This window comes from Halomonas sp. GT (genome assembly GCF_002082565.1).
Taxonomy (GTDB): Bacteria; Pseudomonadota; Gammaproteobacteria; order Pseudomonadales; family Halomonadaceae; genus Vreelandella.
On record NZ_CP020562.1, the window covers coordinates 3,335,308 to 3,392,451 of the forward strand.

Genomic DNA, 57,144 nt, shown 5'->3' on the forward strand with positions numbered 1-57,144 from the left:
ACCCTGACCTGGATCTGTGGAGCACGGCGAAACCATATCTAGAAAAGTGGATGAAACAGCGCGCTGGTATCGGCGGTCTTTGGGAGTCGTTCAAACGTCAAGCGCCAGAACTTTCTCATCAATTGCCTGAGCTACCCGTGCTAGCGCATCAGGCGCTGAGTCGAATGGAACATGAACACCGCCAGCGTCATCAGCAAGTGACCTCGATTAGCGATGTTCAGCAGCAACTGACACGCCAGCATAAGCGTCATTATCGGCTGCGTATCGGTCTTATCTTGCTGGCTGTTGCCCTAGCTTGGCATCCGCTGAGCAGCTGGGCATCGGCTCAAGAATGGCCTGTTTTAGCCGCTGCGGGTGTTGGCTTGCTATTGCTACTATGGCAATGAAACAGCTCAGCAGTAAGATAAAGCGCCTCAGTGTAGCCTTTGACGAATACACTGGCCTTTGGCGAAAGCGCTGTGATGATTGATAAAAGGATGCCTATGACTGATTCTACCCAGACGACGCAAGTGCTAGATGCACTCGCTGAGGTCTTAAAGCAGCGTCGACATGCTTGTGCAGAAGATTCTTATGTTGCCTCCTTGCATCATAAGGGTTTGAACAAGATACTCGAAAAAGTCGGCGAAGAGGCGACCGAAACCATTTTGGCTGCCAAAGATGCCGAGCATGGTGGCGAGCAAGCGCATCAAGCGCTAATCGCTGAAACCGCCGACCTGTGGTTTCATAGTTTGGTAATGCTGTCGCACCTTGAACTGGATCATCAGCGCGTTTTGGATGAGCTAGCACAGCGATTTGGTATTTCTGGTCATGACGAAAAAGCGTCCCGCACACAACGTTAACCTGCACTGATGAGGAAATGCATATGTTAGGTGGTATCAGTATTTGGCAGTTGCTGATTGTTCTGGGCATTATCATCCTAATTTTCGGCACCAAGAAACTGCGTAATGTGGGCACCGATTTAGGCGGTGCAGTCAAAGGCTTTAAGAAGGCCATTAACGAAGAAGAGAAAGACGGCGACAAAAAAGATGCTGACCAACCTCAGGCGAAAGTAAGCCACGATGAGGCTGGCAATACTTATGATGTACAAGCAGAAGAGAAGCGTGCCGCCGAAGAACGCCCCACAGAACGTAACGAAGAGCGCAAATAACCCATGCTGGATATCGGCTTTCTTGAACTGATGCTGATTGGTATCGTTGGGCTTCTGGTGCTTGGCCCAGAGCGCCTGCCTAAAGCTGCTCGCACAGCAGGTATGTGGATTGGCAAAATTAAGCGTACGGTATCCGGTATGCAGCGCGAAATCAGCGCTCAGTTGGAAGCAGAGGAGTTGCGTCAAAAGCTCAACGAGCAACAGAAAAAGCTCGATGATAGCCTCAAAAAAGCCAAGCAGGATGTTGAGAGCATTGCCGACGCCCCCTCTTCTTCCAGCTCTTCAAACGCTTCTACATCGGCCACCCAAAACGAGACCGAGCAGCGGGTTGCCAACGCTAGCGCCCGGTTAGATGATGCCTTGCAAACAGTACGCGAAGACACGCCAACAGCCTCTTCCCCTGCGCCTCATCAACGTGCTACCGATGAGCTGCGTGCGGTGAATCCTAACGGCAAAAGTGAGTCTAGCAAGGCAAATGCTAAGCAGCCGAATATGGAAAATGCCGATATTAAAAAGGCGGATCTTACAAAGGCGGATCTTACAAAGGATAGTAATCACCAATGAGCATGTCTGGCGATTCCCAGGAGCCACGTAAAGACCAAGGCCAAGCGCCTCTTATTGAGCACCTGATTGAACTACGCTCGCGGCTGATGAAAGCGGTCGTGGTTATATTAGTCGTGTTTCTTGGCCTTTACGCCTTTGCCAATGATATCTACAGCTTTGTGGCTGAGCCATTAATGGCACTGTTGCCAGAAGGCTCACAGATGATCGCCACCGAAGTGGCCTCACCTTTCCTGGCTCCTTTCAAACTAACCCTGGTAGTCGCCGTCTTTATCGCTATCCCCTTCGTGCTACACCAAGCATGGGCGTTTGTAGCACCTGGGCTTTACGATAACGAAAAGGCACTGGCGATCCCCATTCTGGTCTCCAGCATAGCGCTATTTTACGCAGGGGCGGCCTTCGCTTATTACGTAGTTTTTCCGCTGCTATTTGAGTTTTTCACCCAGACTGGGCCGGAGAACGTGGCAGTAATGACCGATATTAACCAGTATCTAAACTTTGTACTGAAGCTATTTTTCGCCTTTGGTGTTGCGTTTGAAATCCCCATCGCGACATTTCTATTGATATTATCTGGCGCGACCACGGTCGAAAGCCTTTCTAAAAAGCGCCCCTACATTATTTTAGGCTGCTTTGTGGTGGGCATGCTGCTTACTCCTCCCGACATTATTTCTCAAAGCCTGTTAGCGATACCGATGTATCTACTTTATGAAGTGGGCCTACTGTTTGGCCGATTGGTACGCCGTAAAGCAAAGGCGGATGATGCTGAGGAACAAGAGACCTAAAAGCGCTATTAAAGGCGGTACACTGCCCAAAAAAGCCTCTGCCATTCAAAAATGACAGAGGCTTTTTGCTCTTCATACAAGAGGCTTTTTGCCCTTCATACGAATAGCCGGTTACTTCGTAAGCGCTAGCCCATCATTTCATCAATGCGGTCTACCAACTTAAAGATACCTGTCGCGGCCTCGCTGATACGGGTCGCCAACATGTAAGCAGGCGTCGTTACCACCCGATGTTCATGATCCACCACAATCTCTTCTACGCCGCAGCTGCGATGCAGGCCACCCATCGCGCTAATGGCGCCAGAAACACCTGGATCATGACCAATCGTCACGGCCACACCTTCACCAAGCAGGCGCGGGACCAAGACAGGAGCAATACACATCAGACCAATAGGCTTTGCCTCTTCTTTAAAACCTATCAGTGCTTCTTTTACGCTCTCAAGTACCTGCATGTTGTCACCCTGGTCGGCAAAATCAGACAGGTTTTTAGCGACACCAAACCCACCAGGAACAATGACTGCATCAAAGTCGTCAGCATCTAGCTCAGTAATCGGGCTAATATCACCCCGAGCAAGGCGCGCCGATTCCTGCAGCACATTTCGCTGCTCCCCCTCGACAGGCTCTTGAGTTAAGTGATTAATTACATGGTGCTGAGCGACATCTGGCGCAAAGCAGCGATAGCCAATCCCCAATTGATCTAGGCGCAGCAGCGTTAGCGTTGTTTCATAGATTTCAGACCCATCAAAAACGCCGCAGCCTGCTAATACGATTGCTACCTGTTTGGTCATGCTTATCTCCTTATCGTAGCGCTTATTATCGCTGTTAAATCGTCGCCACTTAGCGTCGCTGAGTGACTCACTTTAGTCAGTCTATAAAGCCACTACAAGCCAGCTATCACAAGCCCGCTTTCGCTGCAGTGCAGGACTGATATACTCACGTTAAGCCTTTTAGGGCACCCACTATGCGATTGTCTATGCGATTGTTTGGAGAAAGCCGTTGAACACCTCTGCTCCCCGCCATTTCCCTGCTACCCGTCTTCGCCGTATGCGTCGCGACGATTTCTCCCGTCGCTTAATGCAGGAGTCGACGCTAACGCCCAGCGACTTGATTTTGCCGGTCTTTGTGCTGGAAGGCGAAAATCAACGCGAAGCGGTTGCCTCAATGCCCGGTGTCGAGCGTCTTTCGATTGACCTGCTAATTGAGCAGGCCCGCGAGGCCTACGCGCTGGGCATTCCTGCCCTGGCTCTCTTCCCTGTTATCGGTGCAGAGCAAAAAAGCGAGTTAGCAGAGGAGGCTTATAACGCGAGCGGCCTTGTCCAGCGCAGCGTACGGGCGCTAAAAGAAGCGCTACCTGAGCTTGGCATTATTACCGATGTCGCCCTTGACCCCTATACTAGTCATGGTCAGGACGGCATTCTCGATCAACACGGCTATGTGCAGAATGACCGCACAGTAGATACGCTACTTAAACAGGCGCTCTCCCACGCCGAGGCAGGTGCCGATGTCGTGGCGCCTTCCGATATGATGGATGGCCGCATCGGCGCCATCCGCCAAGTGTTAGAGCAAGAACACCTGCATAATGTGCGTATTATGGCGTATAGCGCTAAGTACGCCTCTAACTATTACGGCCCTTTCCGTGATGCGGTCGGCTCTGCCGCTAATCTTGGCAAAGCAGACAAACGCACCTATCAAATGGATCCTGCCAATAGTGATGAAGCGCTGCATGAAGTGGCTATGGATATCGCCGAAGGCGCTGATATGGTGATGGTAAAACCCGGCATGCCTTACTTAGATATCGTACGCCGTGTAAAAAGCGAGCTTCAAGTACCGACGTTCGCTTACCAAGTCAGCGGTGAGTACGCCATGCATCGCGCCGCTTTTGACAACGGCTGGCTTGAGGCCGAACCCGTCATTCTTGAGTCACTCATGTGCTTCAAGCGAGCAGGTGCCGATGGGATTTTGACCTATTTCGCGTTAGAAGCAGCACGCTTGCTACAGCGTTAGTTTCAGGGGTCAAACCTAATAAGATGACAAACCGGTGACACTTGTTTGTCATCTTTTCCCGGCATACTCCTATTAACAATAGTTATTAACGATAGTTATTAACATGAGCTATCACGCTATGATGAGTATGAACCACCACCGGGGGCAGCCATGGACGATCAATCAGCAGATTCCACGTCAGCATTTTCTAGCGAGTCAACAAACGCTGCAAACGAGACGGTAAGTGGCGAGGGAGAGGCTTTGCCATTGCGTATCAATCGTACCCCCACCGGAGTTCACGCGAAAGAGTCTCACTTGGAAGCGGATCTTGACGACCCGCAGCTTTACTTCAATCGCGAGCTTTCTCATTTGCAATTCAATATCCGGGTGCTTGAACAGGCCCTGGATGATGCGCATCCACTACTCAACCGGCTGATGTTTCTGCTGATATTTTCATCCAACATGGATGAGTTTTTCGAAATCAGAGTCGCCGGGCTTAAACACCAAATGGCGTTAGGTGACGATACCTCCGCTGCCGACGGCCGCTTACCCAAAGCCGTACTGGCAGAAATCTCGGATATCGCGCATCAGCAAATAACCCGTCAATATCAAATATTGAACGAAACACTGCTGCCCGCGTTGGAAGCTCAAGGGCTACGCTTTCGTCGTCGCGATCAATGGACCGACGAGCAAAAAGCCTGGGTTAAAGATTTCTTTGATAATGAGATCATGCCGGTCATTAGCCCCATTGGCTTAGACCCTTCCCACCCGTTCCCACGTTTGGTTAATAAAAGCCTCAATTTCATTGTTGAACTAGAAGGAAAGGACGCTTTTGGCCGCGCCGGTGGCATGGCAATACTTCCAGCGCCTCGCTCACTGCCTCGCTTGATGGCACTGCCTAAAGCACTGTGTGCAGAAGGTTTCTCTGAGTATATTTTCTTGTCATCGATGATTCATGCTCATGCAGAAGAACTTTTCCCCGGCATGCGTGTGCGCGGTTGTTATCAGTTCCGTCTGACCCGCAATGCCGATATGACCGTCGATCCAGAAGAGGTCTCAGACTTGGCCTCAGCACTACGAGGCGAGCTATTGGCCCGCCGTTATGGCAGCGGCGTACGGCTAGAGGTAGCAGACAACTGTCCAGATGACTTAATAAGTTTCTTGCTGCGCCAATTTGAGCTAGAAAGCAGCGATTTATACCGTGTTCAAGGGCCAGTAAATTTGACCCGCATGATGGCTGTACTCGGTGATGTTGACCGACCGGAACTGCTCTATCGCCCCTATTCGCCTAGCGTGCCAAAAGCATTGAAGGGTGGCAGCCTATTTAGCGCTATTGCCAAAAGCGATATTCTGCTTCATCACCCATTCCAGTCTTTTTCACCAATTGAAGACCTACTACGCGAGGCTGCCCGCGACCCGGACGTACTAGCAATCAAGCAGACGCTTTACCGTACTGGCGCAGACTCAACGATAGTGAGTGCCTTGGTCGATGCCGCCAGTCAAGGCAAAGAAGTTACCGTTGTTATCGAGCTGCGGGCGCGTTTTGATGAAGCCGACAACCTGCAACTGGCATCACGCTTGCAAGAAGCTGGCGCTATCGTTATTTATGGCATCATGGCGTATAAAACCCACGCCAAAATGTTGCATATCGTGCGGCGTGAAAAAGGCGAGCTTCGCCACTACGCACATTTAGGCACTGGCAACTACCACTCTAAAACTGCAAAGCTGTATACCGATTACAGCCTCCTGACTGCCAATAAAGCGCTTTGCGCCGACGTGCATAAGGTATTTCAGCAGCTTTCCGGCATGGGCCGTGCTCGCAAGATTGATACGCTGCTCCACGCCCCTTTTACGCTTCACGAGCGCTTAGTCGAAATGATTGACCGTGAAGCTCAGGTAGCACTTAAAGGTAAACGTGGCCACATTATTATTAAGTGCAATTCGCTAACAGAGCCCAAGCTAATCAAAGCACTTTATCGCGCTTCGCAAGCAGGCGTTGAGTGCGATTTGATTATTCGTGGCATGTGCTGTTTGAAACCCGGTATAGAAGGGGTGTCGGAAAATATCCGTGTCCGGTCGATTATTGGGCGTTTTTTAGAACATACCCGCGTTTTCCATTTTCACAATGACGGCAAACCTGAAACATGGTGTTCAAGCGCTGATTTTATGTCACGCAATATGTTCCACCGCGTAGAAACCTGCTTCCCGCTACTGGATAAAAAGCTTGCCACGCGGGTACGTAAAGATTTGGAGACCTACCTCGTCGATAACTGCCAAAGCTGGTTACTAAAAAGCGACGGTAGCTATCACCTTCAGGATCCCGGCAATGGCGACGCGATCAGCGCTCAGGAAACACTGCTCTATGCCTACGCATCAAAAAGCTAGCTGAGTAGAAAGGAGGGTTGAGGACGGTTAGCCATGATTGCCCTGCCGTATCAGCATGAGGAAGCACTCTTATAATGGATGGCATCAGCGACTCTACCGTTCTCACTGCGCTCAGCGCTGCATTTGATTCACATCACAATCGGGTCGGCACATCGCTGTTGGTGAGACGGCCGGTCGCAAAGGCAAGAGCTGTCGCGGCAGCGAAAGTGTCGGCAAAGGCTTGCTCATGGATCAAACGGACATCGTTTAGACCGATTTTTGACTGACTGACTTCAGACAGCGACGCGAGGCCATTTTCGTAAAGTCCAAGCGCAGTTTCATAGGTTTCTCGCCCGGCCTCAAGCAGTGGACCGGAGGCCGTGTAGGCAGCTAGGCTGCTGTGCAGCAGACTGTAGGCTTCAACGATCTCCTGTGCAGCCAAATTGCGGATCTCAAGAAGATCCTGTTCAGCAGCTTCAGCCTGCATACGGGCCTGCCGCTTCTGAGTCTGGCGTAGTCCGCCGTCGAAAAGGGGCATGGTGAAAACAACGCCAGCTACGGCCTCGTCAAGCGTCCTATTCATTGAGCCACTCCCGCCGAAGCGACTATCACTGAGGCTCACCCCTCCAATTGCTCGCCCAACTTCAGCCACCGCTGCGATCTTGGGCATAGATGACGCTGCCACTAGGTTCACTTCTGAACGGGCTGCTCGGACTCGAGCCAACGCTGCCTGAATATCGGGCCGCTGAGCCAGTGATTTCTCGATCAACTCGTCGAGCGGCATAGGCACCTCTTCCGGCAGTTGCCTATCTGAGAGCTCCGCTACCCCTATTGTGGTTGCCGGTGAGAGGCCCATGGCGTGCATCAACGCCGTCCGTGTGTTTTCCTCTCGACTTTCGGCCAGCGTCAGATCGAACTGGGCTCGAGCCTCGATCTGTCGTGCCTGGGCGACTTCAGCCCTGATAGCCAAGCCTTCGCGAAGTCTGCCTTCAGCAACTCTGCGCAAAGTTCGGGCGTCCTCCACCCGCTCTCGGTCGATGCGTGTTTCCGCACGTGCTGCTGAGTATTGAAAATAGGCTTCGCTGACTTCGAAAATGACCCTTTGGTGGGCGCCGTGGAAAGCGATATTGCCACCGATGGCTACCTGCTCAGCAATCTCCATAGCAGCGTCTCGCGCACCGAAGTCGAACAGCAGCCATTCTACGGTAAGGTTAGGTATCACTTGATAGCCTGTCGCTGTCAGACGCCCTGTTCCGATTCCAAGCTCCGGAATTGCCTGTTCGGGACGTGATACCGTTTCGTAACCCGCTAGCACATTGGCTGACAATTGTGGCAAATAGGAGGCCTCGACAACATTCACGGCAAGAGCCGCTTCACGGGCACGCAGCCAAGCAGCGCGGGTAGAAGGCTTGGTGCGCTGAGCGATGTCGATCAGCTCCGGTAGGGTGTAAATTCGCTCCGAGTCGATAGCGACAGACAGATCATCCGTGAGCTGCTGACTGACGAGGGTGGAGACCTGATCATCTGCCTGCGATAGATCGGCGGGTAGAGAAAAATCCATGGCACCGGTTGCCGTTTGCGCCAACCCCAGGGGTGTCGAGGCGTCGGGTGATGTTGCATGGGGTGGATGCTGTGCGCAGCCCGCTGTCGCAGCACAGATCGCGGCAAGCACTATTCGATGAAGTTCAACTCTCATTCACTTTCCCTCTCCCCTGTCAGTATCCCTACCAGAACTCGTGCGCGTTTGTAGATGTTGTCACCTGCATCATTTACATCTAAAACTGCCGACGTGTGTTCAGTGGTTGCCTCTAAAGCGGCCGCGAGTGGAGCTGCATTCTTCACGCTAATTAATGGCAATAGTCGTGCCAATTCATCGGTTGCCGCAAGTCGCCGAGCACCCTCGCCCTGTTCCTTGGCAATTGGCGCAGCCCACTCGAATCGCATAACTTCCTGAGCATGGTGAGCAGCACCAATATGGCGGTACATGTCATCAAGACGATCCTCGCCGCGTAGTACCTCGGCCATTACCACAAGCGCGGCGTCGACCTCGCTATCACGGGTATCTTTTGCACTCTCCGGCCAGACCAACGAGAACACCAACCCCATGATGCCGATGCCCACGAGAATACCAAGTACGCGATAGCCCGCGTCTGAGAGATTGTAGTTCGGTCCAAAGTCCAGTGGTGATCCGGGTAGCACGCAGATGAAAAAGGCGAGTGCCATCTGAAAGCCAGCATACTGCACTCGGTACGACCCCGTCGCTACCCAACCCGCGATCAGGCTGCCCGTGGCGATGAGCAAAAAAAGGTGTCCCGGATCATCCAAGTGCGGCATCACGAAGACAACGGCGAAGGCTCCCATCGCCGCCCCAATCAGGCAGCCAATGATACGCAAGATGCTCTTATGGAACGTTTCGCCGGAGGTTCCCAGCGCTACCACAAAACAGGTGACCATCGCCGTGTGGATCTCAAACAACCCGATGCTGGTGTACAAGGCATAGGTTAGAAAGACAGCAAGCAACACCTTGAGCGCAAACTGGGTATAAATAGGATTCTTGAAAGCATCTGGTTTCAAAAATCCACCCTTAGCCTCAGATGATGTGGGTACAGTTACAGTAGCGACATTTTGGGCGGCAACGAAGGTACGTACGGCATTGGCAATTAAACCACCACCCTCAGGCAGGGGCGGCAACGAGCCCTCTTCAGCCAACCGGCGCAGCAAGGGAGCCAGTTCGGGCTCGGGTCGGCCTGCGGCAGTCGCCGCTTGGGCTGTAGCGAGCAAATTGAAGCTCGCCGCTAGCTCCGCGACGAGCCTGTCGTGTTCCTCTTTCGACACCAGCGCAAGCAGGCGTGCCATACCAGCATGCTTTTCCGCCACTTCGTTGCCTTCTCGTAGCAATCGGTCAGTCGGGGTAGGATTCCCTCCTTCAGAGAGGCGCGCCGTCTCGAGTAGCCGTTCGCGCACCCGCTCACGCACCAATTGCAGTGGGCTGCGGCCAACAAACACGTTAAGCGCCACCAGCAGTACCATCGGCACGAAGACCACCATCCATACCCAGGCCAAGCCACGCAGCACCAATTCTGGCATAGAGATGTAGTCGTAGAATGTCAGGATAAATACGATAATGAACCCCAGTAGGCCGGCGGGTTCACCCAGCTTGCTAGCCCGAGCCAGCCACATAAAGCCGAAAGTTACCGCCCCCATCATCGCTAACCGCAATGCTGGCGCATCGGCAACGAACATCATAAGCAGGATGCTCAAAGCAATAATGACGGTCGCTGCAAGGATCAGGCCGACGCCAATACCGATGTTCTCGCCCGCATTGTCTCGATACATCAGGAAAATCAGATAGCAGGAAAGCAACGCCAATGGCACCTGCAGGGCCATTGCAACAACCGCTGTCAGTCCGCACAGCAAAGCAATGTGCAGCGTCATCTCCAAACGCCCATCATAGGGGCGTAGGTCGTCGATAACTGCCCGCAACATGCTTTTCGACGACGTCTCGGCGTGGCTACTCATGCTCTTCGGCCGAGTGGATGATGACGGAAGCGGAGGCACCAACGCGCATAAGCTCTTCGGGTGGTTCTTCGAGACGGATGGTCACAGGGAAGCGCTGCGCGACCCGAACCCAGTCTACTGAGCTGTCGATGATCGGTAGCCCGAGAACACTGATAGTATCAGTGGTTCGAACCCCGTAGCCAAGGCTTTGAACACGACCACTTAGCCGCTGCGTCGGCGCCGACATTACAAAGACATCGACGGGCGCACCGGCTCGGATTCGTGGTAATTCGGTTTCACGAAACAGGGCCGTGACCACCCAATCTTCGGTATCGATGAGCGAAAACAGCGAAACACCGGTCACCACATACGTACCGACACCGAGGTCAAGCCCAGTGATGCGGCCCGAGATAGGGGCGCGCACATCGGTCCTTCGTAATTCGCGTTCGGCCAGCGCCAGATTGGTTCGCGCTAGATCCACTTGGGACTCAGGGGCATCGAGGGTCCCAATCATCGTTTGCGCCGCCAGTTGCTGGCTTAATGACTCATCGAGCGAAATCAAAGCATCCCCGTGAACCGTGCGCGCAGTGTCAACTTGCTGGGCGGTCACCATGCCACGCGGTAGTAGGTTTTCAAGTCGTTGAAGCGACTGACGGGTGAGTTCAACGTGATTGCGGGCGCGATCAATCTGGCGACTAGCAATCTCAGCATTGGTCTGCTGGACAGAGAGCAAGCGACCACCCGTCTCGAGTTCGGCTTCGGCAGTGCGTAGCATCGCACGCGCCTGTTCCACACGAAGCTCGTAAGGCTCTGGATCAATACGAAACAGTAAGTCTCCAGCATCCACGAAGACATTGTCCTCAACAAACACCTCTGCGATAGGCCCCGGCACGTTGGTCGATATTGGCACGATGGTGGCACTCACCGCAGCATGGTCAGTACGCAAGTTGGTGCCACGCTGCATGGCCGCGAAGACGATAGCAGCAATGGCGCTAGCAATCAGCGCGAAGCCAATCACCCGCGCGGCAAAGATGCGCATACCCGGTTCGCGTTGAGCCGATATGCCTTTCGGGTTATTCATATCGTTCTGGTTATGTTTATCGTTCTGGTTATTTTTATCGTTCTGGTTACTCATATTGTCAGTACTCCCGTCCAGAGCGCCCAGATCATGATGCCGCTAAAAATTGCTGCGCTGAGATAGGTCAACGGCGACATCGGTAGGTGCTCGTGCAGCCCAACTCGAATGAACAGCAGCCGCAGTATGACCGAGCATATAACACCGAGCAGGGCTGCAATCAGCCAGACTGGGAAGAACGATCCGTACAGAGATATTGTTGGCGAATGAGCATGCATAGAGCACCCCGCAAGCATCATTGGCATCAGAAAGGTTGCCAACCTAGGAAGAAGCGAACAACCTACCCCACCCTTCGAGAGCCTGCGGCAGAAAGCAGCCAGAATCATTGCCTCACCTCTTTAGATGCTTGATATTTCTGTTTTCTGGTGCCAACCCGATAGCCGCCGATGAGTATGAGCAAAATCGATCGCTTTTGATTTTTGCTAAACCTTTCCAAATTCCAGCCCCACATAGCCATATCGCATGCTCCCTTTTGTTATTTTGAAGCGATCGTGTTTTCGATTAGCTCGCCAGCGGTGGCAATAGATGCTTTATCGTATAATATAAAATCCCCTGAGTCCTTAAACCTGACACGAAACTCTATGTAACTGTCAACCTTTAAGATTCAACAGCAGAGCTTAATAAGTAGAGTGGCGAGTAGTTGCAGCAAGGGCTGAGTATTACGTCCTTTATTACCACTTTGAGTGAGAAACTAAAAAGTCTGAGTCCTGTGCAATGAACGCAGGCCTTGAGCATTAACTGAGTGAACCACCCCGCTATTAAAGGGCAGTTCACTACACAGCGAGGCTTAAGTAAAAAAACTCTAGAGGGGACTAAATTAGATAAAGAGGACTAAATTAGATAGAGAGGCCTGCGTTAGATAGTACCAACACTGACTTCTCTAGTGAGCGGTCAATTAATATGGCCCTATCTTTTTATTCCTATTGTTTTACCCATAGCGCTGACGAAGTTGATTTGCAGCTTCCACCATATTAGCCAATGCAGGCTCTACTTCTGCCCAGCCGCGTGTTTTCAGTCCACAATCAGGGTTCACCCATAGCCGTTCGGCAGGGATTTTCTCTAGCGCTTTTTCCATCAGCGCTACCATCCATTCAACATCCGGAATATTGGGCGTGTGAATATCATAAACCCCTGGCCCAATTTCGTTCGGGTATGCAAAATCCTGAAAAGCGTCAAGCAACTCCATATCGGAGCGAGACGTTTCAATAGTAATCACATCCGCGTCTAGCGCAGCGATGGCACCAATGATGTCATTAAACTCCGAATAGCACATATGAGTGTGGATCTGGGTGCTATCCTTAACACCAGCAGCGCTTAGCTGGAAGCTTTCTACTGCCCAATCTAAATAGGATTGCCACTCGTGCTGGCGCAGAGGTAAGCCTTCACGTAGCGCGGGCTCGTCAATTTGAATGACCTGAATACCGGCTTTTTCCAAATCCAACACTTCGTCACGCAGCGCCAGGGCAATCTGGCGGCAGGTGATTGCTCGAGACTGATCATTACGCACAAACGACCACTGCAAAATCGTCACAGGCCCTGTCAACATACCTTTCATGGGCTTGTCGGTGAGCGACTGGGCATATTTGCTCCATCTCACCGTCATCGGTGCTGGGCGGGTAACATCACCAAAAATGATCGGTGGTTTCACGCAGCGAGAGCCATAACTTTGCACCCAGCCGAAGCGAGTAAAGGCGAAGCCTTCTAATTGTTCTCCAAAGTACTCCACCATGTCATTACGTTCAGCCTCACCATGAACAGGCACATCAAGCCCTAATGCTTCCTGGCGTTCTACGGCGTAGCCAATTTCTTCCTGCATACGGGTTTCATAATCCGTTTGGCTCAGTTCACCAGCTTTAAATGCCCGGCGGGCAACGCGTATCTCTTCTGTTTGCGGAAAAGAACCAATGGTAGTGGTGGGAAACAGCGGTAACGCAAGCGTTCGACGCTGTGCCAGTGCGCGGGCAACATAAGGTGACTGGCGTTGACTATCTTGAGCCGTTATTGCTGCTAGACGTGAGTTAACATCCGGCTGATGAATTCGGGTTGATACCAGACGCGTATCCAGAGCGCGCGTTGCGTCGCTCACCCGCTGCTCATCAATGGGCCTTGTTCGGTTATCAATTAGCCGAGAGAGGGTCACCACTTCATCCAACTTTTGTCGTGCAAATGCTAGCCAGCTTACCAGCTCGCCATCTAGCTCAGCTTCTTGGGACAAGTCTACCGGCACGTGCAGCAGCGAACAGCTGGGCGCCAGCCATAAACGCTGTCCTAAACGCACTTTTAAGGGCAGTAAACGTTCACGTAGGGCCGCCAAATCAGCACGCCAAATATTACGACCATCCACTAAGCCAATTGAAAGCACTTGATGAGGGCTTAATCGATCAATCACGCTCTCTATCTGACCCGGCGCTCGGACAGCATCAATATGTAAACCAGCCACTGGCAGGCGAGTGGTTAGCGAAAGGTTATCACCCAGCGCACCAAAGTAAGTGGCCACGAGTAGCTTCAACGGCGCCGATTGGAGGCGGTGGTAGGCACGCTCATACGCCTGCTGCCAAGCCAGCGGCAGATCTTGCACCAAAGCAGGCTCGTCAAGCTGCACCCACTCAATACCTTGGGTGGCTAGGCGTGCCAGAATTTCGCCATACACATTTAATACATTGTCTAGCAGGCTCAGCCGATCAAAATCACTACCTTTAATCTTACCCAGCCATAGCCAAGTCAGTGGGCCGGTCAGCGCCACTTTAGGCGTAAAGCCTGCCTGTAAGGCTTCCTCTACCTCATTAAATAATCGTTCAGACGCAAGCGTAAACGTCTGCCCCTCATGCAGTTCAGGTACTAGGTAATGGTAGTTGGTATCGAAATACTTGGTCATTTCGCAAGCAGCTGCAGGTGTGCCGCAAGGGGCGCGACCACGAGCCATGCGAAACGCGGTATCTAAATCAACGTTGCCTGCGCTAACTTCGTGCTGCGCATTAAAACGCGCGGGCACCGCGCCTAGCATGACGGATACATTAAGTACTTGGTCGTAAAACGCAAAATCGCCAACACTAATAAAGTCAAGGCCAGCGTTTTGTTGAGCCTGCCAATGAGAAAGCCTAAGCGCTTGCCCAGTTGCTTCAAGTTCTTCCCGAGATATGTCGCCTTTCCAATAAGCTTCGGTGGCTTTTTTAAGTTCGCGCTGAGCGCCAATACGGGGATAGCCGAGAATATGAGAAACTGTCATGATGAAACCTTTCAACGTGAATGATTTCGCACAGTCTGCTCACCCCCAAAATATGAATCAAACTAAAGTTTTTAATATCAAACATGAAAAACACTCACAATGATTGAATTACGCCACCTGCGCACGCTGCTCGCCCTCCGGGAAACCGGTTCTTTAGTGGAAGCTGCTGAGCGGGTTCACCTAACGCAGTCGGCCCTTTCCCATCAGTTAAAAGACTTGGAAGGTCGCGTTGACAGTGCGCTGTTTGTACGTAAAACGCGTCCAGTAGAGTTCACTAGAGCGGGGCTTCGCCTCTTAGCCCTAGCGGATGAGATTTTGCCCGAGGTGCGTAAAGCTGAGCGCGACTTAGCTCGCCTAGCAGGCACCGAGCAGGGTCGATTACACATGGCTATCGAGTGCCACAGCTGTTTTCAATGGCTGATGCCAACGGTGGATTATTTTCGCGACCATTGGCCAGAGGTCGAAATTGATATTCCCAGTGGCCACCACTTCGACCCACTGCCAGCCCTTGCTAGGGAACAGCTAGACTTGGTGATTACCGCAGACCCTCAGCCCCTGGAAGGGGTTCATTACGTGCCGCTATTTCGATATGAGGGGCTGCTAGCGGTTGCTCGACAGCATGCTTTTGCTGGCCGTCCGTTTATCGCGCCACAAGCGTTAGCCGAGGAGACGCTAATCACTTACCCGGTCGAGCACTCCCGGCTGGATGTATTTACCCAATTTTTATCTCCCGCCAATGTACGACCAAAGGAAATTCGCACCGCAGAGCTCACCATCATGATGATGCAGCTCGTTGCCAGCGGTAGAGGCGTGTGCGCGCTGCCCAACTGGGCACTCACAGAGTATTTAGAGCGGGATTACGTTAGCGCCGTGAAACTGGGCGAGAACGGCATTTGGAGCACACTTTATGCTGCCATACGGGAAGAAAATTTAGAGGCGCCTTGGATGCAGGATTTTTTGCGCACTGCTAAAGAAACGTCATTTGCGGTGCTGTTGGGTATCAAGCCGGCGACTCGCGACGAGGAATCAGCAGCGTAAAGCGCGCGCCGCCCAGTGTAGGACTAGTATCAACAGTGACGCTACCACCGTGGCCTGCCATAATTTTTTGAACAATGGATAAGCCTAGCCCGTAGCCACCAGAGCTACGTGCGCGGCTATCATCAAGCCTGGCAAATGGCTTGAAGATATCGCTACGCGCCTCGGGTGGTATGCCTGGCCCATCATCCTCAATATCAATACGTACAAGGTGTGGCTCATCCCATAGACGAATCACGACTTGTGACTTGCCATAGCGACAGGCATTGCTGACAAGGTTCTGCAGCGCTCGTTGTAAATAGCGGGGTTCGGCGTACAACTCAATTTCAGCACTGCCTTCCAGCGTTAACGATAGGCTTTGGTGCAACGGCGACAGCGTGTCGATGACTCGCTCAGCCATTGCCCGACACTCAACCAACGCCATTTCTAATTCAACGCCATTAATAGACTCCCCCCCCAGGCGGGCATACGTGAGGATTTCGTCTACCAATTCATCTAGTTCAGAAATATCAGCATCAATACCCTGAAGCTGACGGCGAATCGCAGGCTGGTCGGTCATATCTTCAACCATTTGCACCGCAAACCGTATACGAGCCACCGGCGTGCGTAATTCATGAGAGACTGCGCGGATCATCTCTTGCTGGCCTCTAAGCAAGCTTTGAACTTGATTCGCCATCCCATTGAATGCCATGCCCAGGCGGCCTAAAAAGTCTCCGCTTTCCACTTTCACCCGGGTTTCTAAGCGCCCGCTGGCGATTCTAGTCGCAGCAAGCTCCAAACGCGCCATACGCGCTTCAATACTGCGCATAATTAAGTAAATAATCAGGCTAAGCACCACCATCAGCCCTACCAGCAGAGGTAGGTGCAAATTGACCGGCAGCGTATCACCGCGAGAAGTCGGCCCTGCCTGTAACCACTGATTCTCGCCAGGCACCCGGTAAAGCAGTATCAATGAAAGCTTATCTGACACCAGTCGCGTCAGCACGCCTCCTTGAGCAAGTTGAAACTGCTGCTCTGAGGTGAGGTCCGAGGGCAGCGCTGAAAGCAGCACAAGCGGCCAGCTACCCGCATCTAATGAAGCAACGGCATCGGCCCTCGCCTCATGCGGCATGCTAGCTAGCCACTCTCCGAGCAATACCATGCTGCCCTGCCACTGACGCTCGCTCCAAGCGGCAAACGTTGCTACTAGCATCTGCTCATCACCGGGTATGCGTTGTCGTAGCTGCCAAGGATCTTCGGCGACTAATACCGTGCCTCGCTCGACGCGGGCTTGCTCAAAGTAGTTAAGCTCTGCCTCCTCGATACGCTTAAGTGAGAGCTGCATACCCAGCTGTTCCGAAAAGCGGGCAAGCATGGTTTCTCTTTCGGCCGCCTGACTTGACGCTAACTGCTGCGTCATCAACGACATAGGTAGTGCGGCGAGCTGTTCACGATAATCTTCACGACGAACCTGCTCAATAAAAGAACGCCCGCCCAATGCAATAAAAAACACAACGCATAGTGCCAAACCCAGCAGAAGATAAAACCTTAAAAAAGAACCGTGGCCCAGCACTCGCCGCATGCGGTTAACCTCTCTTAATTAGCTGTCTTTAACAAACAGATAGCCTTTGCTTCGGACTGTTTTAATCCGGTGCGGCTGGTTAGGGTCATCGCCTACTTTGGGCCGAATACGCGACACCCGTACGTCAATCGAACGATCCTGCCCATCGTATTTGATGCCACGTAGCTCATTGAAAATCTCTTCACGGGTTAATACACGCCCCGCATTACTCGCCAACAGCCACAATAGATCAAACTCTGCGCTGGTGAGATCAATACGCTCACCGGAAAGCCAGGCCTCACGTGTGGCGTTATCTATCTCGAGATTTTCAAAGCGCAGGCGCATCTCGCCACCAGGTGCTGGCGCATCAGCACGACGAAGTAGCGCGCGCATGCGTGCTAGAAGTACACGGGGCTGAACCGGCTTTGGTACATAGTCATCCGCCCCCATCTCCAAACCCAGCACTTGATCAAGATCATCGGTGCGAGCCGTTAGCATCATTATAGGACCAGCAAAGTTGGGCCTAACACGACGGCAGATAGCCAAACCATCCTCGCCCGGCAACATTAAGTCCAAAATCACCAAGTCAGGCTGGAGTGTTAAAATACGATCCACGCCCTTTGCACCATCTGCCTCTAGCGTTACTTGAAAGCCATTTGCCTCCAGGTATTCGCGAGTCAGCTCTGCCAAGCGCTGGTCATCTTCAATAATCAACACGTGATCTTGGTCTGGATAGTCAGGCGTTACGGCGTCTTGAGCTCCAAGCGCCTGAAATTGCTGTTCCAAGTGGTCTACCATCCTTTATCTTCACTCCGCTTAGGCAGTTTGTGTTATCACCCGCTCACCCTATGTAACCGCAGGCTGCAATATCTTCCAGGATACCTCAAAACCGTTCAAACGCCTGCCCCCTGACCTCTTTCCCATACTCCAGGTAATGGTTTGCCTGCTAGGCACCTTGATTCTTACACCGCCAAACGCTAATGTGATTTTGCTAACTGTCGAAAATCTGGCAGCAAGAGGACATTATGGAAACTAGTAAAGCCAAAAGTGTTATCAAGCGTGTTTACGTACCCACTCAGGTGCGCGATCTACCTAATGGAGAGAAGCTGACGATTCCTGGGCATTATAAAGCGCCACCAAGGGAATAAAACGGCTTTTGCGAGCGACCAACCGCTTCACGACTCTTAGGTAACCTAATAACTAGGTTACTAAAAAGGCAGACCACCAATGTGGCCTGCCTTTTTATTATTTAGAAATAGCGTGTTGCTCGCTACCCTTTGGGGCCAAGTAGAAACCACGCGATCAGCCCAACTAACGGGAAAAATAACAGCGCCAAGATCCACAACAGTTTTGCCAGCCCACCGGCTGAACTCTTAGCAACTTTCACAATGGCCCATACAACGATGATGAGCCAGATAAGCCCTAATAATCCACCTACCTCAATACCCATAACTACTCCTTAGCGGGATTGCTTCCATGACTTTTTAGCTAAGCACATCGTTTCAATGCACACAAGTAACATTCACTCCGTAGGTAAGCTCAGTACCATTTCCCCACCGCGTATTTCAATCGCCAATAAATTAAGGAAACTCATACCAAGTAGTACGGTCTCGTTTTCCATGCCAGGACTTATAGACCCTTGCACGTCATTCATACGTATGTTGCCCAACACAACCTCATCTAGCTGTGTCAGCGTACCCTCTGCGCGACCATTAGCGGTGTTAAACCAAGCACTGCGTCCCGGCTCTAGGCCCAGCTCGCTTGCTAAATTACCGGGTACTGCAACATAAGTAGCCCCCGTATCTAACAAAAAAGTCACTGGCTTCCCATTAATTTTCCCCGGCGCTTCAAAATGACCAGCACGATTGCGCTTTAAATTGACGGGTCCGTCATCCGAAGAGACGTACATCACATGGACATTTGGCGTCATTAGCTTCTCGAAACCGCCATCCAACAGCCATGTGCCAGCGGCCAATAACAACACCCAAAAGAGTAGCATGATGACGATACCACCTCGTTGCGTAGCGAGGGTTTTCATACGCCACCTCCGAGCTAAGCGCTCCTTTCCCAGGCAAGTGCAGCATCACGCCCACGCTGTTCATTAACGCCAGCGCATATCAACATCGCGATAACAAACAGTGCCACACATAATAGGATAGACGCTTGCAAACCAATTAACGTTTGCAAAACGCCCAGCATGACTATGCCGAACACGCCTGCCAATTTGTTGGCAAGGCCCCAGAAGCCAAAAAATTCAGCAGACTTTTCCAGTGGTGAGAATACGCCTACCAACGCCCGGCTAGCTGATTGGCTAGACCCCAGACTAAGACCCGCCAGACAACCGACCACCAGAAAAACGTGTTGCGCTTGCCACTGCACGGCGTAATGGCTGTTAACCCAATCAGTCAGCTCTGGCGTCGCCCATATCGATACAATAGCGATGACCCATAACGCTAGTGTCATTTGATACGTGCGCTTGGCGCCCAATTTATCCTGTAAAAATCCAAATCCCAGCGCGCCTGCCGCTGCCGTTATTTGAACAATAATAAACATAATATTGCGCACACTCTCTTCCCAACCAATCACCTGAGCGCCATAAATAAAAGCAAACGCAATAATGATGTAGACACCTGCCATTGAGAATAACAGCGACACTAAAAAGACAGTTAAGTCTTTAAAGTAGCGTAGCTCAGTAAATGTTGAGCGAACACGCTGTAACGCAATACGTCGATAGGAAACACCATGGGGTTGAGGCACACCTCGCTCTTTCATCCATAGGAAGGTGGGAAGCGCCGCTACTAAGAAAAAGCCAGCGGCAAAAGGACCTACCCAACGTATGCGCTCAAAGTTATCAGCGGTCGCTTCCCCTAGCACCATCAGCGTAAAACCAGCAGCAAAGAGGCCACCGATATAGCCAAGCGCCCAACCAAACCCAGAAATCTTACCCAGCGCATTAGGAGGGCCTAACTCCGGCAAAAAAGCGGCTATAAACGACTCGCCCATCGAGTAAGCATAGTTTGAAAGTATAATTAACAGCAGCCCCGCTACTACGTAACCAGGCTCGACAAAGTAAAGCATGACAGTTGTCGCCACAGTAGCGAGATAACTAATTAATAAAAAGCGCTTTTTTTCTGCTCGATAGTCCATGACTGCGCCGCAAAGCGGGGCAGTTAATACGACCATTAGATAGCTCAACGCTAACGCGAGGCTCCATAAAAAATTTGCTAGGCGAAAGCCATCACCTCTATCGCCTACGATTACCGTCGTAAAAAGTTCTCCAAACACGACAGTGATGATGAGCAAAGTGTAAGCCTGGTTGGCAAAATCAAACATTGCCCAACCAAATATTTCACGTCGCGATGCGTAGGTGGGAGTAACCTTGGCGGGGTTAGCAGGCAGCATGCAGGCTCTCTCAAAAAAGTGTGTAGTAGCGTCATCACCCTATTAACGACAGCTTTTTCATGACGATAATAAGATATGTAATTATTCAGAAAAGCGGCTTAACCGTAGACGGGCCTTAAAAAACAAACGCTCGGCATAGCCGAGCGTGACACGCTGATCATGGTTGCTTATGGCATTCCTTGGCATTCAGACTCATAGCAACCAGTGCGCTACCACGGCCGCAATACCCACCACCATCGCCGTTATAACAGCAACAGTGACGAGGCGATCCAGCCAACGGTCAAAAACGTCCCTTTTGGGCTGTTTCCGCGTGGCGCCGTGGTGTCCTTGCCGGGCCATCAGCACGCTTTATCCATGTGTGCATTCCCTATAAATCAGCGAATAATTTAACTATTAATGCGACGATTGACGACGCTTGGAGCACGGCGTAGGCGCTCTTCCTCGCCTAACTGTTCTGCTTCAAACGCATCAGCACCAACCGGTGTTTCCCCATGGCGACGATACAGCTGCGTTAGCATCGCCTTGCGGTCAGCACGCAGCTCACGAACCAGTACCACAATCATCATATACAAAATAAAGGTAAACGGTAATGCTGAAAGCACCGCCGCTGACTGCAGGCCAGAAAGTCCACCCGCCACAATCAACGTTAAACAAATAGCGGCGATCAATACACCCCAAATAATACGCTTATAAAGTGGCGGATTGATGGAGCCATTGTCGGTCATTTGCGCCACGATGTAGGAAGCAGAATCTGCCGACGTCACCAGGAAAATAAAGATAAGCAACATGGCGACTACCGATAGAACACCGGTGAAGGGCATCAGCTCGAACATTTCGAATAACGCCACGGTAATATTGGCTTCAGTGGCGGCAGCCAACCCAACATCGCTACCCGACATTTCCAAATTAAGCGCGGCACCACCAAAAACGCCTATCCACAAACAGGCTAATAATGGTGGCACAAACAATACGCCAAAGACGTACTCTTTGATCGTGCGGCCGCGGGAAACACGCGCTACAAAGGTACCCACAAACGGCGACCATGCAATGACCCATGCCCAATAAAAAATGGTCCAGCTACTCGCCCATTCATTATCGCTATAGGGTGAAATGCGTAGGCTCATACCAATAAAGTTTTGCAGGTAATCGCCAATACCCAGAGTAATGGTCTCTAAAATAGCAATAGTAGGGCCTGTGATTAATACGTACAGCATCAAGCCAATACATAAAATCATGTTTAGGTTTGATAACCGCTTAATGCCTTTATCCAAGCCTGACCATGTCGATGCCATATAAGCACAAAACATGACAAACAGAATGACAAACTGCCAAAAGCCATTTTCTGGCAAACCAAACACCGCATTAAGCCCTCCGTTCATTTGCAGCACACCTAAACCAAGCGAGGTGGCTACCCCCATAACGGTGGCGACCACAGCAAAAATATCCAGCCATGATGCGTAAGGGCGAACCCGGGGATGTTTAGCCGTCACTGAAGAGAGTACTGAAGACACCAGCCCTGCTTGCCCTTTCCGAAATTGAAAGTAGGCAATAATTAAGCCCACAACAGAAAACGCCGCCCACTGGTGGATACCCCAGTTAAAGTAGCTGTATTGAATTGCATAGCGCGCGGCAGCATCTGTTTCAGCAGGCACGTCACCATAAGGGGGGGAGATATAGTGCGTCATTGGTTCAGCCATACCATAAAAAACCAGCCCAACACCAAACCCCGCCGCCAGCAGCATGCTAATCCACGAGAAAAAACTGTAACTGGGCGTACTGTCTTGAGGACCAAGGCGCACTTTCCCATACTTACTCAGTGCCAAGCCAACAAGAAAAACCACAAAGCCAAACACTGAAAACAAGTAGAACCAGCCGAACAGTTCCGTAATTGAGGTGAGCGCTGTTTGGGCTGCATTACCAAAGCCTTCTGGGAATGCAGCGCCAATAACAACCAAGCCGAATATAATCACCGCAGAGGCGACAAATACCGACTTACCGCCATGATTTGCCATATAACCATCCTGTTAAATGAGCATTGTGTATAACAGAGTAAAATGTACCGATAAATGCAGGTTTTTTGAAACACAGACCTTGTACCAAACATAAAACGGCATGGCCTTTAAGCTAACATATTCGTATAAAATTTCTTTAAGGCCTTAATCAAGAAATGTTAGCCCAGCCCAGGAACTTGATACCCAGCCTGTGTTCCAATGGACGCATACGAACGATGGAGGCTTTCATGCCGCAAATGAATCGTGATCAACGTAATGCCGCGTGGCAAGCTGCTAATCAGTGGCGTGCTCGGGCAGCCCAGACCCAGCCGACCGGCCTGATGGGCAGTATCAAACTGCTACTAACGTGGCTAGCGTTTGGTGCACTGATGATCGTCGGTGTTGTATTCGGACTTTTCTTTCTGCTTATTGGCTGGGCAATGATGCCCTTTGTCCGCCATAAAATGAAAAAACGTATGGAGCAGATGCGCGCTGACCACGCTCAGGATATTGGTGGCGGTTATTCTCACAGCGATACCTCTACGCGCCAGCACGATGCAATAGAAGGTAGTTACGAAGTTAAAAACGATCACCATCGGTCTTGATCAATTACTGAATAACGCCGCTATTAAAGCGGCGTTTGAATCCAAGCGAACGCTGCTGCTAACGTCAGTGGTATAACAATCAAGCTCCCTAAATTACCAATAAGTACCAACGAAGCGACTTTCTGGGGTGCCAGCTTATACTGCTCTGCCACTAAGTAGTTCAGCACCGCAGGCGGCAGTGCAGCAAACACCAGTAGCACAGCTGTCTGTAGCGGATTCAATGGTAGTAACCACATGAGTGGTAGTGCGATCACTAAGCCAGAAAGCGGGCAGAGGAGCGCTCCCAACAACCCCGTTCGCCAGTCATTAAAATCAATTTCCAGCAATCGAACACCTAATGCAAAGAGCATCAGGGGGATACAGACTCCTCCTAACATATGCATTGCTTCTAACAGCCAGCTCGGCAACGGTACATTTCCAACGTTTATAACTAGCCCTGCTAGACTAGCAGCTACGATGGGCATTCGTAACAGTCGCCAAAGTGACGTGCGCGGGTCCAACATGTAAAGACCTACTGAGAAATGCAGGAGCATTTCAACAATAAACACGACTACAGCAGCCGGTAGGGCTTCTGGCCCAAAGGCGAGTACCAATAGCGGCACCCCCATATTGCCAGAGTTATTGAACATCATTGGCGGCAAGAACACCTTAGTGTCTAGCGACAGCCACTTAGCAACCGGCCAAAGCACAAGACCAGACCCTAGCACGACGGCCACCGCCGCAGTGGCGAGCCAGGCATAGTCTGCCAGTGGCGCTTGGCGATCAGCTAGCACAGCAAATACCAGCAGTGGAACAAATAGCTCCATATTGAGCGTGTTAAGGCTGCGAATATCAGGGTTTCGGTAACGCCCGTAAACCGCACCACAGCCAGCAATTAAGAACACGGGTAACAGCGTCGCGAGAATATGACCGATCATGGTTCAAGAAAACGCTGCCAAAGTGCGATAACCACATCGCGGTGGGCTTTGAACGCCTGTGCATCAACGACGGTTTTTTCACCGGTTAACGCCGCACGATGGGTACGGCTACGATAAGCGAGATACGCTTCCCGCAGCTGCTCCGCCTCTGACTCGGAAATATGCCCACTCTTGGCGAGGGTTTCTAAAATGCGGATATTATCGCTATACGTTATTAATGCAGGCGTGTCATGAGCGAGTGATAACACTGCGTATTGGCAGAGAAACTCAATATCGACCATGCCACCCGCATCGTGCTTCAGGCTAAACACTTCCCCTTGTGCACTATCTGGCTGTCCTTTTAAGCCCGGCCCTTTAGAACCCTGCCCTTTAGAACCAAGGTGATCACGCATTTTATGACGCATGCTGACAACATCGTCTCTCAAGGCTTGCGGGTCACGCTCGCGACACAGCATCTCGCCACGGATCGCATCAAATTTATCTGCAAGCCCGTCACTACCGGCAACAACGCGCGCGCGCACCAGCGCTTGGTGCTCCCAGGTCCATGCGTTTTGGCGCTGATAATCCGCAAAGGCATCTAAAGAGGTCACCAACAGGCCCGCATTGCCTGAAGGACGAAGGCGCATATCAACCTCGTAAAGGCTGCCAGCAGGCGTTACTGCGGTTAAAAGGTGGATAATGCGCTGGCCTAGGCGGGTAAAAAAGACCGCCGTATCAATGGGCCTGGCACCATCGGTAGTGCCTTTCCCGTCGCTATCATGAAGGAACACCAAGTCCAAATCAGAGCCATAACCAAGTTCGATGCCTCCCAGCTTGCCGTATCCCACAATCAAAAACGCTGGCTCTCGTATATTGAGACCTTCTGGCACACCATGTTTACGCGTGACATGTTTCCAGGCCATCGCTAGCACGGCATCCAGAATGACTTCAGCGATATACGTTAGATAGTCGCTCACCTTCATCAAGTGGCGTGTTCCAGCGATATCCGATGCAGCAACGTGAAGCATCTGCGCATGCTTAAACACGCGAAGCGCTTCCAACTGCGCCTCATCATCATCTTCTGGCAAGCGGCTCAACGTTTGGCGTAGCTCGTCTGCCAAGCGTGATTTATCAGCGGGGGTGTAAAGCGTATCTGGCGTTAGTAGCTCATCAAGCAGTATTGGATAACGCGCAAGTTGCTCTGCAATCCAGTGACTGGCCGAGCACAGCTTCATCAGGTGCTCAAGCGCCTGGGGATTTTCACGCAGTAGCGCAAGGTAAGCAGTTCGCCTAAGCACCGACTCGATCAGCGGCTGGACGCCACTAAGAGCGTTATCTGGCAATTCACTTTCGGCAACGGCAACCAGTAGCAGCGGCATTAGCGCATCTAGCCGTTCAAAGCCGATACGCTGCATGCTTTGTACCTGGCGGGAATGGTAAAGTCCCTGCAGTCGTTTAAGCGCTTTCTCTGGCTCCATAAAACCAGCATCAGTTAGCAGTGCTGCCGCCTCTTCCTGTTCTAGCTCGCCGCGCCACAGTAATCGCCATTGCGATAGGCCAAGGTTATCGTCGCTACTCTCTGCATCGGCATCCTCTTCCGGGTCAGCGATCACCGCATCAAAGTGCTGACGAACACGTTCGCGCACTTCCTCCAGCCGAGCGATGAGCCCAGGCCAATCTTCATGCCCCAAGGCAAAAGCGACCCGTTCCCGGTCTTCATCATCGACGGGTAGCGTTTGAGTTTGACGGTCTTCTAGCGCCTGAATAGCGTGTTCCATATCACGAAGATACGCATAGTCAGGCAGCAGCTCATCGACGACCGTTTGGGGCAACAGTCCCAGTTCAGGCAATCGATTAAGAGCCGTCTTGAGCGAGGTCACTTGAAGCTCGGTATCGCGTCCACCGCGAATCAGCTGAAATGCTTGTACAACGAATTCAACCTCGCGGATTCCACCGGGCCCTAGCTTGATATTGCTTTGCATGCCCTTCCGCTTTACCTCGCGATTGATCATCGCCTTGAGCTCACGCAGCGACTCAATCGCACCAAAATCCAAGTAGCGGCGGTAAACAAACGGCCTGAGACTTGCGAGCAATTCATGCCCGCCATCTATGTCTCCTGCGACGGGACGCGCTTTGAGCATGGCATAACGCTCCCACTCACGGCCCTGATCCTGATAGTAACTGGAGAGCATCGAGAAACTGCCCACCAGTGGGCCACCATCACCCAGTGGGCGCAGCCTCATATCAACGCGAAATACGAAACCGTCGGCCGTCATGGCATCTAAAGCGGCGATCAGTTTCTGACCTAGTTTGGTGAAGTACTCTTGGTGCTCAAGGGGCTTACGCCCGCCTTCGGTTTCACCTTTTTCAGGGAAGGCGAAGATCAGGTCGATGTCAGAGGATAGATTTAGCTCACCCGCGCCGAGCTTACCCATACCCAGCACCACCAACCGCTGAGACGAGCCATCTCTGCGGGCCGCAGGTAACCCCCAGCGTGGGGCGTAAAAACGTTCAAGCCAGCTTAACGCAGCTTCTATACAGACTTCCGCCAGCCACGAGACTGCCTGAGCAGTGTCCCACATGGTGTAGCCATCAGGGCGATTAAAGTCACGCCACACAATCCCGAGCATGCGGGCTCGGCGAAAGCGGCGAATAGCGCGATGCATTGCCTCTTCATCATCGGCATTTTCCAGCGCATCATCTAACCAACTTGCTTGCGACTCCTTACTGGCCGTCGCATCCAGCTCGCCAGCCACATCTAAATCAATTAGCCAGTGCGGAAAACGTGTCAGGGTATCTAGAGCGAAGCTTGAGACAGTTACGACGTTGGCTAACGCTTCACGGCGCGCATCAGAAAGTGCCTCCCAACTACTGGAAGGCAACGGTTGCTTGGTCATTGAGGCAAGATTATCAGCTTGGCCAAGCGCTTCACTTAATCGCTGCCAGGCACGCTGCGCGGCGGGCTTAAGCACTGTTGGCAGCCCAACCTGGGGTAAAAACGCGTCGTCTAACTGCATAACCACCTCTCTGCCAAGCATCTATTATATTGGTTGATGAAACGACTCACTGCATGAGTTGAATAAAATCGATTTAGCCAACCAGCTTTTGCCAGCCTAACAGCCCCCAGGTTAAACCTGCCATGATCAACGACAGCATAACCGCCGCCGAGCCAATATCTTTAGCACGCCCTGAAAGCTCGTGATGCTCGGTACCAATACGATCGACAACGTTCTCTATAGCACTATTGAGCAGCTCCACAATCAGCACAAGAAACAAACTGCCAACCAGCAGCAGCCAGCTAATTGGTCCTTCTCCAATCCACCAAGCCAGCGGCAGCAACACCGCTGCAATACCCACTTCTTGACGAAACGCAGCTTCATTTCTGAAAGCGGCCTTTAACCCTTTCCATGAATAGCGCGTTGAGTGCACTAGATGCGTTAATCCCGTATGTCCTGGCTTCATGCCCGTTGCCTCGGCGGTAAAGTTAATATTAATTAGCTAATATCATCGCATCTAAATCCAGCGACAGCGGATCCAACACTTCGGGCCAGCTAAGATAAGGCGTACTGCCGCTGCCATTAACTAGCACACTAAAGACACCCCAACGTCCCTGGGCGGTACGGAAATAGCCCGCCACGGCACGAACAGCAAACGGCTGATTGAGCGTGCCTGTTTTCAGCATGACGTTATTTTGAAACGTTGGAGAACCACGACGAATAAAGCGCATTACCCCATTAGCAGGCGACTGAAAAGACGCGACGAAACTAGGGAACAAGGCACTTTGGCGAAACATATCCTCCAACATCACATTGACACCGTGAGCGGAGGTGCGGTTATCGGTCGTCAGACCGCTGCCACTGTGTAACACCAATGGACCGTGGCCCGACAAGCTTTGCACATAGGCTTCTATCGCCTGCCCCGCTTGGCGCAGTTGCGCTTGGGGCGTTTCCACCAGATTTAGTGCCAACACATCAGCCATATAATTATTGGAGTAGTTCATTGTACGCAGCAGCAGTTCCTGAAGCGGCTTACTGTCAACGGCTGCCAAACGCTGTGCACTGCTAGGCGGTCTCGTTGAGCTAACCCGCCAGGGGTCACGCACACTCACACCCGCCTGATTTAGCATGCTCAACAATACTTGAGCCGTTTTCTCTGCTGCATCGCCGGCGCCACGGTAAACATCACGAGCCGCGGCATTGGTTGAAATTTGCCCGGTAAGACGCAGAACATCACCCCGCTCATCGGTAATGCGCTCTGCGCTGATGTCAGTGCCACTATTGGCCGGGCGCGTGATAACTTGGTTATCAATAGCAATTAACGGCGCCTGACTATCACATAATCCTACGCGTGCAGGTTCTCCCGCTGCCGCAGCAGGGGCTATATTGGCGCACCAGCTACCAAAGTTGACACCTGCCGAAGTGAGCGGCGCACTGTAAGCATTGGTGACTCGAGTGCGCGCATTACAGCGATCCGTGGTAATACACTCAACAGGGCCAAAGCGCCACTGACTGACCACCAGCGCGCCATCCACTTCGCGCACACCAGCAAGCTGCAGGCGTTGCACTAACCGCCAAAGGTCTTCAGTTGTGAGGCCGGGGTCGCCCCCACCTTCGAATACCAAGTCGCCACGCAATACCCCATTTTCCACGCTACCTGTGCTGACAAGCTGGCTGGTAAAGCGATGCTGGGGCCCAAAACGATTGAGTGCCGCAGCAGACAGATAGGCTTTAGTGACAGATGCTGGCGACAGCTGACGCTCTGGATTCAAGCTACCCAGCAACGCATTACTACCGGCATTCGCATCCAGTAAGCGCGCCTCAGCGCTAATTGAGAAGCCTTTGCTTGCTAACTGGCCAAGCTGGCTGAAGTCGGCATACAGTGCAGGGCTTGTACATAAGGCGGCACCTACCACACTTGTCATCAAGACCCGACGCCAGCGGCGTATGGATGATTTAACCGAATGATTAAAAGCTGAGAGTGTCTCGGCAGAATCGTTAACCTCTAAACACTTTGTATCTGAGCACTTAATATCTGAGCACGTCACGCTTACTTTCCTCAATGCACGTTCATTTTTGAAAAGACTTGAAGTATGACTACTCCAGCCACAATCAAACTAATGCCAATAACAGCGGGTAAATCAGGCTTTTCACCGAAAACCACAATGCCAACCAGCGTGACCAACACGATGCCCAGACCTGCCCAGATGGCATAAGCAATACCGACAGGCAATGTCCGCAACACCAAGCTCAACAGATAAAATGCCACACCGTAGCCCACGACGACCATGATGCTTGGAATCGGTCGTGTGAATCCCATTGACGATTTGAGGGCGCTAGTGGCGATAACCTCGGCAACAATCGCTAGCACTAAATATACAAACGTCATGCCCGCTCCAATTCAATCTGCAACTGCCAAAGCGTTTGGCCGCTTTGATCATACTTTGCTTCAAATGGCGTTAGATAGCTGCCGTTAGGTACCAACGAGGCAATCGCTGCCTGCTTTCCCGTTACTAGGGCGGTTGCCAGAGCAAACTCTTCAACATATAACTGCCAGTTGGATCGCACTTCTAAATGCCCCCCAAGGGCTAGCAGTGTGGGGAAAACAGGATGCCCATGCCAGCGCATTTTTAAATGCGCTGCTTTTGGATAAGGATTGGGATAAAGCAGAAAATGCCGCTCTGGCGCCCATTTTGCCTGTTCAGCTAGTCGCCAGAAGTCAACAAGGTCAGCCCGCACCAACAGCGCATTAGCAGGCAATTCGCCATGGTCTCGACTTAGCCGATCTTCGCTTCGATCAACGCCGATCACCGCATGCGCTGGAAACTGTTCTGCCAAACGGCGTGTCGAAAGGCCTACACCGCAGCCAGCATCTAGGATTAATGGTGCTTGCTGCTTTTGAAGCCACATATGCGCGCCTTCAAAAGCCCGTTGCGTATGCGCAGCGATTGGCTTTCGCAGTGGGTTTTCCAAGGCACGTGCTACCCGGCGCGCCACATCGTGATGTGGGCCAGGCTGATTGGAAACCACGGGTCGTGATGAATGCTGCATGCCATCCCCTGCTTAAAAAAAACGTGATTCTATCAGTCTACTGCGCACGCGGCATGACGCCGTTGTACGCCCGGTGCTATGATCACGTTCGAGAGTATTATTAAGCGCAGATGAGCAGCACTTTTTTGCTATGCCTCTGACAATAACTGTTACTAAAAACCACCGCACCACGAGGAACCCGGCTTGTCACACTTACCGGTGATTGTCGGCATGGGCGGCATCAATCCCGCCGGCAGAACCTCGGGCCACCAGGCCTTCCGCCGCACCGTGCTTGATGCTCTTCCAGCTGACCAGCAGCGCCAAACACTGGAAGGCTTGGCAGCGCTTATGCGCCTTGCCGAGCATTCCGATAACGGCTGGCATGATAGCGCCGGCCAGCCCATTGACTCCCCTGCTCAAACCTTGCGCGATCATGTGCTTAACCACACATTGATTCGGCGCAACGAGGATCCACGCTTTCTCGCTCCGGGCTTGCCAGCCAACCGACGGGCAGAAATGACGCTGTCTGAACCGGTGCGTTTTACATTGCGCCGCCGTCAGCTGCCCGAACAGCTGCCTGAAGGATGGCACGTAGAGGACATTGACGCGAAAGAAGTCGCCGTTACCGTGCCCGCGGGTAACTTTAGTGCTCTGCTGCCTGACGCCTTAGAGCCAAAGGTACGTGCAGCTGCCCAATTGCCGAGTGGCTTCGATCCCGCCAGTCTTTACCGTAGCGTGCATCATCCGCGCGGCCTGTCGATGGCAGTATTTAGTGCTAGTGACTGCCTAGGTTCCAGCGGGCTCGCTTGGGAATCAATTCGCCAGCGGCTTGATCCTGACCATATCGCTGTATATGCGGGCAACTCTATTGGCCAATTAGATGACCAAGGCTGGGGCGGCTTACTAAAGAGCTTGGTTAGTGGCCAACGCGCCACCTCTAAGCAGATGCCACTGGGCTACGGGCAAATGCCAGCTGACTTCCTCAATGCCTACGTATTAGGCAGTGTGGGGAGTACCGGCGCAGCTTTAGGTGCTTGTGCAAGCTTTTTATACAACCTGCGCCTAGGTATTGATGATATTCGCACAGGGCGTTGCCGGGTCGTTATGGTAGGCACCGCAGATGCGCCGATTACCCCCGAAATCATCGAAGGCTTCCGCGCCATGGGCGCACTGGCCGATGATGCTAGCCTGAAAGCACTGGATTCTTTAGAGTTGCTTACCGACGCCGACTATCAGCGTGCTTGTCGCCCGTTTGCACGTAACTGTGGCTTCACCATGGCGGAAGCGAGCCAGTTCGTACTGTTAATGGACGATGCGTTAGCGCTTGAGTTAGGGGCGGATATTCTAGGTTCAGTGCCCGATGTATTCGTTAATGCCGATGGCTTTAAGCGCTCTATTTCCGCACCCGGTATTGGCAACTACATCACCTTGGGCAAGGCAGCCGCTTTGGTAAAAGATATGCTAGGTGAGAAAGCGCTAAAAGAGCGCACTTTCCTGCATGCCCATGGCACTAGCACGCCAAAAAACCGCACGACTGAATCCCATGTTTTTGATGAAATTGCTCGAGCAAATGGCATCGAGAACTGGCCAGTGGTCGCCATTAAAGCGTTTATTGGCCACTCCCAAGGGTCTGCAGCAGGCGATCAGTTGGTAAGTGCTCTGGGCAGCTTTGCCCATGGGTTACTGCCAGGTATTCCCACCTTAGACGCGGTCGCGGACGATGTGTACGCCAAGCGGCTTCGTTTTTCCACTACCCCAGTGGTGTTTAGCGCCGATGCTGCCTTTATTAATGCAAAAGGGTTCGGTGGTAATAACGCTACTGGCGTTGTGCTCTCCCCTCAGGTCACCGAACGATTGCTTACACAACGCCACGGCAGTGACGCCATTAGCGCTTGGAAAACACGTCGGGAAGCCGTTCGAGAGAATGCCGCGACTTATTTAGCAAGCGCTGATCATGGGCACTATGCGCCTCGTTATCAGTTTGGTGAAGCCGTTTTAGAAGGCCCTGAACTTGAGATCCACGCCGATCGCATTCATATACCGGGCTATGATCACGCCGTTTCGCTAACGGCAGACAATCCTTTTGGTCAGCTTGATGAACAGGAGACACCGGAATGAGCGATCAACGTGTGAATGTTGCCGTCTATCCTGGGACGTTTGATCCTATCACCAACGGCCACTTTGATCTTATCGAACGCGGTGCACGGATGTTCGATAAGGTGGTCATTGCGGTCGCAGCAAGCCCTGGCAAGCAGCCTAGTCTTGAGCTAGAAACCCGTATCGCGCTGGCCAAAACGGTGTGTGCTTCACTGCCGAACGTAGAGGTCATCGGTTTTTCAACACTTCTGACCACTATGATGCACGAGCAGGGTGCCACCATTATTCTACGTGGCCTTCGGGCTGTCTCGGATTTCGAGTACGAGCTTCAGCTGGCCAATATGAATCGTGCGCAAAACCCTGAACTTGAGAGCGTATTTCTCACCCCAGCGGTGGAAAATTCCTATATTTCGTCCACCATTGTGCGAGAAATCGCCAAACTGGGCGGCGATATTTCACCGCTCGTTCACCCGCAGGTCGCAGAGGCGCTGCGTAAGCACTACACTATCTAGCGATCGATATTGTTGAGTAAAACGCTCAGGTATATAACTACCTGGGCGAAAAGCCATTCGTGAGGTACGCCCATGGCCCTGATGATCACCGACGAATGCATTAACTGCGACGTCTGCGAACCTGAATGCCCCAATGACGCCATCTCTCCTGGCGAGGAGATTTACGTTATTGACCCCAATTTATGCACGGAATGTGTCGGTCACTTTGACGAGCCACAGTGCCAACAAGTGTGTCCAGTGGACTGCATTCCTCTCGACCCAGAGCGTCCCGAAACCCACGAGAAACTCATGGAGAAGTACCGCATTATTACTGCTGCTTAGGCCCACTGAAACGTGCGTATTTGGACTCTTGCCTGGCCAATCATTCTTTCAAATATAACAGTTCCCTTACTAGGGCTGGTCGATACCGCTGTGGTCGGACACCTGCCCGATTCTCGCTATCTGGCGGCAGTAACCCTCGGAGCGACGCTGTTTAGTTTCCTCTATTGGGGATTTGGCTTTCTACGCATGGGCACCACGGGGTTGGTTGCCCAGGCAATCGGACGCGAAGCACATAGTGATGTGCGCAATTTGTTGGGTCAGTCACTTATAATGGCGATCGTTATAGGCGCGCTATTGATTATCTTTGGGTCGCCACTGATTTCGCTCGGCTTATGGCTATTAGACGGCAGTGAAGCGGCGACACCACTGGCACGAGAGTATGCCGAAATACGCCTCTGGTCGGCACCGGCGGTGCTGGCGAACTACGCCATCCTCGGCTGGTTTTTGGGCCAACAAAACGCCCGCGTTACGTTGATGATTTTAGTGCTGACCAACAGCGTCAATATCGTGCTTGATCTTTGGTTTGTCGTAGGGCTAGGGATGACCAGCGGCGGTGTCGCTCTGGCCAGCGTGATTGCCGACTACAGTGCGCTAACCTTGGGTGGCTATTTAGTACTGCGCCAGCTTGGTCACCTGGAAGGCTGCTTTCAACGGCAGCGACTTTTGGTAGTGTCAGCCTACTCAGCCCTGTTTAATGTTAACGCCAATTTGTTTGTGCGCACCTTAGGGCTGCTGTTCGCCATGGCTTTTTTTACCGCTCAAGGGGCACGCCAGGGCGACACGGTGTTAGCCGCTAATGCCGTACTATTGCAATTTATTATGCTCACTAGCTACGCACTTGATGGCTTCGCCCACGCAGCGGAATCGCTGGTAGGCCGCGCGTTTGGGCGGCGTGACTGGCGGGAGTTTGCCGCGACGGTTCGAGCGACAGCACAATTCTCGTTCTGGACAGCCACTGCAGCCACCTTTGCCTTCGCATTGGGCGGAAATTATTTAGTAGCCATGCTGACAGGGCTGGCAGAGGTTCGTGCCACTGCCGCTAGTTACCTGCCTTGGATGATCGTGATGCCATTGATAGCCGTATGGAGCTATTTTTTAGATGGCGTTTTTATCGGCACCACCGCTGTGCGCGAAATGCGCAACAGCATTTTTATCGGTCTAGCGGTTTACCTACCGACTTGGTGGCTATCTCAATGGCTTGGTAACCATGGCCTGTGGTTAGCCTTTACGCTCTTTATGTTCACACGCTCGGTGGTACTGATTGCCTACTACTACCGCTACCGTCAACGCCACTGGCGCCCTTAGGGCTAAAGCCCAAGTGCTGAAATCCACAACGCTAAACTCATAGTGTCCCCCCACCGTTGAAGCCCACCACGCTTAGTTGCTGCCAACTGGTCTACCGTAATAGTGATTATCTGTGCCAGCACCTGAGAACGCACTTGAGAACGCACCTAACAATGGATGAAAAATACGGTTTACCGCCGTATATTAGCCACGCACTTCCTAATAACGAATAAAGAGAGCACTCATGTTAAAACTCATATCAAAACCGGCAGTTAAGCTGGTCGAGCGCTACTTGCCAGATCCCTACATCTTTGTTCTGCTGCTAACGTTGATTGCATCTGTCGCTGCGATAGCCGTTGAGCGCCAAACACCACTTGCCGTGCTCCGCATGTGGGGTGATGGTTTTTGGGGGCTACTCACCTTCTCGATGCAAATGCTGCTGGTACTCGTCACGGGCTTTATGCTGGCAAGCTCACCACCGGTAAAGCGCATTCTGCAGAAAATCGCTAGCACTGCGAAAAGTCCTGGTGGCGCGATTATTTTAGTTACGCTCGTGTCGCTCGCGGCCAGCTGGATTAACTGGGGGTTTGGCCTGGTTGTTGGGGCGCTTTTTGCCAAGGAACTCGCCCGCCTGATACGAGTGGACTATCGGCTTCTCGTTGCCAGCGCTTACTCAGGCTTCGTGGTATGGCATGGCGGCCTTGCTGGCTCAATTCCGCTGACCATTGCCACTGAAGGCCACTTCTCCGCTGATCAAATCGGCGTTATCGGTACCGGCTCAACGATTTTTGCCTTCTTTAACCTTGCAATTGTTGTCTGTCTGTTTATCGCCGTACCGCTGGTTAACCGCTTCATGCTGCCGGACGAAAAAGACAGTGTCTATGTGGATCCCAAGCTGCTAAACGATGAACCCGAACAGCAAGGCCGTATTACCCGCCCAGCCGAAAAGCTCGAAAACAGCATGCCTCTCGCCCTGCTAGTGGGCGTTCCGGGGCTTCTGTTCCTGCTCGATCACTTTCTACTTCGTAGCGGAGGATTGAACCTTAACGTCGTCAACTTCCTGTTCCTATTCTTGGCCATTGTGCTGCATCGCACGCCGCGCAACCTGCTCAACAGCTTGAATGAAGCCATTAAAGGCGGCGCAGGAATCGTTATTCAGTTCCCCTTCTACGCGGGCATTATGGCCATTATGGTGCAATCGGGATTGGCTCAGAGCATGTCTGAGTGGTTAGTCTCTTTCGCCACCGCTACATCGCTGCCATTCTGGTCCTTCCTGAGTGCTGGCATTGTGAACCTGTTCGTGCCTTCCGGCGGTGGCCAATGGGCTGTTCAAGCCCCGGTCATGCTACCCGCTGCAGAAGCGCTAGGCGCTGACATTTCCCGTGTGGCCATGGCGGTAGCCTGGGGCGATGCCTGGACTAACTTATTGCAGCCCTTCTGGGCGCTGCCGGTGCTGGCTATCGCAGGCCTGAAAGCGAAAGACATCATGGGTTTCTGCCTCATCCAGCTGTTTGTCACCGGCATTATTATTTCCGTTGGCCTAGTATGGTTTTAGCATTAACGACGCAATAGCTTTAGAACTCTAGCTACCTACATAGCGCCCGCCCCTTGGGGCGGGCATTTTAATCTCTGAAGGTTTTTATTTATGTCAGACACCCAGGTTGAACATAGCGCCCTTCCCGGCCAGCATGAACTCTCCATGACCGTGTTAATGACGCCCGACATGGCCAATTTCAGTGGCAAAGTACATGGTGGTGCTATCCTTAAAAAACTCGATGAGGTGGCCTACGCTTGTGCAAGCCGCTATTCAGGCCACTATGTCGTCACACTTTCTGTCGATCAGGTGTTGTTTAAACAGCCGATTCATGTAGGTGAACTGGTGACCTTTCTCGCCAGCGTCAATCACGTGGGGCGATCTTCTATGGAAATCGGGGTTAAGGTAGTGGCCGAAGATATTCGTGAAAAGCTGATTCGTCACACCAATAGCTGTTATCTCACCATGGTGGCGGTAGATTCAGACGGCAAGCCCGCGTTAGTGCCACCGCTAGCATTGGAAACGTCGCTACAGAAACTGAGATTCGAAAAAGCCACATTACGCAAAAAACTGCGTAAGCAAGCAGAGCAAGAAGAGTTGCTAACTCATAAAAACCACCATCAGCAGCACTCTTAACGCTAACTTACGCCCTCAGAGCAAGGAGCCCTCATGCCCGTTAGGGAGCGCTACCCACACCTACCCAAAACCGTTGAGTATGCGCATATCGGCTGGGATTTTTTTATTCTCGCCGCGGTCATCATCAACCTTAGCCTATTACTGTTTGACTCGCTGTTTCTGATTGGGCCAATAAACGATACCATTGCCAGCCTTACACCCAGTTTCCACGCATTTTATGACTCGGCAGTTCACAGCCGCTTTATTACTATCGATTTGTTTTTTGTCGGTATCTTTATAGCGGATGTACTGCTGGGTTGGGCAGTAGCGATTGCCGAACGGCGCTACCACCGCTGGTTTTTCTACCCGTTTGTTCACTGGTACGACGTATTGGGCTGCATTCCACTCAGCGGATTCCGCTTATTGCGCGTGCTGCGCGTGGTATCGCTATTAAACCGGCTGCATCGGCTGCGCTTGATTAATGTGACCAGCTGGGACAGCTACCGCTTTTTTGCCAAGTATTACGACATCCTGCTAGAAGAGCTTTCCGACCGCATTGCACTGCGCTTACTAGGTAATGTACAAGAGCAAATTGTGGCTAGTGATTCACTAACAGAGCGGGTCATTGATCGCGTTATCCTCCCTCGCAAAGCCCAGCTAATTCATGAAATTGCTCAGCGATTAGAAACAACGGTGGGGCAAGCCTATCAACAAAACCGTAACGCTATCATGGCGGCGATTGATGACTTAGTTAGCCGAACCCTGCGGGAAAGCCCAGAAATTCAAAAACTACACCGCCTACCCATGGGAAACACGGCCTCAAACGCTATGCAGGCGTCACTTAGCGGGGTTGCCCAGCGGCTAGTGGATGAACTCGCCCAAGGCATTCACTCAACAGAGTTTCGTCAACTAGTTGAGCGTACGGCTGAAACGGGTTTCAACAGTTGGCTAACCGTGGATGAAACAAGCGCGCATGTCACCGAACAAGTGCTTTTCGACATTCTTGAAATGCTAAAAGAGCAGGTACGCCACCAAGGATGGAAAGACCGTTATGAGTAGTCTGATTACCACTAGTAGGGCTATCAATAGCCCTACTATACGGTAATGGTTGCCAACGGGGGCTGAGCCAGGCACTGCTTAATAATATTCAATGCCTGGATTAATGTCTGTCTGTCAGCAGCAGCCCCAATACAAATCCTAATGGCCTGGGGCGCAGGTGTACTTCCCACACAAAAAGGCTCCGCACTTGAAACTTTAACGCCTTGTAGCTGCAAGCGTTCACACATTTCGATGGCACGACTCCCTTCCGGCAACGTAAGCCAGACATTGCTGCCGTTGTGACTTCGACCCAGCGTGTAACCAGAAAGCACCTCTGTCACTATTTGCTGTCGCGCGGCCAGCTCCTCGGTTTGCCACGCAAGCAGTGAAGCTGCCTCGGGCTGAGCGATCCAATAACAGGCGATATCAACCATCAACGGCGGCACCATCCAACTCTGCGCCCTTAGCCCGGCAGCAAGGCGTTCCAGCAGCTTATTAGGCGTCCGCAAGACACCAATACGCAGCCCACCTGCTAGCACCTTTGCGGTACTGAAAACAAATAGCGTTCGCTCTGGCGCTAACTGATACAGGGGTGTGCCGCGCTGCTCAGCAGGCAAATACTGCACACCATCTTCCAGTAGCCAACTGTCATAACGTCTGGCAAGTGCCACCAATTGCTCTCGCCGAGCCTCGCTAAGACAAGCCCCGGTAGGGTTATTCTGATCAGGTGTCACATAGATTAACCTGGGTGGCTGACGGGCGCACTGAGCCTCCAGCGCATCCATACACATCCCCGAATCATCAAAGGCAATGCCGACCATTTTTAGGTGGGCTTGCTGGGCAGCGCTAATTGCGCCTGGATAGGTCAAAGCGTCGGTTGCCATCAGTTCACCTGGGCGCAGCAGCGTACTAAGCACCAGACTAATGCCATGCTGCCCTCCCTGAGTAATCAGCAGCTCATCTGCGTTCAGCGACATACCTAATTGCGCTAGCCATTCTGCCAACCTCTCGCGGTGACCTTCGGTTCCCCTCGCATCAAGATAGGAGACTCCTCGCGTTACTGCAGAAGGCGATTCGCTCATTGCCTTTAAAGCAGCACTGAACGCCTGCAAACGAAGTGGGTGAGGCGGCGGCAAACTTAAGCTTAAATCGATGACATCACTGTCATCATCCGTCCGCCATGCCATATCAAAAACGGTCCTTGGCGCAGATTGCTTGACGAAGGTTCCACTGCCTACTCGGGCAGTTACCCAGCCATGGCGCTCTGCCTCTGCATACCCCCGAGTAACGGTGCCTACAGTTACTCCCAACGCATCTGCTAAGCGCCGCTGAGGTGGTAAACGTTCGCCTGGGGCCAGTTCACCATCTGAGATAGCGGCGCCAATGGACTGGGCAATCGCGCGATAGCGTGGCCCAGAAAAACACTCAAGTGAAGGCACCCAAATTGTCATGGTGACAATAAAACCTTTGACGTAGATTTACCCGCTATTATGCTTACAAAAGCGATCAAAAAACAATCTAAACCACAAAATTGTATGGATACAAAATGAACAACGAATGGCTACTGCTTGGCCCGGCTGCGCTTTATATGATGTCGATGACACTTACCCCTGGGCCAAACAATATTATGCTGACTGCCTCTGGGGCGAATTTTGGTTTTCGTAGAACCATGCCTCATATGTGGGGCATTTTAGGCGGCTGTTTTCTGCTGTTTTCCGGTATCGCGCTGGGGCTTGGCGTATTATTTGAACGCTTTCCTATGGTTCAAACGACACTCCGCTGGGTGGGTAGCGCCTATCTATTGTATTTAGCTTGGAAGATAGCCACTGCACCGCCGCCAAATCTCAAAGGAACTCAACACGGGGTACCGTTAACTTTTTTCCAAGCCGCAATGTTTCAATTCGCCAACCCCAAAGCATGGGTAATGGGGCTGGCGTTGATGGCGGGATTTCTTCCCGAAAATGGTCAGCCAGTAATCAACGCACTGGTGTTAGCAGGTTTCGCGGAATTGGTCGCGCTGCCGTGCATTGCCTTATGGGCAGCGTTTGGCAGCGCCATTGGACAATGGATCAAAAGTGATAAAGCATGGCGATTATTTAATATCACTATGGGACTGTTAACGGCCGCCTGTGTCGTACTGATTTTACGCTAGCCACAGCGCAGCGCTTCAATCATGTCATTACTTTCAAGAAGAATATTCAAGCGATCTTCTCGGTAGTCCATGGTGGCGGCGCTATTCGGCCTAAGTACGCGCACCTGCTTTGCGCCGCTCTCACTTTGTAGCATGGGCACATTGGCTTCATCAAAAGGAGCGCCAATAGCATACTGGACCGCGTCAGCATCGCATGTGGTGTTCATTTCAGTAGAAGGCTTACCTACAGTAGGTGGCTCTGGGGCAGAGACATTATCGGGTGAACCAGCACATGCCACCAATAAGACAGAGACTGGCAATACCGATGCGAGTAATAAAGCTAAGCGGCCCACTTTCTTCTTCGCACAGCGTATTGGGTGATTCATTATGGCGCTTCCTTGTGTTGGTAAATAACTACCCTGAATGCAAAACGGGCTAGACAACTATGCCTAACCCGCTCACTCACGCCAAGAAGCATTGGAAATAAAGCGTATTAACTTGCTGCGTCTTGAACTGCTTGGCCACCCTCTTGAACGTCTTGTCCTGCACCTGCAATGGTATTGCAGCCCGCTAGAGCGCCCGCCGTCATCAACAGAATAAAGCTAATACCTAATAGTTTTTTCATCTGTGTTCTCCTTAACAAATCATTCAACATCGGGAAGCTCCGACGGCAGCCTTGCCGTATGGGAGTGTTTTCAGAGTAACAGATTTTAATAATTTCGCCTGTTTTGGCCTCTCCTTACCAAGCCTCTTGGTAAGTCTTTGGGCAAGTCCTTGGGTAAGGAGCAAGGTGTATCCGCAGCTGCTATGATGATTTTTATTATGTAAAGGAGTACTTAATTGAAAACGTTCGAACTTGACCCACGCCTAGAAGCGGATACTTTGCCGCTCGCCGACCTTCCCCTGTGTCGGGCGCTGCTAATGAACGATGCGCGCTACCCTTGGGTAATTTTGGTTCCCAGGATCGGCTCAGTCAGCGAAGTGTTTGAACTGAACCAGGATGATCAAGCCCAGCTATGGCGTGAGACGATTGCGTTGGGGACGGCGATGAAGGCGACATTTCACGGCGATAAGCTCAATATTGCCACCTTAGGGAATGTCGTCAACCAGCTACATATTCATTTGGTAGTTCGCTATACAGATGATGCCAGTTGGCCAGCGCCGGTATGGGGAAATGGCAGCCCAGAGCCTTATGAGCTAGCCCTTCAGGGCAGTCGCCGTGAACAGTTGCTAGCCCAAATTGAAGGATTAAAGCTTTAGCTTAATTCCCCAGCAAAGAGCCTTGCCTTGATGGTGGCTCGTTGAGTAATGGACCACTGGCAGGCTGAGCGGCGCCAGCCAAAGAGAGTGATACACCTAGCGCAATAATGAGAGCACCGCCTGCAAGCGCCGCCCACCCAGTTGCTTTCTCGACCACTTGTCGGCTGTTTTGTTGCTGCAACCGCTTGGCAGCCCAGCCCCGGGCCACTATGCTTGCCAGCGCCAGCACAGAAACGGTAATACCGGTACCAAGCGACATGGCAAGCACCGAAGCGACACCAACGTAAAATTGCCCAAGCAAGCTAGCGGCCCCCAACATGAGCACTGCCCCCGTACACGGACGCATCCCAATCGCACCCACGGTCATCAATGCTGTGCGCCAATCAAGCGCTTGCTGAGGCTCAATATGATGAGCCCCACCGCAGCAGTGGGAATGATCATGGCTGTGACTGTGACTGTGACTGTGACCAGCATCAATGGCGTGGGCTGAGTAAGCTTGCCGCAATTGTTTTATCGCCCGCCAGCATAACCAGCCACCTAATAGTGCCACTAACATAAAGCTGGCTTGCTCCACCCAAACCACGCTGCCCATCGCTTGACGAGTCACCCAGCCTAGCCCATGTACGAGCACTGCCACTATCGCAATTGCCGTTACTCCCTGTAACAGGGCTGCCGCAAAAGAGAGCCCCAAGGCGCGGCGGGTGGCACCACCGTGAGACGCTAAATACGTCGCTAATACTGCTTTGCCATGCCCAGGCCCCGCGGCATGAAAAACACCATAAGCAAAGCTTACCCCTAGCAGCGTTAGCCAAGTGTTGGTAGAAGGCGTGCGAGAGAGTTCGGTAATAGCAAGCGTCAGGGTGCGATGTAAATCTCGCTGCCAAGCCAGCAGTTGAAGACTAACTCCCTGCAAATTAGCCTGTACGATGATGACCAACAGCAGCGCCCCGAACACGGTAAGCGCTCCCCACAACAGTTGTTGCCGCGTTAAAGGCATTACCCCTCCACCGAAAAGTTATAAAGTAACACTGCTGTAAAGTAACACTTTATACACGACCTTCCAGGTTTTCCGCTAGTCGCATTCAATTCGCCCCGTTTCTGCAAAATGGCGGCCCAAACCTGGTTCTCCCGTTTCATCCACATCTAACAGCGCGGCCTGCATAACGAGCTCGGGATCAGGATCAGCAGGTAACACGCTTAAACGGCAGTCGGGCTCACCATTAAGAATCAGCGCCTGCTCAGAGGGCGCCCCTTCCTCTTCTTCGTGCACCACTTCGATATAGTAGGTTGGGTCAAAGATCTGATACTCCAGCATTCGCCCAGCCAATGGCTGAGGCGTTGCTAACGGCAGAATAAACATAAAGGTTAAGCGACCATCACGCTCCAACGCCGTGTACTCAGACACCTCACCCAGCGCTTGCGGTTCGCCATTCACACGAACCTCCGTAAAGTAGTGCTGCTGCGACAGGTTATCGCGGATGTCGCTGCCTAGCTGGTCAAGTCCTTCTTGCAGGTTGCTACCTTGAACCTGCTGTAACTCTTCGAACACTACCAAACTGTAAAAAGGGTCCATTCGCCATGTTTGATGAAGCCCTGTCGCGTCCCCCTCATCGTTTGTTATCACCCTCACGCTGAGATCGACCCAGCCATGGGGGTGAGCCATCACAGGACTGCTGCTTAACGCGCCGCTAACACCGACTGCCAACACTATCCAGTAACCGTGAAATTTATTCAGCAAATTTCCATGCGCGGGTAGTACGCCTCTCACGGCAATTCTCCTAATTTATGTTGCAGCTCAACCAGCCAGGGGTCTAATACATACGGCGGTAGCGGCTGATTACCACGCAACGCCGACAGGCTGACACGGCTGCCGCCAGCGACTTCACTTACCTGCAGTTGCAGGCGATACTCTGGCCAGCGGGCTAGCGTTGCATCTGCGCGCCCTAGCGCTAAATCAGCGTGCCGAACGACATAGCCTTGCTCCATCATTAACTCAATGGCTTCGCGGAACGTTTGCTCAGGGGAAGCGTTGTAACGTAGCTCTCGCGGCTCTAGTGGCTGCTTAGCGGCACAGCCTGCCAGCGTAATGACCATGAGTACTGCAGTGACCGTTAAAAACTGCTTACGTAGTGATTTCATAACGCCCTCGGGGTAGCTGCTGCTTACTTAAACGCAGTTTGGAAACGTTGACAAAAATCATCATTGCTAGCGCTGTAAGATTCACGCAGATCCCCTAAGTGGTCAAAGCGACGAATATCTCGGGAAAGCCGAATATGCCCATCGCGAGCCAGTAGCGATACTCGCTCTACTTCGACAGGTTGATGGCGGAAACCGCCTCCAAACCCACCACCGACCCCCAGACCAATGCTGGAACCACCACGCCCCAAACCAAAGCCGCCAAATACCCGCATGCTTCGCCCATATCCAAAGTCGTTATCATAAGGGTCGTAGTAGCCAATTAAATCTCGCTGGCGGCTAGCGGTCACCAGCCCTAAATCGGTGTCGGTAGCTTCAAGCTCAAACCCCCATGCTTCCAATACGGCAATACTTTGTGTCAGCACCTCCAAACTTTGTGTTGCCCCCCCCAACTGCGAAGTCACTTGGCCAGACTGGCCGCTTGGAAAATAGCAGGCTGCCGAAGGAGCTGGCTCCGCTTGAGGAAGGCGATCAGGCACTGCTTGGCAGCCTGTCAGTATCAACAAACACGTCATGCTAATAGGTAATATTGCCTTCATGAGTGATCCTCTCGCCCCAGTTGCAGCTGGTGTGTCATCGAACGCCACGCTAAGCTCGCCAGCAGCCATTCATTAAAATAAATGATAAAAATCACGATAGATAATTATGACAACGCGTCAGGGAGGTTGTGCGATGAATGTTCTGCTTTGCCCCGATAGTTTTAAAGATGCGCTTAGTGCTGAACAAGCAGCAAGCGCCATGGCCGATGGTATTCAACGGGCTGTGCCAACCGCCACGATCCACCTTTGCCCGCTTGCTGATGGCGGTGAAGGCAGTTTAGATGCGCTTATAGCCGCTACCAATGCCGAGCGACGTCAACTTACGGTACAAGATGCCTTGGGGCGGCCGCGGCAAGCATCCTGGGGCTGGCTTAGCGAGCAGCGTACCGCGTTTATCGAACTAGCAGAAGCCAGTGGGCTGCAGCATCTATCCCTTCACCAACGTAATGCCCTACATACCTCCACGTATGGCGTCGGAGAGTTATTTCACGCGGCGCTTGATGCTGGTGCCACGAAGGCACTGCTTTTTTTAGGTGGCAGTGCCACCAATGATGCAGGTGCAGGCATGCTCCAAGCACTAGGAGCCAAGCTATTAGATAGGCACGGCAACTCGCTCCCTCCTGGTGGCGCAGCACTCCAGCAGCTGGCAACGCTCGACCTTTCCACGCTAGATCCGCGTTTAAACAGCCTAGAGGTTGAAGCCGCCGTGGATGTAGATAACCCACTACTGGGATCACACGGGGCGAGCGCTGTTTTTGGCCCGCAAAAAGGCGCATCACCCGACGATGTCACCACGCTTGACCGCGCAATTGGCCATTTTGCTGACTTGAGCGCCCAACTACTGAGTCGCGATGAGAGAGAATTAGCAGGTGCGGGGGCTGCGGGCGGGATGGGATTTGCCGCTCGCTGTTTTCTGAACGCCACCCTCACGCCGGGCATTGAGATGATCATGCAACAGGCCAAGCTACCTAACCTGCTTCCTGATATTGACTTAGTGATTACCGGAGAAGGTCGCTTAGATGGTCAAAGCCTTTCAGGTAAAACGCCTATTGGTGTTGCCCGTACTGCCAAACGCCATGGCAAGCCGGTCATAGTGCTCGCTGGTAGCTTGGGTGAAGGGTGGCAAGCCTGTCTAGAAGAGGGAGTTACTGCCGCTTTTGCCCTTGCCGACGGCCCCATGCCCTTGGAGGATGCTTTACCACGCACCGCTGAGCTACTCGCTGACCGCTGCGAAAGTATTGCAAGATTTTGGCTCGCTCGATAAGCGGGTCAGCCGGCAGACTCGTGAAAAGCATGCCCCCTTGAAAAACATGCTAGCCGCCTACATCTCTTTTATTAACCATACATACATTAAGCAGCCTATCAGACCTGTACTACGCTGCGTAAGCGATGAGTCAGCCGTCGCCAGCTCACCGCCAAGGTAATGTTATGACGCTATTGCCGCGATGCAGAAAACTTGTTTTGCAATGCTTGCTAAGCGTCTTAAGCTAAATCAAACGATTTGATGACCGTGCTTTTTTCAGAACGGTTACAACCATGGAGGAGCACTACATGAGTGATACAAATAGCATTGGTTTACACGAAGGCAGCGCAAGCCAACTCGCTGAGAAACTTAATCACCTGCTGGCCAATTATCAGATTTTCTATATGAATGTTCGTGGCTATCACTGGAACGTTCGAGGTAGCGACTTCTTTGAGTTACACGCGAAATTTGAAGAGTTTTATACAGACTTGCTTACCAAAGTGGATGAAGTGGCAGAGCGTATTTTAACGTTAGGCCACAAGCCTATTCATGCGTATAGCGACTATGTGAAAATTTCGCGTATTGAAGAAGATAAAGACGTTCATGATGGTCAAACCTGCGTAAAAGGCGTACTTACAGGTTATCAAACACTGATTGAATTACAGCGAGAACTGCTGGCAATTGCGTCGGACGCTGACGATGAAGGCACCGCTGCACAAGCCGGTGACTATATTCGCGAGCAGGAAAAAACCGTGTGGATGCTCAACGCTTACCTGAGCAAATAACACGATGTTTACCTCGTTAACCTGAGGTAAACGCTATCAAAAACGGCACCATAGAGGTGCCGTTTTTTTATGGCGATTTGTCTAACGAGAGTTCGCCAACGTTTCAATGAAATCGCGCAACATCTCCCAGAACTCTGCTACCGATTCAATTTCCACTCGTTCGTCTGGCGAATGCGCGCCGCGAATCAGCGGGCCAAACGAAATCATGTCTAAATGTGGGTATTTACTTCCTAAAATGCCACATTCAAGGCCTGCATGAATCACCTTAACCTCGGGTTCGCGGCCCATTAATGCAGCATGCCGAGTGTTAAAGATAGCAAGCAAAGGGCTTTGTGGATTGGGTGCCCAGCCTGGGTAGCCATTTTCCACTTTTACTCTAGCGCCCATTAGCCCAAACAGCGCCTGAAAACGTCCCGCCATCGCGTCAGTAGCGCTGTCATGCAGTGAGCGCACCAGTGCACAAAGATGGAAACGTCCGTTTTCCACGCCTAATACACCTAAATTGTTCGAGGTTTCCACTACCCCCGGCACGTCAGCACTCATGCGTTCGACCCCACAAGGGGCCGCATGCAGCGCAGCCAGCAGCATCGCGGTGGCGTCCCGCGTTAGTGGTTCAGCGTCAGCCAGCTCCACACGCTCAGCAGTAAGTGTCATATTGCTATCGCCACTGCCCAGCTCAGCTTTCAGCGTATCAGCAAGCGTTTCCACCATCGCCAACGCGGCGTCAGCCTCATCAGCAGGCAAGGCAATTTGGGCAAACGCCTCGCGGGGGATGGCATTACGCAGTGTGCCGCCCTGGTAACTAATCAAACGCGCACCAAAGGATTCTAATGCCCACAATACGCGGACTAGCAAACGGTTCGCATTGCCCAGGGGCTTATCAATATCCATTCCCGAATGGCCGCCTTTCAGCCCCGTCAGTGCCAGCGAGATCACCTGCTCATTTTCCTGTATCGCCGTGCTGGGGAGCTGCGCATTCACTACTACATCAGCGCCTCCCGCGCAGCCGATATAGACTTGGCCGCGATCTTCACTGTCTAAATTAAGCAGCAATGCCCCTTCCAACCAATTTTCAGCAAGATTGAGCGCGCCCCCCATAGAGGTCTCTTCCTCTAGCGTAAACAGCGCTTCTAACGGGCCATGAGTAAGCTCGGGGTCTTCCAATACTGCCAGAATCGCAGCGACACCAAGGCCATTATCAGCCCCTAGTGTGGTGCCATTAGCAAATAGCCAACCGTCTTTTACATACGTCTGAATAGGATCGCGGGTAAAATCATGATCATGGCCTGCGTTAGCTTGCGCCACCATATCTAGATGGCCCTGCAGCACGATGCCTGGCGCGCTTTCACAGCCGGGCGTGGCTGGCTTACAAATGCGCAGATTGCCAAAATCATCACGGTCGTGGGATAGGCCCTGGGAATCGGCCCAGGCCTCCAACGTCGCCACCAGCGCGGCTTCGTGGCCAGAAGGACGCGGCGTATTACATAGTGTGCGAAAGTGCTGCCACACTAAACGTGGCTTGAGGGCTTCTAGATGTGCGTTCATGGAAACTCTTCATTATCGATAACCAGTTTACTTTACCCGCCTGGGCTACTGGGGAAAAGCGTGCGCTGTTCAATAATTTGTTGAGTCGCGCGACGAATCAGTCGCACTGATTCACCGTGCGCCTTCGCTAACGGCTGGTTTTGGAAGGCCCAGGCGATCAACTGCTGGTGGGCTATTTGCGCCTCTTGCTCTAATGACCAATGGCTGGCCTCTTTGGCCAGCGCCTGAAGCGCCGTCCTTGCCAATGCAGGGTCACGGTGCGCATACGCCACATCTTCCACCGCCTGATTCTCAGTGGTGCTAAGCGGCAAACGAGGCAAGAACGGCAACAGTAACGCGACGATCGGTGCAGGCAGTGTCGCTAACTCAAAAGCCAATAGCGTTATCAATGAGGCCGCAAAGGAATCACGCAGCGACGCTAGCACTGCTTGCCCTTCGCTTGTCAGCGCGCGCGCCACCATAATGGCGTACTCGCCGGTCGCCGCTTCCCGGGTGATGCCTAAACGAACAGGCGCAAACCCGAGCGCCAACCAAAAACGCAACAGCGATGCTTCGGCACCAAAGGTCGCCCCGTAAAGCGCGACACCCTGTTGACTAGCGTTAGTTATATCCTCCTCTAACAACCGACGTCCTACCCCTTCACGTCGACGCTCTGGATGAGTAGCAATGCGCGCTACCCGCCGCCAGCGAGACGTTAACGCCTCACGGCTACCACTATGAGCCGCCAACGATTGTGCTAGTAGATGGCCTTGAGGGCGTCGCTCACCACGAGCCACTTGCTCAGCAAGTGCAGTATTGAAGCCGCCCTCTTCCCGAGTCACCAAAACGGCCTGTGGCTCTTCCGATGCGATAATTGTGCGAATGGCCGTGCCAGGGCCATCCAACAGTTGGCGTAAGTCACTAGGCGTGGTGCGATAGTGGGACTGCACCAGCAAACCGAACAGTTTCGCTAACAACTCAGGCTGCTTGGCTAACTGCGCCTGAGTAAGCGCTATAGAGGAAGTCTGACAGAAAGTACGGGCGTGTGCTTCGGGTAACGGGGCGTTGAGCAGTAGCAGCGTTTGGACAGTCGCTTCCAAAGGGTCTCCCAATGACCAGCGAACAGGAGCATCTAACTGTAACTCCCGCCATTGAGGGGCTGTTCGATTGAGCACCTCGCGAAAGCGTAGTGCAAAACCGCGCCCTGAGCCTTCATAGCCATGCACGGTGGTTGCAAACGCGATACGTGGAAATACAGCAAGCCATTGGGCTAACATTGCCGCAGGAATTGCCGCCGCCTCGTCGACAAGTAAATAGCTGCCGCTCCCCCCGAGCCTTGCCTGATGAACCTGTTCGTTTAGCGCATCAGGCGCAAGAAAACACAGCGAGCTACCGCTCGGCAGTTCAAACCGCGCGGGACTGAGGCGTTGACCATCAGGGCATAGTGCTATTACTCGCGCAAACAGGCTTTCCACTGAGCTGAGTCGAGGTGCCGTCACCACCAGTTGCGTCACGCTTTTTTGTAGCAGGCGAGCACAAGCAATCCCCAGTGCGGCGCTTTTACCCCGCCCACGATCGGCAGTAATAACCAATGGTCGGCGACGCTTGAGTTTTACTAGCGCATTCACCACACGAGCCTGGTCAGCCGTCAAGCAGTCTACGTCATCAAACGGAGCTGCATGCGATTCACGAACCTCCAACCTCGGCAGCATGAGGCTACCGCCCACCTCCCAGCGAACAATAGTACTCTCACCCATTAGTTGAAATGCTAGCCGTTTTAGGTAATGAGCGCTCAGTGAATCCCAGCGCCATGGGTAATCGGCAAAGCGGGCATAATCAGGATCTGGCTGTTCGCCCCAGTTATCTGGCGTGATGATCACCAATAATCCGCCAGCACTCACGGTTCCTGCTAATGCGCCTAGCGCATCCGGATCTAATCCCTGGCGACCACTGGCGTCTAGGACGATTAACTGATGCTCAGCACCTAGCCGCGTGCGAGCTTTACTGGCTGGTAAACATGGCGCCACCGGCGTCTCATGCTCAGCCCCTACCCACAGCGGTGCCTTCCATACTCTCGCTTCCCACAACCGTTGCGCCTGCTGGCGAGCCTCATCAGGCGTTCCAAATAGCCATACTAACGCTCGCCAGCGGCGGCGCTGCAAGCGGGAGGCATGGTGAACCAAGGCCGATGCTTGTTTAATGACAGCATTAGGTTTGTCAACGCGACAGCCTGCCCGCATAGCGACTCCTGTGAATGACTTTCTTTTACAACTTTGGTTGTAAATTAGCGCAGTTTTCAACGGTTTCAGAACTAACCATATGGTTAAAAAAGTTATCAGAAAACAGTCAAGTATTTGTTTTAAATAACTTTAATTTTTCAACAAAGGGTTATATAGCACGTTAAATTTCTTGAATTGCTGATATTGCGCTGCAGCGGGTGGAGTGTGCTAGCTTAGCGATGCAGCCTAGCGGTATTTACTTTACGTAAACGTAAGCCATGTCGCTGCACTTTCCTGCTTTCAGGTAATGAACACTAATAACACCAACCGCCAAAGTACCAGGAAACATACAATGAAAAAGATGACTAAATTCGCACTAACCAGCCTGGCCGCTGGTGTCGCTTTCGCCGCACTCACCTCTACCGCTCAAGCGCAAGAACAGTGGACAATGACCACGACCTGGCCCGAGAACCTTGACCTGATTAAGATTGATCAGCACTGGGCAGACCTTGTAAACCAACTCGCAGGTGACGAAGTACAAATTAACTTCCGCGCAGGTGGCACGTTAATGCCTGGCACTGAAGTATTCGATGCTACCGAAACCGGTGCTATCCAAGCTTCTGGCGATTGGCCAGGTTACTGGGCAGGTTTAAACCCAGCGTTCTCTCCACTTGCCACGACTACTAGCTTATTTAATGGCGTAGATTACTTGAACTGGATTCAGCAGTGGGGCGGTTTTGAGCTCTACCAAGAAATCTACGGTCAATACAATATGGTGTACTTGCCTTACGGTATCACCAATAACGAATCTGGCTTCATGGGTCGCACGCCAATTGAAAGCATCGCCGACCTTGAAGGTAAGCGCTTGCGACTATCGGGTCGCGACCAGGGACGCGTCCTCGAAGAACTAGGCGGTTCACAAGTTACGCTAGCCGGTGGCGAAGTGTATCAAGCGATTGAGCGCGGCGTGATCGACGCAGGTGAATTCTCTACTCCAGGTGTTGATTTTAACGCAGGTTTTGCTGAAGTTGCGGACTACTGGGCGACGCCTGGCTGGCACCAGTCGGCGAGCGTTTTCGGCGTTATGATCAACAAAGATGCTTGGGACGCCCTGTCTGAAGAGACTCAGGCGAAGCTAAGAACTGCCGCCGAAGCCACTATGGCATGGTCATTATCCTGGTCGGAGCGTGAATCCACCGACGCCACACGCAAGTTTATTGATGCAGGCGTCACCATTAACCAGTTCTCCGAGGAAGACCTGGCGCGTATCCAGGAAATCACCAACGAGGTGATCGTTCGCGGTGCTTGCGAACACCCAGATCATGCAAAAGTATATCACTCCATGATTACTTACCTAGAAGACTATGCGGCATGGCGTGATGTTACCGCGCCATTCAACATGAGCCGCACCATGGATAACCTGCCCTCACTGGAAGAGATCGAAGCCTGCCTATAAGGCGTTTAAGTGCCGCCCCAGCGCTGCTGGGGCGGTTGGTGCTTAGCTGCGGAGACCTTCCATGAATGCGATTGCCAAGGCGATCGATGCAATTAACGAGCTGCTGGGCCGCATCATCGCACCGTTAATTGCCATCATTACTCTGATAGTGCTTTACGACATCGTATCGCGCTTCTTCTTTGGCCGCCCTAGCGACTGGGCATTTGATGTCACCAAAATGTTGTTTGGCGCCCACTTTATGCTGATGGCCGCCTATGGATTACGCCACCATGCCCACGTGGAAGTCGACGTTATTAAACGCCTGCTATCACGTAAAAAGCAGGCCGTACTAGACCTGCTCGGCTACTTGATCTTCTTTGTGCCCTTCATTTGGCTGTTATTAACCTACGGATGGCGTTTTTTTGAGCGTTCGTTCAGTCGGGGCGAAACGACATACGGCATGGTCTCAATCCCTGTATATCCGGTGAAAGGCGTTATCGTAGTCGCCGCAGTGCTTATTCTGTTGCAGGCGGTTGCTATCGTTCTGCGCGCCATTATGCAACTGCGTGAGGAGAAATCCGCATGAGTGCAGAACTACTGACGCTGGTGATGTTTGGCGGACTGTTAGTTGGCCTGTTTATGGGTCATCCGCTTGCTTTTGTATTGGGTGGCATGGCAGTCATCGGTGCTTATTTTGGGCCGGGCATTAACACCCTGGGTATCATCATTAACAACGTCTATGGCAACGCTATGGACAACTACGTACTAGTGGCTATACCACTGTTTATTCTGATGGCGCGCTTCCTTAACGACTCAGGCGTCACCGAAAAAATGTTCGATGCCATGCGGTTACTGCTGGCGAACCTTCGCGGTGGATTAGCGCTTACCGTGGTTGTTGTGTCTGTCTTACTTGCAGCCACCACCGGCATTGTCGGCGCGTCAATTGCCGTTATGGGTATGATTGCTTTAGTGCCAATGCTTAAGTATGGCTATAACAAAGAGCTGAGTGCAGGCGTCATCATGGCTAGCGGCTGCTTGGGCATTTTAATCCCCCCCAGCATTATGCTGATTTTGATGGCAAGCTACTCTCCTGTCTCAGTGGGCGCACTCTTTGCTGGTGCGTTAATACCCGGCCTGATGCTTGGGGTGATGTATGCCCTATACGTGCTGGTGATTTGCTGGCTCAAACCTAGCTATGGTCCTAGAGTGCCTGCGGCAGAACGGGCAGAAGTCAGCACAAAACAGCTGCTGATAATGCTGGGTAAGTACGTTGTTCCCCCTATGTCGTTAATTCTCGGCGTACTGGGGGCACTGTTTACCGGAGTAGCAACGGCCACGGAAGCATCTGCTATTGGTGTGTTTATCGCCTTCCTGCTTTTTTTGATCTTCGGCGACCGCAAGCTATCAACCTGTTACAACACACTGATTGAAGCTGGCAAAACCACAACGATGGTCATGTTAGTGCTTGTCGGGGCGACAGCATTTACCGGGGTATTCTCGATTGGCGGCGGAATGACCGTAATCAGCGACTTCGTGCTAGCGGTTCCAGGCGGTACTGTCGGTGCCTTGCTACTAATGCTGTTCCTGGTATTTATCCTCGGAATGTTCCTCGATTGGACCGGCATTGTGCTGCTTAGCTTCCCTATTATGCTGCCAATCATCTCGCAGATGGGTGTGGACGTACTGTGGTTCGTCGTCATGGTGGCGGTAGTACTGCAAACCTCCTTCTTAACGCCGCCTTTTGGCTATGCGCTGTTCTATTTGAAAGGGGTCGCACCACCGGGGGTCGAAATCGTCGACTTATATAAAGCCGTCGTGCCATTTGTGGCTATCATCCTTTTCGCCTGCATACTAATGGCCATTTTCCCTAGTTTGATTACGGGACTGCCAAGTTTGCTAGTGGGCTACCAGTGATACCAAGCTACTGATGCCAAACGCTCCACTTCCCCCCCCCGCATTGCGGGGGGATTTTTTTGATAGCCACAATGTTGGCTGCAGCAGCCTAACGCAAGTGATACTATTTGCAGCCGCTATTTTTTCGCATTAACGAGCCTAGCTGCCCCTCATCCAAGGAGACAACGACGTGTCTACGCCAGCTCGCCGCTCACCATCGGCCCTGCTTTCAGGTTTTGCGTCACGCATTTCGCTATCGCTCAACCCTTGGTCAATCGCGCTTTTTTTGATCGCCCTTGTTGTCGCACTTCCTATTATCGTAGTCCTAAGCCATATTTTTGTGCCGACGGAAGGCGTTTGGCAGCACCTTGCAAGCACTGTGTTACCACGTTATCTCTCTAATACGTTCTGGCTGGTGCTATGGGTTGGCATTGGCACTCTGATTGCAGGTGCCGGGACTGCGTGGCTCGTAGTGATGTGCCGTTTTCCAGGCAAGCGAATATTTGAATGGGCGCTGCTGTTACCCCTGGCGGTACCGACGTATGTCATTGCCTATGCCTATACAGATTTTTTCCAGGTAGCAGGACCGCTGCAAAGCATGTTGCGTGAATGGTTTGACTGGCGAGTGGGCGATTACTATTTCCCCAATGTGCGCTCACTAGGCGGCGCGGCAACCCTGATTACCTTTGTGCTTTACCCATATGTATACCTGTTAGCTAGGGCTTCTTTTCTTGAGCAATCGGTCTGCGTGTTAGATGTTGGCCGTACCCTGGGGCGTGGCCCCTGGCGCTTGTTTGCCAGCGTAGCACTCCCCCTCGCCCGCCCGGCATTGGTGGGTGGCGTTTCACTGGTACTGATGGAGACACTTAACGAATTTGGCGCGGTGCAGTTTTTTGGTGTGGATACCTTCACCACGGGTATCTATCGCACATGGTTTGGCTTAGGTGAACCCGTAGCTGCCGCGCAGCTAGCCGCTTGCCTGCTGACCTTCGTCATTGTATTGGTTCTTCTAGAGCGCTATTCGCGGGGTAAACGGCGCTACTTCCATACCACTAACCGCTATCAGCAACTACCGGAATATCAGTTGCGTGGCTGGCATGCATTCGGGGCTACCCTGGCGTGTTTGCTCCCTATTGTTATCGGTTTTTTACTGCCCAGCGGCATTTTGCTCAATATGGCCATTAAAACGGGCGACAGCCTTTTCGGCACACGGTTTGTTGGCTTTGCTATAAATAGCTTAAGTCTGGCAACCATCGCCGCATTAATCGCTGTAGGGCTAGCCGTACTTCTGAGCTACGGGGTTAGGCTAAACAATTCACCAAGCGCACGATTTTTCACCCGCATCGCCGCAATGGGCTATGCCATTCCTGGCTCGGTGGTTGCCGTGGGCATCCTGATTCCGTTTGCTTGGCTTGATAACTCACTGAACATGTGGCTTCACGAACACTACGGAAAAATCATTGGCTTGGTGTTTAGCGGTTCAGCGTTTATTTTGATTTACGCTTATGTCGTACGCTTTTTGGCCGTTTCGTTCAATGCGGTAGAAGCAAGCCTTGGCAAAGTAACGCCCAGCATGGATGCCGCATCGCGCACCTTGGGCCAAACCGCTGGTGGTACACTACGCCATATTCATACGCCGCTGATGCGTAGCAGCCTCCTAGCAGCAGGGATTCTGGTATTTGTCGATGTGATGAAAGAGTTGCCTGCCACGATCATCTTGCGCCCCTTCAACTTTGACACGCTGGCAGTACGCGCTCACAGCCTTGCCTCAGATGAACGCTTGGCTGAAGCTTCAACTGCCTCTCTGACCATTGTGGTAGTCGGCATCTTACCCGTGATTTTACTCAGCTTGGCAATGCGCCGGGCGCGCCCTGGCAGCCAAGCTGAGTAGTGGAAGAGAGCAAATGCTGAAAAGCGAAAACTTAACGCGGAAAGATAAATACCTGGGAGTGGTCCAAGTCGATATCAATCGGCTGCCCCTCCTGGGGTAAAAAAACGCCTGGCACACGAGCGTGAAGGTGAGCTTCCTGACCATCTTCTCCATGCGCACATAAGTGAATAAGACTGGAACGCCCTAGCAGCTTAGCCATGACCACATGGCTGTGGCTATGTGGTTCTACGGGCAAGTCACGCTCTTTGATGCGCAGTGCTTCGGGGCGAATCATCACCTGAACGTTACTGCCTTCTGGCAACCAGCTGGCATCTACCGGCCCAACTGGTGTGGAGACAAAGCCACCCTTCACCACACCACTTAACTCATTCACTTCACCAAAAAACGTCACCACAAAAGGGTCTACTGGCGCGCAATAGAGCTCACGAGGGGTGCCAGTCTGAACGATCTCGCCATCCTGCATCAGCGCGATTCGGTCTGCCATAAACATGGCTTCTTCAGGGTCGTGGGTCACTAGCAGAGTCGCTGAGCCGAGCTTTTTCAACACGTGCAGCGTATCGTCTCGGATGCGATCACGTAGCCGCGCATCCAGACTGGAAAAGGGTTCATCCAGCAACATTAATTTAGGCGTTGGCGCTAACGCACGCGCCAACGCGACGCGCTGCTGCTGCCCACCTGACAACATATGCGGATAGCTTTCGGCGTAGTCGGCCATGCCGAGTTGAGCCAGCAGTTCCAGCGCACGCTCCCGTCGCTGGTTAGAGGGCAAACTTTTCAGGCCGAAGGTAACATTTTCTAGCACGCTAAGGTGTGGAAACAAGGCAGAGTCTTGGAAAGCGAGACCAACATTACGCTTTTCCGGCGGCACGTGACGCTTGCCGGGTGCCGCAATAGAAAGGCCATCAAGGCTCACAGATCCTTCCTGCACGACCTCCAAGCCTGCAGCAATCCGAAGCAGTGTGGTTTTGCCGCAACCAGAAGGGCCCAGTAAACACACAACCTCACCTGGAGCGATATCAAGATCAATGCCTTTTACTACTTTATTAGCCGCAAACGTGTGCTGAATACCACGAAGCGACAGTGCTGATGCAGGCGCCGACACATCGGAAAGTGACACAGTTGCCGTCATTATTTCACCATTGTCTCGTCCACCCGCGACATGATAATCGCATGCCGCTGCGAACACGGTTGAAAGTTATTTACATTCTATTTTCTATTGAGCAGAGATGCACGCTTCTTGCTAAACAGAGGATGCGTTTCATTAGCATTTAACTTGACGCCAACCAAGAGAAGCGTTTCAATACGCCATGTCGTTAATGCAACTTATTATCATAAACATTCAGGGTATTTGTTATGAAAAAAGCACGTCTTACGGCTACCGTAGCTGCCATCATGGCGGGTTCTGCTTTTGCAGGTAGCGCGCTCGCTAACGAGGTCAACATTTACTCCGCCCGTCATTACGACTCTGATGAAATTCTCTACAAAGCATTCACTGAAGAGACTGGCATCGAAGTTAATGTACTCGAAGGCGACTCCGACCAGTTAATGGAACGCATGCAGCGTGAGGGCATTGCTAGCCCTGCTGACGTAATGCTTACCGTTGACGCAGGTCGCCTATGGCGCGCCGAGCAGGACGGTCTTTTTCAAAACGTAGACTCTGACGTGCTTAACGAGCGCCTGCCAGAATCAATGCGCCACCCTGACGGCCTGTGGTTTGGCTTTAGTCAGCGCGCACGGGTTATTTTCTACAACCGTGAGAACTTTGATCCCAGCCAAATCAGTTCTTATGAAGACCTGGCCGATCCACAGTTTGAAGGCCAAGTGTGCATTCGCTCTTCCAACAACATTTATAACCAGTCGTTGTTAGCCTCAATGATTGAGCATCACGGCGAAGAAGGCGCGGAAGAGTGGGCCCAAGGCGTTGTGAATAACATGGCACGCGACCCTGAAGGCGGTGATACCGATCAGATTCTTGGCGTTGCGAGCGGCGAGTGTGACTTAGCTGTCGCAAACCACTATTACTACGTTCGCATGCTGCATTCCGATGAAGATGCTGATCGCGAAGCCGCACGCAAAGTGGGGTTGATTTTCCCTAATCAGGATGATCGTGGCACTCACGTTAACGTTGGCGGCGCGGGCTTAGTGGCTAACGCACAAAACCCGGAAAACGGCATTCGCTTCCTGGAGTTCTTAGCCTCTGACGAAGCTCAAGAAGTATTGGCTGACCGTAACTACGAGTTCCCCGTCGTGGAAGGCATCAAGAAAAACCCGGTGCTTGAATCTTGGGGTGATTTCACCAAAGACGATATCAACATCAGCATCTTAGGTGAAAACAATCCAGAAGCGATTCGTATTTTTGATCGTGTAAGCTGGCGTTAAGTTCTGCGGCTCTACGGCTCTTAGGACTCATCAGCCGCAAGCCTAACTAAAAAAACACCT

Annotated in this window: 54 protein-coding genes (1 of these 54 only partly in view); 26 read left to right on the forward strand and 28 right to left on the reverse strand. The window is 52.2% G+C overall.

Annotated features, from left to right (window positions below):
- From ubiB to tatC, 5 genes are all read left to right on the forward strand, one after another.
- Positions 1-386: the final stretch of a ubiquinone biosynthesis regulatory protein kinase UbiB gene (gene ubiB, locus B6A39_RS15150; RefSeq protein WP_083007005.1), read on the forward strand. The gene continues 1,237 nt to the left of window position 1, outside the view; only the last 386 of its 1,623 coding nucleotides appear in the window; the start codon falls outside the window, past its left edge; it ends in the stop codon at positions 384-386.
- Positions 387-482: 96 nt separating this feature from the next.
- Positions 483-839, forward strand: coding sequence for a phosphoribosyl-ATP diphosphatase (locus B6A39_RS15155; protein ID WP_083007007.1), 357 nt, complete (start codon positions 483-485; stop codon positions 837-839).
- Positions 840-862: 23 nt separating this feature from the next.
- Complete coding sequence (tatA, locus tag B6A39_RS15160; RefSeq protein ID WP_083007009.1) at positions 863-1,147, forward strand: Sec-independent protein translocase subunit TatA; 285 nt, start codon at positions 863-865, stop codon at positions 1,145-1,147.
- A gap of 3 nt (positions 1,148-1,150) precedes the next feature.
- Complete coding sequence (tatB, locus tag B6A39_RS15165; RefSeq protein WP_083007011.1) at positions 1,151-1,711, forward strand: Sec-independent protein translocase protein TatB; 561 nt, start codon at positions 1,151-1,153, stop codon at positions 1,709-1,711.
- Positions 1,708-2,490, forward strand: a complete 783-nt coding sequence (tatC, locus tag B6A39_RS15170; RefSeq protein WP_083007012.1) for a twin-arginine translocase subunit TatC — start codon at positions 1,708-1,710, stop codon at positions 2,488-2,490. Before tatB ends, tatC begins: the two co-directional genes overlap by 4 nt.
- A 125-nt stretch (positions 2,491-2,615) precedes the next feature.
- Here the strand turns inward: tatC and elbB are convergent, their stop codons facing one another.
- Positions 2,616-3,275 (reverse strand): isoprenoid biosynthesis glyoxalase ElbB, encoded by a 660-nt coding sequence (gene elbB, locus B6A39_RS15175; RefSeq protein ID WP_083007014.1) that lies wholly within the window; start codon positions 3,273-3,275, stop codon positions 2,616-2,618.
- Between the two features lie 208 nt (positions 3,276-3,483).
- Between elbB and hemB the strand changes: the two genes are divergently transcribed.
- Positions 3,484-4,491: a porphobilinogen synthase gene (gene hemB, locus B6A39_RS15180; protein ID WP_083007016.1), complete on the forward strand. Its 1,008-nt coding sequence runs from the start codon at positions 3,484-3,486 to the stop codon at positions 4,489-4,491.
- Positions 4,492-4,641: 150 nt separating this feature from the next.
- The gene (ppk1, locus tag B6A39_RS15185) at positions 4,642-6,855 is read left to right on the forward strand and encodes a polyphosphate kinase 1 (RefSeq protein WP_083007017.1); all 2,214 of its coding nucleotides are present in this window, start codon (positions 4,642-4,644) and stop codon (positions 6,853-6,855) included.
- Between the two features lie 133 nt (positions 6,856-6,988).
- Here the strand turns inward: ppk1 and B6A39_RS15190 are convergent, their stop codons facing one another.
- From B6A39_RS15190 to metE, 5 genes are all read right to left on the reverse strand, one after another.
- The gene (locus B6A39_RS15190; protein ID WP_083007019.1) at positions 6,989-8,530 is read right to left on the reverse strand and encodes a TolC family protein; all 1,542 of its coding nucleotides are present in this window, start codon (positions 8,528-8,530) and stop codon (positions 6,989-6,991) included.
- Positions 8,527-10,353 (reverse strand): FUSC family protein, encoded by a 1,827-nt coding sequence (locus B6A39_RS15195; protein ID WP_083007021.1) that lies wholly within the window; start codon positions 10,351-10,353, stop codon positions 8,527-8,529. Before B6A39_RS15195 ends, B6A39_RS15190 begins: the two co-directional genes overlap by 4 nt.
- Positions 10,346-11,467: an HlyD family efflux transporter periplasmic adaptor subunit gene (locus B6A39_RS15200; RefSeq protein WP_083007022.1), complete on the reverse strand. Its 1,122-nt coding sequence runs from the start codon at positions 11,465-11,467 to the stop codon at positions 10,346-10,348. The genes B6A39_RS15195 and B6A39_RS15200 overlap by 8 nt, the downstream gene beginning before the upstream one ends.
- Positions 11,464-11,793: a YtcA family lipoprotein gene (locus B6A39_RS15205; RefSeq protein WP_083007024.1), complete on the reverse strand. Its 330-nt coding sequence runs from the start codon at positions 11,791-11,793 to the stop codon at positions 11,464-11,466. Before B6A39_RS15205 ends, B6A39_RS15200 begins: the two co-directional genes overlap by 4 nt.
- A gap of 602 nt (positions 11,794-12,395) precedes the next feature.
- Complete coding sequence (gene metE, locus B6A39_RS15210) at positions 12,396-14,693, reverse strand: 5-methyltetrahydropteroyltriglutamate--homocysteine S-methyltransferase (RefSeq protein WP_083007026.1); 2,298 nt, start codon at positions 14,691-14,693, stop codon at positions 12,396-12,398.
- 99 nt (positions 14,694-14,792) lie between these two features.
- Here metE and B6A39_RS15215 point away from each other — a divergent pair, with 99 nt between their 5' ends.
- On the forward strand, positions 14,793-15,731 hold the full coding sequence (locus B6A39_RS15215; protein ID WP_083007027.1) for a LysR family transcriptional regulator: 939 nt from the start codon (positions 14,793-14,795) through the stop codon (positions 15,729-15,731).
- Here the strand turns inward: B6A39_RS15215 and B6A39_RS15220 are convergent.
- Entirely contained in the window at positions 15,694-17,289 is a 1,596-nt protein-coding gene (locus tag B6A39_RS15220) for an ATP-binding protein (RefSeq protein ID WP_083007029.1), read from the reverse strand. The genes B6A39_RS15215 and B6A39_RS15220 overlap by 38 nt on opposite strands.
- Before the next feature lie 18 nt (positions 17,290-17,307).
- The gene (locus B6A39_RS15225) at positions 17,308-18,066 is read right to left on the reverse strand and encodes a winged helix-turn-helix domain-containing protein (protein ID WP_083007030.1); all 759 of its coding nucleotides are present in this window, start codon (positions 18,064-18,066) and stop codon (positions 17,308-17,310) included.
- 227 nt (positions 18,067-18,293) lie between these two features.
- Between B6A39_RS15225 and B6A39_RS19155 the strand changes: the two genes are divergently transcribed.
- Positions 18,294-18,416 carry a hypothetical protein gene (locus B6A39_RS19155; protein WP_269747947.1) on the forward strand — a complete coding sequence of 41 codons (123 nt, stop codon included), beginning with the start codon at positions 18,294-18,296 and terminating at the stop codon, positions 18,414-18,416.
- A 122-nt stretch (positions 18,417-18,538) separates the two neighbouring features.
- Here B6A39_RS19155 and B6A39_RS15230 read toward each other — a convergent pair whose 3' ends face one another.
- From B6A39_RS15230 to B6A39_RS15245, 4 genes are all read right to left on the reverse strand, one after another.
- Positions 18,539-18,718, reverse strand: a complete 180-nt coding sequence (locus tag B6A39_RS15230; RefSeq protein WP_009724851.1) for a PLDc N-terminal domain-containing protein — start codon at positions 18,716-18,718, stop codon at positions 18,539-18,541.
- A gap of 72 nt (positions 18,719-18,790) precedes the next feature.
- On the reverse strand, positions 18,791-19,306 hold the full coding sequence (locus tag B6A39_RS15235) for a retropepsin-like aspartic protease family protein (protein ID WP_083007032.1): 516 nt from the start codon (positions 19,304-19,306) through the stop codon (positions 18,791-18,793).
- A gap of 14 nt (positions 19,307-19,320) precedes the next feature.
- The gene (locus B6A39_RS15240) at positions 19,321-20,670 is read right to left on the reverse strand and encodes an MFS transporter (protein WP_083007033.1); all 1,350 of its coding nucleotides are present in this window, start codon (positions 20,668-20,670) and stop codon (positions 19,321-19,323) included.
- Between the two features lie 386 nt (positions 20,671-21,056).
- On the reverse strand, positions 21,057-22,682 hold the full coding sequence (locus B6A39_RS15245; protein ID WP_083007035.1) for a BCCT family transporter: 1,626 nt from the start codon (positions 22,680-22,682) through the stop codon (positions 21,057-21,059).
- Positions 22,683-22,909: 227 nt separating this feature from the next.
- Between B6A39_RS15245 and B6A39_RS15250 the strand changes: the two genes are divergently transcribed.
- Complete coding sequence (locus tag B6A39_RS15250; protein WP_083007036.1) at positions 22,910-23,266, forward strand: hypothetical protein; 357 nt, start codon at positions 22,910-22,912, stop codon at positions 23,264-23,266.
- Between the two features lie 23 nt (positions 23,267-23,289).
- Here the strand turns inward: B6A39_RS15250 and B6A39_RS15255 are convergent, their stop codons facing one another.
- The 6 genes from B6A39_RS15255 to trmB form a co-directional block, all read right to left on the reverse strand.
- Positions 23,290-24,183: an AEC family transporter gene (locus B6A39_RS15255; protein ID WP_083007038.1), complete on the reverse strand. Its 894-nt coding sequence runs from the start codon at positions 24,181-24,183 to the stop codon at positions 23,290-23,292.
- Positions 24,180-27,179 (reverse strand): bifunctional [glutamate--ammonia ligase]-adenylyl-L-tyrosine phosphorylase/[glutamate--ammonia-ligase] adenylyltransferase, encoded by a 3,000-nt coding sequence (glnE, locus tag B6A39_RS15260; RefSeq protein ID WP_083007040.1) that lies wholly within the window; start codon positions 27,177-27,179, stop codon positions 24,180-24,182. The genes B6A39_RS15255 and glnE overlap by 4 nt, the downstream gene beginning before the upstream one ends.
- A 73-nt stretch (positions 27,180-27,252) precedes the next feature.
- Positions 27,253-27,624: a diacylglycerol kinase gene (locus B6A39_RS15265; protein ID WP_083007042.1), complete on the reverse strand. Its 372-nt coding sequence runs from the start codon at positions 27,622-27,624 to the stop codon at positions 27,253-27,255.
- A gap of 28 nt (positions 27,625-27,652) precedes the next feature.
- Positions 27,653-29,083 (reverse strand): D-alanyl-D-alanine carboxypeptidase/D-alanyl-D-alanine endopeptidase, encoded by a 1,431-nt coding sequence (gene dacB / locus B6A39_RS15270; RefSeq protein WP_083007044.1) that lies wholly within the window; start codon positions 29,081-29,083, stop codon positions 27,653-27,655.
- Positions 29,084-29,217: 134 nt separating this feature from the next.
- Entirely contained in the window at positions 29,218-29,547 is a 330-nt protein-coding gene (locus B6A39_RS15275; RefSeq protein WP_083007046.1) for a DMT family transporter, read from the reverse strand.
- Positions 29,544-30,209 carry a tRNA (guanine(46)-N(7))-methyltransferase TrmB gene (gene trmB / locus B6A39_RS15280; RefSeq protein ID WP_083007048.1) on the reverse strand — a complete coding sequence of 222 codons (666 nt, stop codon included), beginning with the start codon at positions 30,207-30,209 and terminating at the stop codon, positions 29,544-29,546. The genes B6A39_RS15275 and trmB overlap by 4 nt, the downstream gene beginning before the upstream one ends.
- A 210-nt stretch (positions 30,210-30,419) precedes the next feature.
- Here trmB and B6A39_RS15285 point away from each other — a divergent pair, with 210 nt between their 5' ends.
- From B6A39_RS15285 to B6A39_RS15315, 7 genes are all read left to right on the forward strand, one after another.
- A complete protein-coding gene (locus B6A39_RS15285) occupies positions 30,420-32,306 on the forward strand; it encodes a beta-ketoacyl synthase (RefSeq protein WP_083007928.1) in 1,887 nt (628 codons plus the stop codon).
- Positions 32,303-32,797 carry a pantetheine-phosphate adenylyltransferase gene (gene coaD / locus B6A39_RS15290; RefSeq protein ID WP_038478195.1) on the forward strand — a complete coding sequence of 165 codons (495 nt, stop codon included), beginning with the start codon at positions 32,303-32,305 and terminating at the stop codon, positions 32,795-32,797. Before B6A39_RS15285 ends, coaD begins: the two co-directional genes overlap by 4 nt.
- A 72-nt stretch (positions 32,798-32,869) precedes the next feature.
- Positions 32,870-33,118, forward strand: a complete 249-nt coding sequence (locus tag B6A39_RS15295) for a YfhL family 4Fe-4S dicluster ferredoxin (protein WP_038478199.1) — start codon at positions 32,870-32,872, stop codon at positions 33,116-33,118.
- Between the two features lie 12 nt (positions 33,119-33,130).
- Positions 33,131-34,423, forward strand: coding sequence for an MATE family efflux transporter (locus B6A39_RS15300; RefSeq protein WP_083007049.1), 1,293 nt, complete (start codon positions 33,131-33,133; stop codon positions 34,421-34,423).
- A 223-nt stretch (positions 34,424-34,646) separates the two neighbouring features.
- Positions 34,647-35,957 carry a short-chain fatty acid transporter gene (locus B6A39_RS15305; protein WP_009724869.1) on the forward strand — a complete coding sequence of 437 codons (1,311 nt, stop codon included), beginning with the start codon at positions 34,647-34,649 and terminating at the stop codon, positions 35,955-35,957.
- Positions 35,958-36,047: 90 nt separating this feature from the next.
- Positions 36,048-36,572 carry an acyl-CoA thioesterase gene (locus B6A39_RS15310; protein WP_083007051.1) on the forward strand — a complete coding sequence of 175 codons (525 nt, stop codon included), beginning with the start codon at positions 36,048-36,050 and terminating at the stop codon, positions 36,570-36,572.
- A 33-nt stretch (positions 36,573-36,605) separates the two neighbouring features.
- The gene (locus tag B6A39_RS15315; protein ID WP_083007052.1) at positions 36,606-37,610 is read left to right on the forward strand and encodes a hypothetical protein; all 1,005 of its coding nucleotides are present in this window, start codon (positions 36,606-36,608) and stop codon (positions 37,608-37,610) included.
- Positions 37,611-37,645: 35 nt separating this feature from the next.
- Here B6A39_RS15315 and B6A39_RS15320 read toward each other — a convergent pair whose 3' ends face one another.
- Positions 37,646-39,040, reverse strand: a complete 1,395-nt coding sequence (locus tag B6A39_RS15320; RefSeq protein WP_083007054.1) for an aminotransferase-like domain-containing protein — start codon at positions 39,038-39,040, stop codon at positions 37,646-37,648.
- 95 nt (positions 39,041-39,135) lie between these two features.
- Here B6A39_RS15320 and B6A39_RS15325 point away from each other — a divergent pair, with 95 nt between their 5' ends.
- Positions 39,136-39,741 (forward strand): LysE family translocator, encoded by a 606-nt coding sequence (locus B6A39_RS15325; RefSeq protein ID WP_083007055.1) that lies wholly within the window; start codon positions 39,136-39,138, stop codon positions 39,739-39,741.
- Here B6A39_RS15325 and B6A39_RS15330 read toward each other — a convergent pair.
- Both B6A39_RS15330 and B6A39_RS15335 read right to left on the reverse strand, forming a co-directional pair.
- On the reverse strand, positions 39,738-40,106 hold the full coding sequence (locus tag B6A39_RS15330) for an I78 family peptidase inhibitor (RefSeq protein ID WP_083007057.1): 369 nt from the start codon (positions 40,104-40,106) through the stop codon (positions 39,738-39,740). The two genes, B6A39_RS15325 and B6A39_RS15330, sit on opposite strands and share 4 nt — an antisense overlap.
- 107 nt (positions 40,107-40,213) lie before the next feature.
- Positions 40,214-40,345 carry an entericidin A/B family lipoprotein gene (locus B6A39_RS15335; RefSeq protein ID WP_038478218.1) on the reverse strand — a complete coding sequence of 44 codons (132 nt, stop codon included), beginning with the start codon at positions 40,343-40,345 and terminating at the stop codon, positions 40,214-40,216.
- Between the two features lie 215 nt (positions 40,346-40,560).
- On the opposite strand from B6A39_RS15335, the gene B6A39_RS15340 reads away from it, so the two are divergent.
- Positions 40,561-40,980, forward strand: coding sequence for an HIT domain-containing protein (locus B6A39_RS15340; RefSeq protein ID WP_083007059.1), 420 nt, complete (start codon positions 40,561-40,563; stop codon positions 40,978-40,980).
- A gap of 1 nt (position 40,981) precedes the next feature.
- Here B6A39_RS15340 and B6A39_RS15345 read toward each other — a convergent pair whose 3' ends face one another.
- The 4 genes from B6A39_RS15345 to B6A39_RS15360 all read right to left on the reverse strand — a co-directional run bounded on the left by B6A39_RS15345 (position 40,982) and on the right by B6A39_RS15360 (position 43,715).
- A complete protein-coding gene (locus tag B6A39_RS15345) occupies positions 40,982-41,977 on the reverse strand; it encodes a nickel/cobalt transporter (RefSeq protein WP_083007060.1) in 996 nt (331 codons plus the stop codon).
- A 75-nt stretch (positions 41,978-42,052) separates the two neighbouring features.
- Entirely contained in the window at positions 42,053-42,691 is a 639-nt protein-coding gene (locus B6A39_RS15350; protein ID WP_269747996.1) for a DUF1007 family protein, read from the reverse strand.
- Positions 42,692-42,744: 53 nt separating this feature from the next.
- Positions 42,745-43,119 carry a hypothetical protein gene (locus B6A39_RS15355; protein ID WP_083007062.1) on the reverse strand — a complete coding sequence of 125 codons (375 nt, stop codon included), beginning with the start codon at positions 43,117-43,119 and terminating at the stop codon, positions 42,745-42,747.
- A 23-nt stretch (positions 43,120-43,142) separates the two neighbouring features.
- Positions 43,143-43,715 carry a hypothetical protein gene (locus B6A39_RS15360; protein WP_083007064.1) on the reverse strand — a complete coding sequence of 191 codons (573 nt, stop codon included), beginning with the start codon at positions 43,713-43,715 and terminating at the stop codon, positions 43,143-43,145.
- A gap of 133 nt (positions 43,716-43,848) precedes the next feature.
- Here B6A39_RS15360 and B6A39_RS15365 point away from each other — a divergent pair, with 133 nt between their 5' ends.
- On the forward strand, positions 43,849-44,979 hold the full coding sequence (locus tag B6A39_RS15365) for a glycerate kinase (protein ID WP_083007065.1): 1,131 nt from the start codon (positions 43,849-43,851) through the stop codon (positions 44,977-44,979).
- Positions 44,980-45,266: 287 nt separating this feature from the next.
- Complete coding sequence (locus B6A39_RS15370; RefSeq protein ID WP_009724882.1) at positions 45,267-45,743, forward strand: Dps family protein; 477 nt, start codon at positions 45,267-45,269, stop codon at positions 45,741-45,743.
- 81 nt (positions 45,744-45,824) lie between these two features.
- Here the strand turns inward: B6A39_RS15370 and B6A39_RS15375 are convergent, their stop codons facing one another.
- Complete coding sequence (locus B6A39_RS15375) at positions 45,825-47,288, reverse strand: aminoacyl-histidine dipeptidase (protein ID WP_083007067.1); 1,464 nt, start codon at positions 47,286-47,288, stop codon at positions 45,825-45,827.
- A gap of 32 nt (positions 47,289-47,320) precedes the next feature.
- Complete coding sequence (locus B6A39_RS15380) at positions 47,321-49,507, reverse strand: GNAT family N-acetyltransferase (protein ID WP_083007068.1); 2,187 nt, start codon at positions 49,505-49,507, stop codon at positions 47,321-47,323.
- Between the two features lie 331 nt (positions 49,508-49,838).
- Here B6A39_RS15380 and dctP point away from each other — a divergent pair, with 331 nt between their 5' ends.
- The 4 genes from dctP (at position 49,839) to B6A39_RS15400 (ending at position 54,705) form a co-directional block, all read left to right on the forward strand.
- The gene (gene dctP, locus B6A39_RS15385) at positions 49,839-50,942 is read left to right on the forward strand and encodes a TRAP transporter substrate-binding protein DctP (RefSeq protein ID WP_083007070.1); all 1,104 of its coding nucleotides are present in this window, start codon (positions 49,839-49,841) and stop codon (positions 50,940-50,942) included.
- Positions 50,943-51,003: 61 nt separating this feature from the next.
- On the forward strand, positions 51,004-51,507 hold the full coding sequence (locus B6A39_RS15390; protein WP_009724886.1) for a TRAP transporter small permease subunit: 504 nt from the start codon (positions 51,004-51,006) through the stop codon (positions 51,505-51,507).
- Complete coding sequence (locus tag B6A39_RS15395; RefSeq protein WP_198036725.1) at positions 51,504-52,835, forward strand: TRAP transporter large permease; 1,332 nt, start codon at positions 51,504-51,506, stop codon at positions 52,833-52,835. Before B6A39_RS15390 ends, B6A39_RS15395 begins: the two co-directional genes overlap by 4 nt.
- A gap of 169 nt (positions 52,836-53,004) precedes the next feature.
- On the forward strand, positions 53,005-54,705 hold the full coding sequence (locus B6A39_RS15400; protein WP_083007073.1) for an ABC transporter permease: 1,701 nt from the start codon (positions 53,005-53,007) through the stop codon (positions 54,703-54,705).
- 31 nt (positions 54,706-54,736) lie between these two features.
- Here B6A39_RS15400 and B6A39_RS15405 read toward each other — a convergent pair whose 3' ends face one another.
- The gene (locus tag B6A39_RS15405; RefSeq protein ID WP_083007074.1) at positions 54,737-55,834 is read right to left on the reverse strand and encodes an ABC transporter ATP-binding protein; all 1,098 of its coding nucleotides are present in this window, start codon (positions 55,832-55,834) and stop codon (positions 54,737-54,739) included.
- 224 nt (positions 55,835-56,058) lie between these two features.
- Between B6A39_RS15405 and B6A39_RS15410 the strand changes: the two genes are divergently transcribed.
- Positions 56,059-57,084, forward strand: coding sequence for a Fe(3+) ABC transporter substrate-binding protein (locus tag B6A39_RS15410; protein WP_083007076.1), 1,026 nt, complete (start codon positions 56,059-56,061; stop codon positions 57,082-57,084).
- Positions 57,085-57,144 lie beyond the last annotated feature (60 nt).

Excerpts from the sequence above, each read along its gene's own strand:
- B6A39_RS15360 (WP_083007064.1), bottom strand. The coding sequence starts at position 43,715 with ATGAAGGCAATATTACCTATTAGCATGACGTGTTTGTTGATACTGACA.
- B6A39_RS15285 (WP_083007928.1), top strand. The coding sequence starts at position 30,420 with ATGGGCGGCATCAATCCCGCCGGCAGAACCTCGGGCCACCAGGCCTTC.
- B6A39_RS15250 (WP_083007036.1), top strand. The coding sequence starts at position 22,910 with ATGCCGCAAATGAATCGTGATCAACGTAATGCCGCGTGGCAAGCTGCT.
- B6A39_RS15325 (WP_083007055.1), top strand. The coding sequence starts at position 39,136 with ATGAACAACGAATGGCTACTGCTTGGCCCGGCTGCGCTTTATATGATG.
- B6A39_RS15405 (WP_083007074.1), bottom strand. The coding sequence starts at position 55,834 with ATGACGGCAACTGTGTCACTTTCCGATGTGTCGGCGCCTGCATCAGCA.
- B6A39_RS15155 (WP_083007007.1), top strand. The coding sequence starts at position 483 with ATGACTGATTCTACCCAGACGACGCAAGTGCTAGATGCACTCGCTGAG.
- B6A39_RS15235 (WP_083007032.1), bottom strand. The coding sequence starts at position 19,306 with ATGAAAACCCTCGCTACGCAACGAGGTGGTATCGTCATCATGCTACTC.
- B6A39_RS15205 (WP_083007024.1), bottom strand. The coding sequence starts at position 11,793 with ATGATTCTGGCTGCTTTCTGCCGCAGGCTCTCGAAGGGTGGGGTAGGT.
- B6A39_RS15225 (WP_083007030.1), bottom strand. The coding sequence starts at position 18,066 with ATGGTAGACCACTTGGAACAGCAATTTCAGGCGCTTGGAGCTCAAGAC.
- tatB (WP_083007011.1), top strand. The coding sequence starts at position 1,151 with ATGCTGGATATCGGCTTTCTTGAACTGATGCTGATTGGTATCGTTGGG.
- ppk1 (WP_083007017.1), top strand. The coding sequence starts at position 4,642 with ATGGACGATCAATCAGCAGATTCCACGTCAGCATTTTCTAGCGAGTCA.
- B6A39_RS15265 (WP_083007042.1), bottom strand. The coding sequence starts at position 27,624 with ATGAAGCCAGGACATACGGGATTAACGCATCTAGTGCACTCAACGCGC.
- B6A39_RS19155 (WP_269747947.1), top strand. The coding sequence starts at position 18,294 with ATGGAAACTAGTAAAGCCAAAAGTGTTATCAAGCGTGTTTACGTACCC.
- coaD (WP_038478195.1), top strand. The coding sequence starts at position 32,303 with ATGAGCGATCAACGTGTGAATGTTGCCGTCTATCCTGGGACGTTTGAT.
- B6A39_RS15255 (WP_083007038.1), bottom strand. The coding sequence starts at position 24,183 with ATGATCGGTCATATTCTCGCGACGCTGTTACCCGTGTTCTTAATTGCT.
- tatA (WP_083007009.1), top strand. The coding sequence starts at position 863 with ATGTTAGGTGGTATCAGTATTTGGCAGTTGCTGATTGTTCTGGGCATT.
- B6A39_RS15305 (WP_009724869.1), top strand. The coding sequence starts at position 34,647 with ATGTTAAAACTCATATCAAAACCGGCAGTTAAGCTGGTCGAGCGCTAC.
- B6A39_RS15310 (WP_083007051.1), top strand. The coding sequence starts at position 36,048 with ATGTCAGACACCCAGGTTGAACATAGCGCCCTTCCCGGCCAGCATGAA.
- trmB (WP_083007048.1), bottom strand. The coding sequence starts at position 30,209 with ATGCAGCATTCATCACGACCCGTGGTTTCCAATCAGCCTGGCCCACAT.
- B6A39_RS15330 (WP_083007057.1), bottom strand. The coding sequence starts at position 40,106 with ATGAATCACCCAATACGCTGTGCGAAGAAGAAAGTGGGCCGCTTAGCT.
- glnE (WP_083007040.1), bottom strand. The coding sequence starts at position 27,179 with ATGCAGTTAGACGACGCGTTTTTACCCCAGGTTGGGCTGCCAACAGTG.
- B6A39_RS15345 (WP_083007060.1), bottom strand. The coding sequence starts at position 41,977 with ATGCCTTTAACGCGGCAACAACTGTTGTGGGGAGCGCTTACCGTGTTC.
- dctP (WP_083007070.1), top strand. The coding sequence starts at position 49,839 with ATGAAAAAGATGACTAAATTCGCACTAACCAGCCTGGCCGCTGGTGTC.
- B6A39_RS15335 (WP_038478218.1), bottom strand. The coding sequence starts at position 40,345 with ATGAAAAAACTATTAGGTATTAGCTTTATTCTGTTGATGACGGCGGGC.
- B6A39_RS15355 (WP_083007062.1), bottom strand. The coding sequence starts at position 43,119 with ATGAAATCACTACGTAAGCAGTTTTTAACGGTCACTGCAGTACTCATG.
- B6A39_RS15395 (WP_198036725.1), top strand. The coding sequence starts at position 51,504 with ATGAGTGCAGAACTACTGACGCTGGTGATGTTTGGCGGACTGTTAGTT.
- B6A39_RS15315 (WP_083007052.1), top strand. The coding sequence starts at position 36,606 with ATGCCCGTTAGGGAGCGCTACCCACACCTACCCAAAACCGTTGAGTAT.
- B6A39_RS15390 (WP_009724886.1), top strand. The coding sequence starts at position 51,004 with ATGAATGCGATTGCCAAGGCGATCGATGCAATTAACGAGCTGCTGGGC.
- B6A39_RS15215 (WP_083007027.1), top strand. The coding sequence starts at position 14,793 with ATGATTGAATTACGCCACCTGCGCACGCTGCTCGCCCTCCGGGAAACC.
- B6A39_RS15245 (WP_083007035.1), bottom strand. The coding sequence starts at position 22,682 with ATGGCAAATCATGGCGGTAAGTCGGTATTTGTCGCCTCTGCGGTGATT.
- B6A39_RS15230 (WP_009724851.1), bottom strand. The coding sequence starts at position 18,718 with ATGGGTATTGAGGTAGGTGGATTATTAGGGCTTATCTGGCTCATCATC.
- B6A39_RS15365 (WP_083007065.1), top strand. The coding sequence starts at position 43,849 with ATGAATGTTCTGCTTTGCCCCGATAGTTTTAAAGATGCGCTTAGTGCT.
- B6A39_RS15195 (WP_083007021.1), bottom strand. The coding sequence starts at position 10,353 with ATGAGTAGCCACGCCGAGACGTCGTCGAAAAGCATGTTGCGGGCAGTT.
- B6A39_RS15410 (WP_083007076.1), top strand. The coding sequence starts at position 56,059 with ATGAAAAAAGCACGTCTTACGGCTACCGTAGCTGCCATCATGGCGGGT.
- dacB (WP_083007044.1), bottom strand. The coding sequence starts at position 29,083 with ATGACAAGTGTGGTAGGTGCCGCCTTATGTACAAGCCCTGCACTGTAT.
- B6A39_RS15295 (WP_038478199.1), top strand. The coding sequence starts at position 32,870 with ATGGCCCTGATGATCACCGACGAATGCATTAACTGCGACGTCTGCGAA.
- B6A39_RS15200 (WP_083007022.1), bottom strand. The coding sequence starts at position 11,467 with ATGAGTAACCAGAACGATAAAAATAACCAGAACGATAAACATAACCAG.
- elbB (WP_083007014.1), bottom strand. The coding sequence starts at position 3,275 with ATGACCAAACAGGTAGCAATCGTATTAGCAGGCTGCGGCGTTTTTGAT.
- B6A39_RS15240 (WP_083007033.1), bottom strand. The coding sequence starts at position 20,670 with ATGCTGCCTGCTAACCCCGCCAAGGTTACTCCCACCTACGCATCGCGA.
- B6A39_RS15370 (WP_009724882.1), top strand. The coding sequence starts at position 45,267 with ATGAGTGATACAAATAGCATTGGTTTACACGAAGGCAGCGCAAGCCAA.
- B6A39_RS15380 (WP_083007068.1), bottom strand. The coding sequence starts at position 49,507 with ATGCGGGCAGGCTGTCGCGTTGACAAACCTAATGCTGTCATTAAACAA.
- metE (WP_083007026.1), bottom strand. The coding sequence starts at position 14,693 with ATGACAGTTTCTCATATTCTCGGCTATCCCCGTATTGGCGCTCAGCGC.
- B6A39_RS15190 (WP_083007019.1), bottom strand. The coding sequence starts at position 8,530 with ATGAGAGTTGAACTTCATCGAATAGTGCTTGCCGCGATCTGTGCTGCG.
- B6A39_RS15220 (WP_083007029.1), bottom strand. The coding sequence starts at position 17,289 with ATGCGGCGAGTGCTGGGCCACGGTTCTTTTTTAAGGTTTTATCTTCTG.
- B6A39_RS15275 (WP_083007046.1), bottom strand. The coding sequence starts at position 29,547 with ATGACGTTTGTATATTTAGTGCTAGCGATTGTTGCCGAGGTTATCGCC.
- tatC (WP_083007012.1), top strand. The coding sequence starts at position 1,708 with ATGAGCATGTCTGGCGATTCCCAGGAGCCACGTAAAGACCAAGGCCAA.
- B6A39_RS15320 (WP_083007054.1), bottom strand. The coding sequence starts at position 39,040 with ATGACAATTTGGGTGCCTTCACTTGAGTGTTTTTCTGGGCCACGCTAT.
- B6A39_RS15375 (WP_083007067.1), bottom strand. The coding sequence starts at position 47,288 with ATGAACGCACATCTAGAAGCCCTCAAGCCACGTTTAGTGTGGCAGCAC.